The organism is Nocardia sp. NPDC006630 (assembly GCF_040611495.1).
Lineage (GTDB): Bacteria > Actinomycetota > Actinomycetes > Mycobacteriales > Mycobacteriaceae > Nocardia.
The window spans coordinates 741825-789490 of record NZ_JBEXOK010000003.1 but is presented as its reverse complement, the minus strand read 5'-3'; the positions used below and the strand labels follow the sequence as shown (position 1 = coordinate 789490).

General features: G+C 66.5%; 40 protein-coding genes (1 of these 40 only partly in view). 22 read left to right on the top strand and 18 right to left on the bottom strand.

The genetic code is table 11. From position 1 onward, the window contains the following. Positions 1–117: 117 nt before the first annotated feature. The 6 genes from ABZX86_RS11770 to ABZX86_RS11745 all read right to left on the bottom strand — a co-directional run bounded on the left by ABZX86_RS11770 (position 118) and on the right by ABZX86_RS11745 (position 9103). Entirely contained in the window at positions 118–1689 is a 1572-nt protein-coding gene (locus ABZX86_RS11770; protein ID WP_355122567.1) for an NAD(P)/FAD-dependent oxidoreductase, read from the bottom strand. After that, on the bottom strand, positions 1686–4262 hold the full coding sequence (locus ABZX86_RS11765; protein ID WP_355122565.1) for an SDR family NAD(P)-dependent oxidoreductase: 2577 nt from the start codon (positions 4260–4262) through the stop codon (positions 1686–1688). The genes ABZX86_RS11770 and ABZX86_RS11765 overlap by 4 nt, the downstream gene beginning before the upstream one ends. A 26-nt stretch (positions 4263–4288) precedes the next feature. Next, positions 4289–5926 (bottom strand): NAD(P)/FAD-dependent oxidoreductase, encoded by a 1638-nt coding sequence (locus ABZX86_RS11760; protein ID WP_355122563.1) that lies wholly within the window; start codon positions 5924–5926, stop codon positions 4289–4291. Between the two features lie 168 nt (positions 5927–6094). Then, positions 6095–7567, bottom strand: a complete 1473-nt coding sequence (locus tag ABZX86_RS11755; protein ID WP_355122560.1) for an AarF/ABC1/UbiB kinase family protein — start codon at positions 7565–7567, stop codon at positions 6095–6097. A 225-nt stretch (positions 7568–7792) separates the two neighbouring features. Beyond that, positions 7793–8599 carry an amino acid-binding protein gene (locus tag ABZX86_RS11750; RefSeq protein WP_355122558.1) on the bottom strand — a complete coding sequence of 269 codons (807 nt, stop codon included), beginning with the start codon at positions 8597–8599 and terminating at the stop codon, positions 7793–7795. 141 nt (positions 8600–8740) lie between these two features. Further along, on the bottom strand, positions 8741–9103 hold the full coding sequence (locus ABZX86_RS11745; RefSeq protein ID WP_355122556.1) for a TfoX/Sxy family protein: 363 nt from the start codon (positions 9101–9103) through the stop codon (positions 8741–8743). A 107-nt stretch (positions 9104–9210) separates the two neighbouring features. Between ABZX86_RS11745 and ABZX86_RS11740 the strand changes: the two genes are divergently transcribed. Continuing rightward, on the top strand, positions 9211–10302 hold the full coding sequence (locus ABZX86_RS11740; protein ID WP_355122554.1) for a glutamate--cysteine ligase: 1092 nt from the start codon (positions 9211–9213) through the stop codon (positions 10300–10302). A gap of 3 nt (positions 10303–10305) precedes the next feature. On the opposite strand, the gene ABZX86_RS11735 is transcribed toward ABZX86_RS11740, so the two are convergent. The 5 genes from ABZX86_RS11735 to ABZX86_RS11715 all read right to left on the bottom strand — a co-directional run bounded on the left by ABZX86_RS11735 (position 10306) and on the right by ABZX86_RS11715 (position 14207). After that, the gene (locus ABZX86_RS11735) at positions 10306–10596 is read right to left on the bottom strand and encodes a hypothetical protein (protein WP_355122552.1); all 291 of its coding nucleotides are present in this window, start codon (positions 10594–10596) and stop codon (positions 10306–10308) included. A 295-nt stretch (positions 10597–10891) separates the two neighbouring features. Next, positions 10892–11428 (bottom strand): DUF4333 domain-containing protein, encoded by a 537-nt coding sequence (locus ABZX86_RS11730; protein WP_327140243.1) that lies wholly within the window; start codon positions 11426–11428, stop codon positions 10892–10894. Positions 11429–11539: 111 nt separating this feature from the next. Then, the gene (locus ABZX86_RS11725) at positions 11540–12166 is read right to left on the bottom strand and encodes an MBL fold metallo-hydrolase (RefSeq protein ID WP_355122549.1); all 627 of its coding nucleotides are present in this window, start codon (positions 12164–12166) and stop codon (positions 11540–11542) included. Further along, on the bottom strand, positions 12166–13251 hold the full coding sequence (locus ABZX86_RS11720) for an S-(hydroxymethyl)mycothiol dehydrogenase (RefSeq protein ID WP_355122547.1): 1086 nt from the start codon (positions 13249–13251) through the stop codon (positions 12166–12168). The genes ABZX86_RS11725 and ABZX86_RS11720 overlap by 1 nt, the downstream gene beginning before the upstream one ends. A gap of 77 nt (positions 13252–13328) precedes the next feature. Continuing rightward, positions 13329–14207: a LysR family transcriptional regulator ArgP gene (locus tag ABZX86_RS11715; RefSeq protein ID WP_355122545.1), complete on the bottom strand. Its 879-nt coding sequence runs from the start codon at positions 14205–14207 to the stop codon at positions 13329–13331. Between the two features lie 123 nt (positions 14208–14330). Here ABZX86_RS11715 and ABZX86_RS11710 point away from each other — a divergent pair, with 123 nt between their 5' ends. Beyond that, on the top strand, positions 14331–14897 hold the full coding sequence (locus ABZX86_RS11710) for a LysE/ArgO family amino acid transporter (protein ID WP_327146611.1): 567 nt from the start codon (positions 14331–14333) through the stop codon (positions 14895–14897). Between the two features lie 4 nt (positions 14898–14901). After that, positions 14902–15414, top strand: coding sequence for an RICIN domain-containing protein (locus ABZX86_RS11705; RefSeq protein ID WP_355122543.1), 513 nt, complete (start codon positions 14902–14904; stop codon positions 15412–15414). A 217-nt stretch (positions 15415–15631) separates the two neighbouring features. Here the strand turns inward: ABZX86_RS11705 and ABZX86_RS11700 are convergent, their stop codons facing one another. After that, the gene (locus ABZX86_RS11700) at positions 15632–16642 is read right to left on the bottom strand and encodes a Gfo/Idh/MocA family oxidoreductase (RefSeq protein ID WP_355122541.1); all 1011 of its coding nucleotides are present in this window, start codon (positions 16640–16642) and stop codon (positions 15632–15634) included. A 33-nt stretch (positions 16643–16675) separates the two neighbouring features. Continuing rightward, positions 16676–17680, bottom strand: a complete 1005-nt coding sequence (locus ABZX86_RS11695; protein WP_355122539.1) for a LacI family DNA-binding transcriptional regulator — start codon at positions 17678–17680, stop codon at positions 16676–16678. Positions 17681–17912: 232 nt separating this feature from the next. On the opposite strand from ABZX86_RS11695, the gene ABZX86_RS11690 reads away from it, so the two are divergent. The 16 genes from ABZX86_RS11690 (at position 17913) to ABZX86_RS11615 (ending at position 37898) form a co-directional block, all read left to right on the top strand. After that, on the top strand, positions 17913–18830 hold the full coding sequence (locus ABZX86_RS11690) for a TIM barrel protein (RefSeq protein WP_355122537.1): 918 nt from the start codon (positions 17913–17915) through the stop codon (positions 18828–18830). Between the two features lie 16 nt (positions 18831–18846). Then, the gene (locus tag ABZX86_RS11685) at positions 18847–19845 is read left to right on the top strand and encodes a sugar ABC transporter substrate-binding protein (RefSeq protein ID WP_355122535.1); all 999 of its coding nucleotides are present in this window, start codon (positions 18847–18849) and stop codon (positions 19843–19845) included. Positions 19846–19863: 18 nt separating this feature from the next. After that, a complete protein-coding gene (locus ABZX86_RS11680; RefSeq protein WP_355122532.1) occupies positions 19864–20916 on the top strand; it encodes an ABC transporter permease in 1053 nt (350 codons plus the stop codon). Next, positions 20913–21698, top strand: coding sequence for an ATP-binding cassette domain-containing protein (locus ABZX86_RS11675; RefSeq protein ID WP_355122530.1), 786 nt, complete (start codon positions 20913–20915; stop codon positions 21696–21698). Before ABZX86_RS11680 ends, ABZX86_RS11675 begins: the two co-directional genes overlap by 4 nt. Beyond that, positions 21695–22633 carry a 5-dehydro-2-deoxygluconokinase gene (gene iolC, locus ABZX86_RS11670; protein ID WP_355122528.1) on the top strand — a complete coding sequence of 313 codons (939 nt, stop codon included), beginning with the start codon at positions 21695–21697 and terminating at the stop codon, positions 22631–22633. The genes ABZX86_RS11675 and iolC overlap by 4 nt, the downstream gene beginning before the upstream one ends. After that, the gene (locus tag ABZX86_RS11665; RefSeq protein ID WP_327140231.1) at positions 22624–23517 is read left to right on the top strand and encodes an aldolase; all 894 of its coding nucleotides are present in this window, start codon (positions 22624–22626) and stop codon (positions 23515–23517) included. Before iolC ends, ABZX86_RS11665 begins: the two co-directional genes overlap by 10 nt. Next, positions 23514–24404 (top strand): 5-deoxy-glucuronate isomerase, encoded by an 891-nt coding sequence (iolB, locus tag ABZX86_RS11660; protein ID WP_355122526.1) that lies wholly within the window; start codon positions 23514–23516, stop codon positions 24402–24404. Before ABZX86_RS11665 ends, iolB begins: the two co-directional genes overlap by 4 nt. After that, positions 24401–26266 carry a 3D-(3,5/4)-trihydroxycyclohexane-1,2-dione acylhydrolase (decyclizing) gene (gene iolD / locus ABZX86_RS11655; protein WP_355122524.1) on the top strand — a complete coding sequence of 622 codons (1866 nt, stop codon included), beginning with the start codon at positions 24401–24403 and terminating at the stop codon, positions 26264–26266. The genes iolB and iolD overlap by 4 nt, the downstream gene beginning before the upstream one ends. A 142-nt stretch (positions 26267–26408) precedes the next feature. After that, entirely contained in the window at positions 26409–27923 is a 1515-nt protein-coding gene (locus ABZX86_RS11650; RefSeq protein ID WP_355122522.1) for a hypothetical protein, read from the top strand. A gap of 160 nt (positions 27924–28083) precedes the next feature. Further along, positions 28084–30039, top strand: a complete 1956-nt coding sequence (locus ABZX86_RS11645; RefSeq protein ID WP_355122520.1) for an MFS transporter — start codon at positions 28084–28086, stop codon at positions 30037–30039. 76 nt (positions 30040–30115) lie between these two features. Continuing rightward, entirely contained in the window at positions 30116–30985 is an 870-nt protein-coding gene (locus ABZX86_RS11640) for a helix-turn-helix domain-containing protein (protein WP_355122518.1), read from the top strand. 95 nt (positions 30986–31080) lie between these two features. After that, complete coding sequence (locus ABZX86_RS11635; RefSeq protein ID WP_355122516.1) at positions 31081–32541, top strand: carotenoid oxygenase family protein; 1461 nt, start codon at positions 31081–31083, stop codon at positions 32539–32541. A gap of 13 nt (positions 32542–32554) precedes the next feature. Further along, positions 32555–33700, top strand: a complete 1146-nt coding sequence (locus ABZX86_RS11630; RefSeq protein ID WP_355122514.1) for an LLM class flavin-dependent oxidoreductase — start codon at positions 32555–32557, stop codon at positions 33698–33700. Next, a complete protein-coding gene (locus ABZX86_RS11625) occupies positions 33693–34877 on the top strand; it encodes an acetyl-CoA C-acyltransferase (RefSeq protein ID WP_355122512.1) in 1185 nt (394 codons plus the stop codon). The genes ABZX86_RS11630 and ABZX86_RS11625 overlap by 8 nt, the downstream gene beginning before the upstream one ends. Positions 34878–34900: 23 nt before the next feature. After that, complete coding sequence (locus ABZX86_RS11620) at positions 34901–36646, top strand: class I adenylate-forming enzyme family protein (protein WP_355122510.1); 1746 nt, start codon at positions 34901–34903, stop codon at positions 36644–36646. 28 nt (positions 36647–36674) lie between these two features. Then, complete coding sequence (locus ABZX86_RS11615; protein WP_355122508.1) at positions 36675–37898, top strand: acetyl-CoA acetyltransferase; 1224 nt, start codon at positions 36675–36677, stop codon at positions 37896–37898. Between the two features lie 1125 nt (positions 37899–39023). Here ABZX86_RS11615 and ABZX86_RS11610 read toward each other — a convergent pair. Continuing rightward, complete coding sequence (locus ABZX86_RS11610) at positions 39024–40511, bottom strand: DUF222 domain-containing protein (protein WP_355122506.1); 1488 nt, start codon at positions 40509–40511, stop codon at positions 39024–39026. 154 nt (positions 40512–40665) lie between these two features. Next, entirely contained in the window at positions 40666–42519 is a 1854-nt protein-coding gene (gene ilvD / locus ABZX86_RS11605) for a dihydroxy-acid dehydratase (RefSeq protein ID WP_355122504.1), read from the bottom strand. A gap of 90 nt (positions 42520–42609) precedes the next feature. Between ilvD and ABZX86_RS11600 the strand changes: the two genes are divergently transcribed. Then, positions 42610–43206: a TetR family transcriptional regulator gene (locus ABZX86_RS11600; protein WP_355122502.1), complete on the top strand. Its 597-nt coding sequence runs from the start codon at positions 42610–42612 to the stop codon at positions 43204–43206. A 16-nt stretch (positions 43207–43222) separates the two neighbouring features. Here ABZX86_RS11600 and ABZX86_RS11595 read toward each other — a convergent pair whose 3' ends face one another. Both ABZX86_RS11595 and ABZX86_RS11590 read right to left on the bottom strand, forming a co-directional pair. Further along, positions 43223–44083, bottom strand: a complete 861-nt coding sequence (locus tag ABZX86_RS11595) for an NAD-dependent protein deacetylase (RefSeq protein WP_355122500.1) — start codon at positions 44081–44083, stop codon at positions 43223–43225. 123 nt (positions 44084–44206) lie between these two features. Beyond that, positions 44207–45205 carry a pyridoxal-phosphate dependent enzyme gene (locus ABZX86_RS11590; RefSeq protein WP_355122498.1) on the bottom strand — a complete coding sequence of 333 codons (999 nt, stop codon included), beginning with the start codon at positions 45203–45205 and terminating at the stop codon, positions 44207–44209. 215 nt (positions 45206–45420) lie between these two features. Between ABZX86_RS11590 and ABZX86_RS11585 the strand changes: the two genes are divergently transcribed. Both ABZX86_RS11585 and ABZX86_RS11580 read left to right on the top strand, forming a co-directional pair. Further along, entirely contained in the window at positions 45421–46284 is an 864-nt protein-coding gene (locus tag ABZX86_RS11585; RefSeq protein WP_355122496.1) for an SDR family NAD(P)-dependent oxidoreductase, read from the top strand. 23 nt (positions 46285–46307) lie between these two features. After that, positions 46308–47624: an FAD-dependent oxidoreductase gene (locus tag ABZX86_RS11580; protein ID WP_355122494.1), complete on the top strand. Its 1317-nt coding sequence runs from the start codon at positions 46308–46310 to the stop codon at positions 47622–47624. Here the strand turns inward: ABZX86_RS11580 and ABZX86_RS11575 are convergent. After that, on the bottom strand, positions 47581–47666 hold the 3' portion of the coding sequence (locus ABZX86_RS11575) for a TetR family transcriptional regulator (RefSeq protein ID WP_355122492.1). It continues 562 nt past the right edge of the window; only the last 86 of its 648 coding nucleotides appear in the window; the start codon falls outside the window, past its right edge; it ends in the stop codon at positions 47581–47583. The genes ABZX86_RS11580 and ABZX86_RS11575 overlap by 44 nt on opposite strands.

The following is a 47666-nucleotide window of genomic DNA, read 5'->3' as shown; positions in this document are numbered from 1 at the left end:
TTCAGACTGGCGGACCGACCAGCCTCTTTCGCATCCTTGTTCTTTTCTCGTCTTGTTCTTTTGTCGTTTTCTCTTCTTCTCGTCCAGGCGTCTTTGTTCTTTCGCTCTTTGCCTTTGTCAGACCACAGGGGCAGCCACTCGCCTCCCATCCCCCCGTGCACGCACCGTCCGCGCAGCAGTGAACTCATAGTCATCCAACGGAAAATGCCTATTTTCCCAGTACATCTCGAGCTGCGTCGAAGGCCGGAATGCCGCCCCATCGCCCTGATAGTTGATGTAGTACGTATTGGAGGTAGCGCATCCCTGGCTGAAGAGGTGAGTCTTCTTGGCTCTCTTGTCCATCCGGGCGAAATACCGATCGTGCGGCTCCTGCCGCACCTCGACGCAGGTAGCCCCGCGCTTCCCGGCCTCGGAGATCACCCGAGCCGCGTGTGCGGACGTCGACTCGATCAGCGGAATATACGACCCGGGCGCGTATGCGTACGGCCCTACGATCAGGAACGCATTCGGGAACCGCGGCACCGAAACCCCTTGGTATGCCTGGAATCGGTTGGCATCCCAGAACTCCCCGAGCTCCACGCCGCCCCGGCCATAGATCGGATACGGCGGCGTGAACCCCTTCTCCATGACCTTGAATCCGGTGGCCAGCACCACCATGTCGAAGTCCTGTGAGGCCCCATCGGCGGTGACGATCCCCGTGGATGTGAACCGCTGGATACTGTCGGTGATCAGATCCACATGCGGCTTCGTGAAGGTCCGGAAGTAGGAGTTCGACACCGACGGCCGTTTACAGCCGAGCCGATAGTCGGGGGTGAGCTTCTCGCGCAACTTCGGGTCGCGCACCTGGGCGAAAAGGTAGCTCTTGAGCGCGGTTTCGCCCACGGTGAGACCGACAGACGTAAGCCGTGGATAAGCCGATACCGCCAACCCTGCACCTAGCCCGGCATTCACGCCCACATTGCCGACGAATCGCACCGTCTGCTGCACCGGTGCGAAGTTGAGCACCGAGTTGAGCACCGGCCCCATTCGGAAGTCCGGTTTCGGCGCGATCCAGATAGCGCGCCGCTGGTACACCGTCAGTTGCGCAACATCTTTGGCCAGCTCCGGAATCAGCTGCAAAGCACTGGCCCCGGTGCCGATCACCGCCACCCGCTTACCCCGATAGTCGTACTCGTGATCCCAGCGGGAGCTGTGCATGAGCTTGCCCCGGAAATCCTCGATTCCGGCAATCTCCGGATTGTGCGGCTGTTCCAGTCCGCCCACCGCCCCGATCACGAACCGCGCGGTTATCACCGTGCCGTCTTCCAGGGTGACCCGCCACAGATCGTTGGCCTCGTCGAACACACCCTTGGAGGCCCCCGATCCGAGCCGCAGCTTCGCGCGCAGCCCTTGCTTGTCGACAACTTCCTCGGCGTACCGCTGAATCTCCTCACCCGGCGCGAAGAACCGCGACCACTTCGACCGCTGCTGGAACGAGAAGTTGTACACCGGCGACGGAACATCCACGGCCACACCGGGATACGTATTCGCCAGCCAGGTTCCGCCCACCCGGGACCACTTGTCGATGATGACGAAGTTTTCGACCCCGGCCTTGCGCAATGCCACGCCCGCGCCGATGCCGCCGAGACCCGCGCCGATGACGGCGACCTCGTAGGTGGGGGAGCAGGGGGAACCATTGGTGGAGTTCATGACTGGGACCTCGCGTCCTGTGATTCGGAGATGATCTCCGGAAGTTGTTGCCGGCGCAGCTTTCCCGCGGTGGTGCGGGGGAGCTCGGTCACGAAGACGATGTCGCGTGGCACTTTGTAGTTGGCGAGTGTGGATTTGATGTGCTGTTTCAGCTCGTCCGCGGTGACAGACGCGCCGTCCTGCAGAACTACCGCCGCGACCAGCCGCTGGCCGAAGTCGTCATCGGGCGCGCCGACGGCTCCGGCATCGGCGAGGGCTGGATGCGCCAGCAGTACGGTCTCCACCTCCTGCGGGAAGACGTTCTCGCCACCGGAGACGATCATGTCGTCGGAGCGGCCTTCGATGAACAGGCGTCCCTCGGCATCGAGATGCCCGATATCGCCGGTGTCCATGTACTTTCCGACCATGGTTCGCTGCTTGCCGTCGCTGTAACCACGGAACATGGTGGGGTTCTTGTTGACGATGCGACCGGTGGTTCCGGCGGGGACCTCGCGGCCCTGCTCGTCGACGATCCGGATGTCCACGAAGCCGGTCGGCGGTTTGCCGACCGTGCCCGGCGCGGCGCGCAGATCCGCGGGCGTGGCCACAGCGCCCGCACCGGATTCGGTGGATCCGTAACCGTTGAACAGCACATCCCCGAATTCGTCCATGAACGCGACCGCCAGCCACGGCGGCATGGGTGCGGCCCCGCACAACACCATCTGCAAGGTTTCGGTGTTGTAGTTCTGCCGCACGTCCTCGGGCAATTCCATAATGCGTTTCACCATGGTCGGCACCAGGCAGGCGATCCGCACACTGTGGCGTTCGATATCGGCCAGCGTCTGCTCGGCCTCGAACCGCTCGTGCACGACGGCGGTGGAACCGGTCAGGAAGGCCAGGAGCAGCGCCCCGAACCCGTAGGTGTGATGCAGCGGCGGTGCGATGACGATCGGACTGCCCAACCGCGGAATCGGCTCGATCTTGGCCAGATCCCCGATGGCCAGCACCATGCGCGGGTGCAGCCCGGCGATCAGGGGAACGGCCTCTCGCACACCGAGTTGCCGGGGAGCGCCCTTGGGTACACCCGTGGTGCCGCCGGTCAGCAGCACGACCGAGCCGCCGTACGCCGGAGTGCGCACCGCAGGACCGCCCTCGGCAACAAGCTCCTCGACGGTCGGCAGCCCATCGGCCGACCCCCGCGCCAGTACGCGGCGGCCTTGATAGCCGGATTTCGCTATCTCGGAATGGAATTCGGCGTCGTACAGCAGCAGATCCACGTGTTCCCGCTCGAGCACCTCACCGATCTGCGGTCCCGCGAACCCGTAGTTCAGCGGCACCAGATCGGCCGAGAGTCGCGCTGCGGCAAAGGAAGCCACCACAAATCCGCGATGATTCCGGCTCAGCACACCGATTCGGCTGCCACGCCCGATATTCCATCGAGCCCGCAATGCCGCAGCCAGACGGCGCACCTGGCGATGGAGTTCGGCGGCGGTCACCGACCCGCTGTCGTCGATGAGGGCGAGCCGGTCGGGAAACCGCGCCGCGAAGGACGCCAGCACCGTCGCCAGCCCGGCCCCATCGCGCAGTGAGAGCAGTAGCTGTGGAATGCGCTGTGGTGGAAGCAGATTCCATGCCCCGGCCGCCGGCACCCAGCCTGCAATGGTCACCGCGTCATCGAGCAGATTGGCCGCCTGCTCCACCCGCCCGATCGGCCCGGCCCAATCCGTCGGCCGGTTGTTCCAGTTGCCCGCCTTCGCGTATATCGCCAAGGCCCGCTGCGCGGTGTGCGAACTGTCGAGCGCATACGACACCGGCGCGGCCGCGCGCTCCCACCAGGGCCGGATGGCCAGCGGCCGATCCACGATCGCCCGGCACACCAGGCTCGCCGCCTCCTCCGATGACATGCTCGGCGTGTACCGGTACATCCGGAACGGCCCCAGCATGTCCGAGCGCACCAGTTGCAGATGCACGGCGGTGGTGGTGATGCCGTCGGCCCGCAATTCCGGTGCGGCGCCGCGCATCCAGGAGTTGAAGGCGGCCTTGGTGGCGATATACGCGGTCCAGCCGACGCTCGGCGCATGCACCCCGGCGGTGCTGATATTGACGATGTGTCCCTGGTGCCGGGCGCGCATGGACGGCAGCAGGCTCAGCACCAGACGCACCGGGCCCAGGTAGTTCACCTTGGCGGTGTCGTCGAAATTGTCCCAGCGGTCCAGCGAATCCGAGAGCCAGCGGCGAATCGACTTGCCCGCATTGTTTACGAACACATCGACACGACCGTGCTCGGCGAGCACCCGATCGATCAACTCCGCACAGGCATCGGTATCGCTCAGATCGGCCGGGTAGACGTAAACCGTTCCAGGACAGTCGAATGCCTCCGCCCGCAGTTCCTCCAGGAGCTGCGCGCGCCGTGCGACCGCCAGCACTATCGCGCCGTTCGCGGCCAACCGGAGGGCAGTGGCGCGCCCGACACCCGAGGACGCACCGGTCACCAGAATGATCTTGCCCGCGACCGCCGGCCCCAGCCTGTGATCACTGATGCCGTAACCGGCTGCGCCCAGCGCGATCCGGACCGATTTCGGTAGTTCTAACATGGCTCAACTTCCTTGTCGAGCAGGGATCACGCGGGGCTGTCGGTCTTGGTGCGCCGCGTGCGCTTCGGCTTGGCGCCATTGGCCTGCGGCGGGGCGGCGATCGGCTGCGGCCGCAATACGTCGAATCGATAGTCGGAGAACGGGAAGCGCCGATGCCCGCGCCGGGCCGCGAAGAAGCCGGTGGGACGGATATACGTGCTGTCCCCCTGCGAATTCCGGTAGTACGTCGGCACATGCGCATTCAGCTCGGCCAGATAGAACCGCATGGCCGCACCGTGCTGATAGATCGCGCGATGATAGGCGTCGTGTGCCTCCTGCCGGACCGCCACGAAGGTGGCCCCGCGCCGCCGCGCCTCCGAAATGGCCCGCACCGCATGATCGGCCGTCATCTCCACGAAGGCATGCCAGCCGCTGCCCGACCACGAGTACGGCCCGACCAGCGTCCACCGATTGGGCAGGCCCGGCAGCGCCACGCTCTCGTACGCCTGCAGGCCGTGTTCGGTATAGAACTTGCCCAGGTCCAGTCCGTCGCGCCCCACCACCATGCCCGGTGTGTAGGTCTCCGGATCGGAGAACACGTGGTAGCCGGTCGCCAATACCACCATGTCGAATTCGCGTTCGGTGCCGTCGGTGGTGCGGATGCCGCTCGGGGTGAACCGTTCGATCGACGTGGTGACCAGCTCGACATTGTCGCGATTGAAGCTCAGTAGATAGCCGGTATTCGCGGTCGGCCGCTTGGCGATCGGCCCGTAGTCCGGTGTCAGCGCCGCCCGCGTCTGCGGGTCGCGCACCATCATGCGCAGCAGGCCCCGGTATCCTGCGATGGCCGACGCGTCCACGGCCCGCATGGTCGGCCGCACCAGTGCCATGGGCGCGTTCGACATGGCCCGCAGTACCAGATCCACCACCACCAAAACCGCACCGTGTGTGGCCGCCTGCAGCCCCGGCGTCTGCAGGACCACCTTCACCGCATCGGGAATCTTGGGATTGGGCTTGGGAATACACCACACCGGCGTCCGCTGGAATACCGAGAGGGTGCCCACTGTCCCGGCAATCGACGGTGTGATCTGCACCGAACTCGCGCCGGTGCCGATAATGGCGACTCGTTTACCGGTGAGGTCGTAATCGTGATCCCACTCCGAGGGTCGCTGCAGTTTGCCCCGATAGTCCTCCAGCCCCGGAATACCCGGATCCTGCTTCGGGCTGACAAACGCACCCACCGCGCTGACCACAAAGCGTGCCGTAATGACCTCGCCGCCTTGGATATGCAGCTTCCACCAGTGGTTGTCCTCGTCCCACTCCTCGCCGATGACATTGGTGCCGAACCGCAGATGCGGATACAGCCCGAACCGCGTGGCGACGTCGATGTGGTACTGCTTCACCTCCGCACCGGGCGCGAACAGTCTGCTCCACTTGGCATTTCGTGCGAAGGAGTACTGATAGGCGAGAGACGGGATATCGACTTCCAGTCCCGGGTAATGGTTTTCGTTCCAGCTGCCGCCCACCTCGTCGGCGCGCTCGATAATCACGAAATCAGTGACACCCGCCTTCTTCAGCTTGACGCCGGCGGCGATTCCGCCGGGCCCCGCGCCGATGACCGCGACCTCATGATCCGGAGCGGACCTCGATGCCGACGGATTTCCATTCGATGCGCTGCCCACCATGTCCGGCCTTTCGAGAGCGAAGCGGCCGACCGCCTTTCGAGTGGCTGCGGCCGGCCGTCGGCGGCCCGTTGCGAGGCCGTCGTGGACTCGTCCCGCACGAAGCGGGGCTCCACTCCAGACTAGAGCTGTCTGGGACAGTGATCAAGAGCTATCGGGAATCCGGGCGAATCACCCGGTGGCCGCATCTCGTTTCGCTGCCGCGGCGCGGCGTGCTCGTGCGGCGGCGAGGTCGGCGGGCCCGCCCGTCCGGGTGTGGTAGCGGGCCATTGCCGCGGCTAATTCCGGTGACCAGCGCAGTATTTCGTCGCGCAGCGGTCCGGTGACCTCGAGCTGACTCAGCAGACCCAGCAGTGTGACCATGGCCCGGGCGAACGGGGTGTAGTAGGCGGGCAGGCTGAGCTGCCGGTGCACATTGCTCAACCGGGGGTTCATCGCGACCAGCACCCGCTGCCGTAGCCAGGCGCGATCCACGCGAGAGTGCTCCTGCCGCAGCAGTTCCACGTAGGGCAGCAGCTGCTCGGCCAGCGCCTGCACATCGTAGGTCCGCAGCCGGTCGGCGAAACCGTGCCGCCGCATGGCCGTATCGAGCTCCGCCGCACCGCCATTGAGCAGCGCCTCGGCAATATCGTGGACCAGCGGCGCGAACTGCGGCGGCGGCCAGACCGGACACGCGCCGAAATCGACCACGCCGAGCCGGCCGTCGGGCAGCACCCGGAAGTTCCCCGGATGCGGATCGCAGTAGAGCAGTCCGGTGCGCTCGGCCGAGGACAGCACGAACCGCAGTGTCAGCAGCCCGACCCGATCGCGCTCGGATTGCGCGCCGGAGGCGATCAGCCTGGAAACCGGTATGCCGTCCAGCCATTCGCTGACAATGACGTCGCCGCACTGTGTCACCACCTCGGGCACCCGGAAGTCCGGATCCCGTGCGAAAGCGGCGGCGAAGGCGCGCTGACTGTCGGCCTCGGCCGCGAAATCCAGTTCCGCGCTGACACATTCGGCCAGCCGATCGGTGACCGCCCGGACATCGGCGTTCGGAACGAAGACCGAGAGCAAGCCCGACATGCGCCGCAATTGCCGGAGATCGGCGTGCACGGCCGCCCGGGCGCCGGGATACATGACCTTCACCGCCACACTGCGGCCGTCGCGCCATACCGCGCGGTGTACCTGGCCGATGGTGGCCGAGGCGGCCCGGTGGTCGTCGAACTCGCGAAACTGCGTGCGCCACTGCGGGCCGAAAGCCTCCGCCAGCACCGCGTGCACCGTGGCGGGCAGCATGGCGGGCGTTGCATCCTGCAGTCGGCTCAGGGCAATTCGATAGGGCTCGGCCAATTCCGGTGGCAGGGCGAGTTCGTAGATGCCGAGCATCTGACCCAGTTTGGCGGCGAAGCCCTTCAGCTCGCCGAGCACGTCGAAGAAATGCTGCGCGGTGCGCAGGCGGATATCCCGATCCACCTCGCCCGGCGATCTGCCCAGCGCCCGTTTGCCGGTACCGGCCGCGCGGCGGCCCGCGAAGGCAATGGGCAGCGCCGCCAGTTTGGCTGCGCGCACCGCCGGTCGCGCCGGCGGATGCCCGCCGATATCGTGCTGTTGTTCCGCGTCGCCCGAGCTCCTCGGCTGTGCACCGATGCGCCGAACCGCCATCCGATCATCCCCTTGCGCCTAGCCCTGTGCGCCAGGAGCAGTGTGCCACGACGTGAAACCGGGCAGCCCGGATTGACGGGATTGCGTGGATCGGCCCTGGATGCGGTGCCGGTCGGCCTTGGCGGGTGGTGCGGGTCGGCCTTGGCGGGCGGTGCCGGTCGGCCTTGGCGAGTGGTGAGGGTCGGCCTTGGCGGGCGGTACCGATCAGCTGACGGGCGATGTTGATCAGCCCTGACGGGCGGTGAGCCGGGCGAGATCGGTGAGCCGATGCGCGCGGGCGATTTCGGCCGGGGTGAACGGATCCTCGGGGCGGACGAAGGTCATGGCGTCGATCTCGATATCGGCGGAGATCTCCAGAATCGTTCCGGCGGGGGCATATTCCGGATCTACGGCCGAAACATATTGCGCGCCCAGCAGTTCCGCGATCACCAGCGGCAGCTCGCCGGGATCGCCGGCCACCCGGGTGGCCAGGCTCAGTGCCCGGGTCTGACCGTCGACCAGGGTCAGGGCGGAGGCGGGCCAGATGCCGACGGTCGATCCGCCCGCTTTGGCAATGGCATTGGCCAGCCGCGGCGGCCCGACATCGGCGGGTGTGGAGACCACCAGCTCGTCCAGTACACCGTCCTCCAGGTGGTGCACATGCACCGTGAGGATATTGGCGCGCCGATAGGTGAGCTGTTTGGTGAGCAGTTCCAGGCGCCCCGGAGTGTTGTCCAGGCGCACTCGAATGCGCCACAGCAGCTCGGCGCTGTCCAGGCGCTGCCGCTGATCGAGTTCGGGTCCGTGCAGCCAGCGGGCGAGATAGCGCATGGCTCCCGGCTCCACCACCCAGATGACGAGAATGGTGGTGGTGATGGTCAGGAGCACGACGGTGACCAGATACGGCAAATCGAAATGGATGACCAGCGCGTGCAGCGCCAATTCGACCGGGAACACCGCGGCGAGTTTGGCCAGGGTCAGCCGGGTGCGACGAGGGTGGGGCAGGCGACCGCATACTTCGCATGCCAGGGCATGTACCTCGGTTTGCCTCATATTCACCAGGGTGCGGGGCCGAGATTTCCGCGCTGTGCTCCGGTGTAAATAGGTGGTGACACGCGGCGACAAAATGACTGTGCCAGCGGCATTTTCAGTGAAGCGGCCCACAGGGATTCATTCGGTGTGCCGCACCGCACACTATTTGCGCCGACTCCTGCCCGAGGCCTGTTTCACCGGGAGGCTGCCCGCGTAGGCGACCCCGCGCTCCACCCACTCGATCAGCGCATCGTCGTCCTCGACGGTCTCGGTGGTGACGCGTAGCCAGCCGCGCGTCTCGCGCCCGCCCATGACCATGGTCTCGACCGATCCCGGCACGAGGAGGCCGGTGTAGTTCTCGGGGTCGACCCGCACCATCAGACCACCCCGCCCGCTCGCGGCGACGGCCATATTGCCGCCGATCAGGAATGCCAATCCGCCGAACAATTTCTTCTCGACCACTTCCGGCAGCGCGGGCCCCAGCGCATCCCGAATCCGGTCGGCAAGCTTTTCGTCATAGGCCATCTCTGCATTGTGAACCCGTCCACCGACAAGTTTGCGCCGGGGATACCGGAACGAAACAGACCATTCCGGCAGGTGTCAGGCGCGCGGCGATGAGGTACACATGACAGGTGGAAGCCCCGCCGACGGTGGGTGTCGAAGAGGAGTTTCTCCTCGTGGATCCGCGTACCGGTGCGCCTGTCGGCAGAAATGCCGACGTTGCCCGCACCGCTGCGGATTTCGGCATCGATATGCAATTGGAGATCATGCGGTGCCAGGTGGAAACCAGCACCCGTGTGCATACGAATACGGTCGATCTACTCCGGGAATTGCGCGAATTGCGGCGTGGCGCTGCGGCTTGCGCGGAGAAGAACGACGCATTACTGCTGGCAGTCGCCGTGCCACCCGCCCTTCCCGAGGAGCTGCTCACCTATACCAGCACACCCCGCTATCACCGGGTCGTCGAGACCTTCGGCAGGCTCGCCCGGGAACAGGGTCTGTGCGGCTGTCACGTCCATGTCGCGGTGCCCGATCGTGAAGTGGCACTGCAGGTCAGCAATTTCCTGCGCCCCTGGCTACCGCTACTGCTGTCGCTGACCGCCAACTCCGCCATCTATCACGGCGACGAAACCGGTTATGCCAGTTGGCGAAACATTCTCTGGCGGCGCTGGCCGAGCGCCGGACCGCCACCGCACTTCGGCACGGTCGTCGAGTTCGACGCCGCGGTCGAGTCCATGCTGTCGCTCGGCGTGATCCTGGACCGAAAAATGGTGTATTGGGATGTGCGCCCATCGGTTACGTTCCCCACCGTCGAGGTCCGCGTCAGCGATGTACCGGCCACCGTGGAGGAAACAGCCCTCCTGGCCACCCTAGTGCGTGCCGCGGTCATGACCGCCCGCCGCTCCGCCGTCACACCGGTGATAGCGGAAGACACACTGCGCGCGGCATATTGGCGCGCCGCCCACGAGGGCATGGACGGCCCGGCCATAGATCCGGCAGACGGCCGGACCATCCCGATGCAGGATCTGCTGGCGAAACTCATCGACCTGGTCCGGCCCGCCCTCGAAGACCTCGGAGATGTCGCCTTCGTCGACGACACCCTCACCGCCCTCCTTGCCCGCGGCAACGGAGCCCGCAGACAGCTCGAGGCTTTTCACTTGCGCGGCAAGGTATCCGACGTGATCGAGGAACTAGCCGAGGCCACCCTCCACACCTGCCGCTGAGCGCTACTTCAGCTTCAGGCAGAGCGCGAAGTCCTGTAGTTCGGGTCCACTGCCGAACTTCGTCGTATGCGTGAAGACGAGATCGCTCTCGGGATACTTGTTGTCGCACTCGGTATCTCCGGCCGGACCCACCGGCCGGGCGAGCACCTCCGCCTGCGCCCGGTTATCGCCGCACGGCACCACGACCAGTACCGGATCGGTGTCCGTCGAGATCGGACCGTGGCTGTCCCACACACAATCTCCGGCCACCGCCGTCTTGGCATCGGTGCGTGCGGCAGGCGCGGTCGTCAGCACGGGCGGGATGTACGGTGCGCTGTAGGTCGGGTACGGCGTGTACGCCGGGTAGCTGCTGTGCGACGTCGGCGAATGATTGCTCGCCGGCGGCCGCAGTCGCGGCAGAAGGGTCCCGTCATTTTCCGGAACTGCATCATGAAGACCAGGCCGCGGTGTGCGCGGAAGTCGACCTCCGCAGCAGGAGTGGAGCCACAATAGTGGCAGAAGACGCCATTCGACGCGGACATGCTTGCAGAACCCCCGGGATATAGCTGGAACCGCCGTATTGAAGCACACGGCGGCGACAGCTCCCGAATCACGGCATGGGCTGATCGTCCACGACCATGTTGTAGTTCACCGTCTCACCCTCGACATTGGTGGCGGTGACCGTGACTCCCCAACGGGTGGCGTCGGTTTCGGTGATGACGCAGCGCACGCTGGCGCCGGTGGCCCCGCGTAGCAGGCCGTTGCAGCTGGTGGAGGTGGGGGCGGTGCCGACCTTGTCCTGATAGAACTTGGAGACGTTGGTGGCGATATCGTCCGGGCCCAGGAACTTGTCGGCGAAAACGATGTCGTACGAGGCGGTGTCGCCGTCGACCTTGGTCACCGTGGCGGTGGTCTTCCAGGTCTGATTATCGGCCGAGGTGACGGTGCACTGCTGGGTGGCGCCGACCTCGGCCTTCAGACTGCCGTCGCACACAGTGGATTTCGCGTCCTCGTGCGATTTGTCGTGGAACACGCCGGCGGTCTTGGTCTCCACATCGCTCTTGCTCACCGACCCAGGGCTGGAGGAGCAACCGATGGCGAACAACGGGATAGACGCAACGGCTATCACAGCAGCTATTTTTCGCATGGCGGGAATTATCCGGTCGCGGACCTGGGCGATAAGCCGGATTTGCCAGCAAAGACTGTGAACATGGTGTGAGCCCGGCGCGTCGGGCCCACACCACGTTACATATGACGGTCAGTTGTCGCGCGCCCGCCACTCTTCGAGTTGCGGTGCCTCCGCGCCGATGGTGGTGGAATCACCGTGACCGGTGTGCACCAGGGTCTCCGGCGGCAGTGCCAGCAGCCGATCGGCGATCGAGGCCACGATGGTGTCGTAGTCCGAGTAGGACCGTCCCGTCGCGCCCGGACCGCCGTGGAACAGCGTGTCACCGGTGAAAACCACACCCAGATCAGGGGAGTGGAAGCACACCGCGCCCGGCGCATGGCCGGGCGTGTGCAGCACATGCAGTTCGGTGCCGCCCACCGCGATGATCTGCTTGTCCGAAAGCTCGCCGTCCGGAGCGATATCCGGATGGGTCAGCCGCCACAGCACCAGATCGTCCGGGTGCAGCAGGATCGGCGCACCGGTCGCCGCGGCCAGCTCCGGTGCGACCCGGATGTGATCGTCGTGCGCGTGCGTGGCCAGAATCGCCCGCACCTTGCGCGTGCCCACCACATCCAGAATGGCCGGAACACTGTGCGGCGCATCGATGATGACGCACTCGAGATCGTCGCCCACCACCCAGACATTGTTCTCGACCTCGAAGGTCTCACCGTCCAGGCTGAAGGTGCCCGAGGTGGTGGCGTGATCGATATGCGCCATCAGAACACCACGACCGAGCGCAGCACTTCACCGTCGTGCATCTTGGTGAAGGCGGCTTCGATATCGGTCAGCGAAATGGTCTCGGTGACAAAGGCATCCAGATCGAACCGGCCCTGCTTGTAGAGCTCGATCAGATACGGGAAATCCCGCGAGGGCAGGCAGTCGCCGTACCAGGAGGACTTCAAAGACCCACCGCGCGAGAAGAAGTCGATGAGCGGCATCTCCAGCTTCATCTCCGGAGTCGGCACGCCGACCAGCACCACGGTGCCCGCCAGATCGCGCGCGTAGAACGCCTGCTTCCAGGTCTCCGGGCGGCCGACCGCATCGATCACCACATCGGCGCCGAAGCCGCCGGTCAGTTCCTGAACGCGCTCCACCGCATCCTCTTTCGAGGCGTTCACGGTGTGGGTGGCCCCGAAACCGGTGGCCCACTCCAGCTTCCGCTCATCGATATCGACGGCGATGACGGTGGTCGCACCCGCCAGCTTGGCGCCCGCCACGGCGGCATTGCCCACACCGCCGCAACCGATCACGGCCACGCTGTCGCCGCGGCTCACATTGCCGGTATTGATGGCGGCGCCGAGTCCGGCCATCACACCGCAGCCCAGCAGGCCGGCCGCGACCGGTGAGGCGGTCGGGTCCACCTTGGTGCACTGTCCGGCATGGACGAGGGTCTTCTCCGCGAACGCGCCGATGCCCAGCGCGGGGGTGAGCGGTGTGCCGTCGGTGAGCGTCATCGGCTGTGCCGCATTGTGAGTGGAGAAGCAGTACCACGGCTTGCCCTTGCGGCAGGCGCGACAATTGCCGCACACGGCACGCCAGTTCAGGATGACGAAATCGCCGGGCTCCACATCGGTGACGCCCTCGCCGACCGCTTCCACGATGCCCGCCGCCTCATGGCCGAGCAGGAACGGGAATTCGTCATTGATACCGCCCTCGCGGTAGTGCAGATCGGTGTGGCACACCCCGCACGCCTGCACCTGCACCACGGCCTCGCCGGGTCCGGGGTCGGGAATGACGATCTCGGTCACTTCGACGGGGGCATTCTTCGAGCGTGCGATGACGCCGCGCACAACTTGGGACACGTAATGCCTTTCTCTGCAAAGCACAATCTCGATCGACTATGGCATGCACCGGACCGAACGTTCATAGCAGTGGGCTGTCAGAGCAGCGCCGCCGCCGCGGCTTCGGCAATGGTTGCCGCGACCATACCGAGTGCGGGGGAGTCCAGTCGCCACTGCTGCCAGTAGAGCGGAACATCGATGTGGACCGCGCTGTCCAGGGGGACGAGCTTATCGCCGGGCCGGGTCTGCAGATCCGGCATCATGCCCCAGCCCAATCCGAACCGGATGGCGTCGGAGAATCCCGCCGAGGACGGAATGTAGTGCCGGGGCGGATCCACGGGCCTGCGCGTGTACCGCCGCATGAGCCGGAACTGCAGATCGTCCTTGCGGTCGAACAGAATGACCGGCGCCACCGCGAACGCCTGCGCGGTCGGCCCGTCGGGGAACCAGGTCCGGGCGAATTCGGCGTTCGCCGTGGGCCGATAGCGCATGGCCCCGAGTCGCCGGACCGTACAGCCCTGCACCGGCGCGGCGGTCGAGGTGATGGCCGCCATGACCGTGCCGTCGCGCAGCAGCCGGGTGGTGTGCTCCTCGTCCTCGCGATGGATCTCGAAGGTCACCCCCGCGGCGGCGCGGCCCAGCGCGGACATGACCCAGGTCTGCAGCGAATCGGCATTGACCGCGATGGGGATATTGACCAGGCGCGCGGCGGGCTGATTCTCATCGCCCAGTTCCCGCGCGGTATCGCTGGTCAGCAGCTGCACCTGCTTGGCCAGCCGCAGCACGGTCAGCCCGGATTCGGTGGGCTGCACCGGTTTGGTGCGCTGCACCAGAATCCGCCCGGCGGAATCCTCCAGCGCCTTGATGCGCTGGCTGATTGCCGACGGCGTCACGCTGAGCCGGCGCGCGGCGGCCTCGAAGGTGCCCTCGCTGATGACCGCATCGAGTGCGCGTAGCTGATCGAGCTGCAGGTCCATAGTAAGCAACTCTAATCGTGCTTCAGAATGATTAGCTGGCCTGGTGCTGGTCGCCCGCCTAGTTTCGAGAGGGTGAACGTCTCATCGGCGGCCCTGGCGGCCATTTCAGGACTCGGCTTCGGTATGTCCCTCATTGTGGCGATCGGCGCGCAGAACGCCTTTGTGCTGCGCCAGGGCATCCGCCGCGAGCATGTCCTGGCCGTGGTGGCGGTCTGCGCGCTGTCGGACGTGGCGCTGATCACCATCGGCGTCGCCGGCTTCGGCGCGGTGGTGCACGCCGCGCCGATCGTGCTGACCCTGGCCAAGTACGGGGGCATCGCCTTCCTGCTCGGTTACGCGGCGCTGGCGGCCAAACGCGCGTTCTCCGCCTCGGCCCTGAGTGCCGGTGGCGGTACCCCGATCGCCCTGGGCGCGGCGATTGCCACCTGCTTGGCGGTGACCTGGCTCAACCCGCACGCCTATCTCGACACCATGGTCCTGCTCGGCTCGTTCGCCAGTACCTACGCTTCCCCGGACCGCTGGTTCCTGGCCGCGGGCGCCATGGTCGGCAGCATGATCTGGTTCATCGCACTGGGTTTCGGCGCGCGCCTGCTCGGTCCGCTGTTCGCCAAGCCGATGGCCTGGCGGGTACTGGACTCGGTCATCGCCCTCGTAATGACCGGTCTCGCAATCGGCTTGCTCGTAAGCTAGCCCGATGCCTGGAATCCCGCGCCCGCCGTTCCGCACCGCCCTTGTCCGCGCGCTGGCCCTCGCCGCCGTACTGCCCGCGGCGATGCTCGCCGGAGCGGGTCCGGCGGCGGCGCAGGCCAACGGTGCGATCGCCAACCCGAGCAGCGGGCTGTGCATGGATACCAACGGCGATCCGGCAGTGGTGAATACCGGGCTGCAGGTGCGTGATTGCGGTGACTTCACCGGTCAGGTCTGGACGTTCGATGCCGCGTCCGGCCGAGTGTCGAACATGTCCAGCGGGCTGTGCGTGGATACGAACGGTGATCCGGGAGTGGTGAATACCGGCCTGCTGCTGCGCAGCTGCGGGGACTTCACCGGGCAGTTCTGGGCCTATGACGGTGCGACCGCGCACATCTCGAACGTGCACAGCGGATTGTGCGTCGATACGGCCGGCGATCCCGGTGTGGTGAATACGGGCCTGGTGTTGCGGAGCTGTGGCGACGGGATCGGCCAGCGCTGGACCGTACCGGCGGCCTAGCCGGCATCCGGACGAAGATTGCACGGCATGCCTTTTGGCACGCCGCGCAATAAACAGCCATATTTTCGGTGCGCGGCCGCCGAAGACTGCTCGAACGCCGAAGACTACGCAGCCGCCAAAGACTGTGCGGCCGCCGAAGACTGCGCGGCAGCGAGAATTGCGCGGTATGCCAAAAATGCGCGGTATGCCAAAAATGTGGTGGTTGCGGGCGGACCCGCTAGCTGCGGACCTCGGCGATTCGCACGGGCCGGCCCTCTCGGCGGGACAGTTCACAGGCCTCGGCAATGTAGAACGCCTGCAACGCCTCACCGGGCGGGCACGGGTTGGCGGCCTGTCCGGTGGCCACGCCCACGAAGGTGGTGAGCTCCTCGACATAGGCGCCGTGGAAGCGATCCATGAACCCGGGGTACACGGGCAGCGCCGAGGGTGGATACCCGGGTTCGACCGAGTGCAGCGGCGCGCGATCATCGAGTCCCACAATGGCATTGCCCTGCGAGCCGAGCACTTCCAGCCGCACGTCGTATCCGGCCCCGTTGTAGCGGCTCAGCGAAACCGTCGCCAGCGCACCGTCGTCCATGCGCAGTATCACCGCGGCCGTATCCACATCGCCCGCATCGGCGAACATCTGCTCGCCGCGATTGGCTCCGGTCGCGTACACCTCGGTCACCTCGCGCCCGGTCACCCAGCGAATGATGTCGAAATCGTGGACGCCGCAATCGCGGAACACCCCGCCCGAACGTGGAATGTATTCCGCCGGTGGCGGAGCCGGATCGAGTGTGGTGGCGCGCAGCGTGTGCACCCAGCCGAGCTCTCCGGACGCGACGGCCGCGCGGGCGGCGCGGTAGCCGGCGTCGAAGCGGCGCTGAAAGCCGATCTGCACCGGCACCGTCGATCCGGCGACGCGCTCGACCACCGCGAGGGTGCCGAGAATATCGGCGGCAATGGGCTTTTCGCAGAAGACGGGGATGCCGCGATCCACGGCGGCAGTGATCAGCTCCGGATGCGAGTCGGTGGCCGTGGTGATCACCAGCCCGGTGAGATCGGCCGCGAGTAGAGCGTCGATATCGGGCGCGTACTCGATATCGAGTTTGCCGGCGGTTGCCCGGGCACGCTCGGTATCGGCATCCGCGACGATCACCGCATCGACACCGGGCAGTGTGGTCAGGGTTTCGGCGTGGGAGCTGCCGATACGGCCGGTGCCCGCGAGGCCCAGTCTGATCGTGGACATGTGTGCTCCTTCGAAATCGGTGGTGTCCCCGGGTCAGTCGCGGGGTGCGGCCGTGGTCGAGCGGACGACCAGGCTCGGTTCGAGGCGGCTGCGCACCGGTTCGGTGCGGCCGTCGCGCAGTCGTTCGGTCAGGGCCGTGACGGCCAGTTGCCCGATCCGATTGCGGGGCTGGTCGATCGTGGTCAGGGCGACATGGCGCAGCGCCGCCAGTGAGGTGTTGTCGTAGCCGACAACCGAGACATCCTCGGGCACCCGCAGTCCGGCCTCGGTCAGCGCCGACATGGCGCCCACGGCATTGAAGTCATTGCCGCAGACCAGTGCGGTGGGAAAGTTACTGGGGGAGAAGAGGTTCAAGAGGCTTCGGACCGCCGCTGCCCCGGCCCCGTCGGTGTGCTCGCTGGCGATGACCATCGGTTCCAGCCCGTGCCGGACCATGGCCGCGGTGTACCCCTCGCGCCGGGGCGTGGCGGTGAAGGCGCCGCCGCCGTCCAGATGCACGATCCGCCGATGACCCAGCGCGACCAGATGGTCGACCGCCAGTGCGGCCCCCAGTTCGCCGTCGTCATTGACGGTGTCCACCTCGGGCAGGCTGGATGCGCGAGACACCAGCACCACCGGGCACCGCTGTGCCGCATCACGAATCGAGGCGGTCGGCAGGACCGGTGAGAGCAGGATGATCCCGCCCGGCCGGAAGGCCAGCAGGCTGGTCAGCGCCGTGCCCTCCCGATCCGCGCTGCGCCGCCCGGTGGTGAGAATGAGTTCGAGGCCATTGTCCTGGGCGGCCTCGTCCATGCCCTCGACCACATCGGCGAAGAAGGCATTGCGCAGATCGGACACCATGACGCCGACGATGTTCGAGGTGCGGCTGGCCAGCGAGCGGGCCATGAGGTGTGGCTGATACCCGAGATCCTGCGCGGCCTGCAGCACCGCACGCCGGCGGTGCTCGCTCACCTTGGGGGAATTGCGCATGACCAGTGAGACCAGTGCGCGGGAGACACCCGCTCGGGCGGCGACGTCTTCCATGGTCGGTCCTGTCATGCTGCCTGACGCTACCGTGCCGAAGTGCCATCAGCAATAGAGCGCTCTAATCACATGATTCGGACACTATTTCTCACGCGCAACGGCCCAGGTGAGACCGAATATGCAAGGTGGAACACCACTTTGCGCATCAATCCGGGCTCTTGACACAGTTGTGATTGGGGTTACATTGTTGGAGCGCTCCAATGGGGCGCCTGTACATGATGGCTACCGACGGGTCTGGGAAGTGCCGATGACCGAACCGCTCCATCCCCTGCGTTCCGCCCCCCTGCGTATTGCCGCCGCCCCCATCTCCTGGGGTGTGTGCGAAGTTCCGGGCTGGGGTCACGTCCTCGATTCAGGCACCGTCCTGTCGGCCATGGCGGGCCTGGGCCTGACCGCCACCGAATTCGGCCCACCCGGTTATCTCCCCGGCGATCCGGTCGAGCTGGGCAATCACCTTGCCGCGCACGGCATCACACCGATCGGCGGCTTCCTGGCGCTGGCGTTGCACCGCGAACCGGACGCCGCCCTCGCCGCCGCCCGCGTGACCGCCGAACTCTTCGCGGCCACCGGTGCGGAGGTGCTGATACTCGCCGCGGCCACGGGCGCGAACGGGTACAACTCCCGGATGCCGCTCACCGGCGACGAATGGCGGACCCTGATCGAGACGGCCGCCGCCATCGGCGATATCGCGGCCGAATACGGTCTGCGCGTCACCCTGCACCCCCACGTCGGCACGCATATCGAGGACGAAGCCGAGGTGCGGCGCTTTCTCGCCGACTCGGAACTGGACCTGTGCCTGGACACCGGGCACCTGGCCATCGGCGGTACCGATCCGGTGGCGCTGGCCCGGCAGTACCCCGAGCGCATCGGGCACATCCACCTCAAGGATGTACGCCTCGAGATCGCCAACGAAGTGCGTTGCGGCCGAATGGAATACAGCGAGGCCGTGCGCGACGGACTCTATGTCCCGCTGGGTGACGGCGACGTCGATATCGCCGCCCTGGTGCGTGCGGTGCAGTCGGCGGGCTACGACGGCTGGTACGTCCTCGAGCAGGACACGGCGCTGCTCCCCGGCGACTCCGCGGACGGTCCGACCCGAGATACCGCACGAAGTCTGCGACACCTGGTCGAAATCGGGGTCCAATCGACCCCGACCCGGATTTAGTGGGGAGGTGATGACAATGAGGTCCCCATCTTTGCGAAGCGGCGGGAAGCGCTGGCGCCGGCTGGCGCCCTGGATCGCGGCCGCCGCGGTCCTGGCGGCCTGCAGTGGTCCGGGTTCCGATCAGACCACGCCCGCGCAGGCGCCCGTCGAGGTCGGCAAGCTCAATACGGTCGCCGTGGTCACCCACGGTTCGCCCGGTGACGCCTTCTGGAATGTGGTGAAGAACGGCGCGGAGGCGGCGGGCAAGCAGCTCGGCGTCCGCGTGGAATACAACTCCTCCGGCGATCCGGGTCAGCAGGCCAAGCTCATCGACAATGCGGTGGCACAGGGCGTGGACGGCCTGGTGGTGTCCATGGCCAATCCGGATGCGCTGCGCACCTCCGTGGAGAAGGCGATCTCGGCCGGTATCCCGGTGGTGACCATCAATTCCGGTGAGGCCGAAAGCGTCCAGTTCGGCGCCATCGGGCATGTCGGCCAGAGTGAGCGGCAGGCCGGTGAGGCGGCGGGCAAGCGGCTCGCGGCCGCCGGAAAACGCAAGATGCTGTGCGTGATCCACGAGGCCGGGAATATCGGCGCGAACGAACGCTGCGCGGGTGCCACCCAGGGGTTCGGCACCGCGGTCACCCTGCAGGTCGATATCAACAATCCCACCGATGTGCAGGCGCGCATCCGGGGTGCGCTGGAATCGGATCCGTCCATCGACGCGGTGCTGACGCTGAATTCGCAGATCGCCGCGCGTGCGGTGGATGCGGTGCGGGAGTCCAAGTCGAAGGCGGGCATTGCCACCTTCGATCTCAATGATGATGTGGTGGCTGCCATTCGGGCCGGCACCCTGCTGTTCGCGATCGATCAGCAGCAGTACGAACAGGGCTATCTGCCGGTGGTCATGTTGAAGCTGTACCGGTCCAACCTCAATAGCGTCGGTGGCGGCCTGCCGGTGCAGACCGGTCCCGCCTTCGTGGACAAGACCAATGTCGATGTCGTCGCCGGGCTCGTCGCCCAGGGCACGCGGTGAGTGTCGGGAGTGAATGACATGAGTGTTGCCACAACGGCTTCCGAGCCGGACACCAAGCCCGCCGGGCTCCGCGCCTCGATACTGCAGCGGCTGATCGTGCGGCCCGAACTCGGCGCGTTCATCGGCGCGCTGGTGGTGTTCCTGTTCTTCTCCATCATCACCGACAAGTTCTTCAGCGCCCTGGGCGTTTCCAACTGGCTCGACGACGCCTCGACGCTCGGCATCATGGCGGTGGCGGTGGCGCTGCTCATGATCGGCGGCGAATTCGATCTCTCCGCCGGTGTGATGACGGCGTCCACGGCACTGGTCACCGGACTGCTCGCGGTCAATGCGGGCTGGAATGTCTGGCTGGCGCTGGCGGTTTCGCTGGTGTTCGCGCTGGCGGTCGGAGCGCTCAACGGCTGGGTGGTCATGCGGACCGGCCTGCCGAGCTTCATCGTCACCCTGGGCACCTTCCTCGCGCTGCAGGGCTTGAATCTCGGTGTGACCCGGTGGATCACCGGCACCGTGCAGGTATCGGGCATTCGCGCATCGGGCGGCTACCAGTCCGCGGGCTGGGTGTTCGCCTCCACCACGAATATCGGCGATGCCCATATTCAGGCCTCGGTGGTGTGGTGGATCGTGCTCACCGTCCTGGCGGGAATCGTGCTGGTGCGCACCAGGTTCGGCAACTGGATCTTCGCCGTCGGCGGCTCGCTGCCGAGTGCCCGCGCGGTGGGTGTGCCCGCCGCGCGCACCAAGATCCTGCTCTTCATGACCACGGCCTTCGCGGGCTGGGTGGTGGGCGCGTGCAATCTGCTGCGCTTCTCCAGCGTGCAGGCCAATCAGGGTGTGGGACTGGAGTTTCAGTACATCATCGCCGCGGTGATCGGCGGCTGCCTGCTGACCGGCGGCTTCGGCTCGGTGGTCGGTGCGGCGCTGGGCGCGCTCACCTTCGGCATGGCACGGCAAGGAATTGTGTTCGCGGGCTGGAACAGCGACTGGTTCATGCTGTTCCTCGGCATCCTGCTGCTCGCGGCCGTGCTGGTCAATACCGCATTCAAGAAGCGAGCGGAAAGGGTACGCCGATGACTGTGCCACTGATAGAAGCGGTGGATATCGGCAAGAGCTACGGCGGTGTTGTTGCGCTGCACGATGTCTCGATGGTGGTGAACGCGGGGGAGGTCACCTGCGTCCTGGGTGACAATGGCGCGGGCAAGTCCACGCTCATCAAGATCCTGTCCGGCGTCCATCAGCACGACACCGGTGAACTGCGCGTCGAAGGCGAGCCGACCCGATTCTCCTCGCCCCGTGAGGCTTTGGATCGCGGCATCGCCACCGTCTACCAGGATCTCGCGGTGGTCCCGCTCATGAGCGTATGGCGTAATTTTGTGCTCGGCTCCGAACCCGTCAAACGCTACGGCCCGATCGAGCTGCTGGATCGGCGCACCGCGCAGGACATCACCCGTAAAGCCCTGTCGGATATGGGAATCGAGCTCAATGATCTGGAGCAGCCGGTCGGAACGCTCTCCGGCGGTCAGCGTCAGAGCGTCGCCATCGCCCGCGCCGTGCACTACGGGGCGAAGGTGCTGATTCTGGACGAGCCCACCGCCGCACTGGGTGTCAAGCAGGCGGGTGTGGTGCTGCGGTATGTGGTGCAGGCGCGCGAACGCGGCCTGGGCGTGGTGCTCATCACCCACAATCCGCACCATGCCTATCCGGTCGGTGACCGCTTCCTGCTGCTGCAGCGCGGCGGTCAGCTCGGTTGCTACGAGAAATCCGAGATCGACCTGCCGGAACTGACCCGGCAGATGTCCGGCGGCGCGGAACTGGAAGCGCTGCAGCACGAATTGCAGCGAGTGGTGACGCCGTGACCGATCTGGAGGTCCTGACGATCGGCCGGGTCGGCGTCGACCTGTACCCGGAGCAGAGCGGCGTCTCGCTGGCGGAGGTCACCACCTTCGCCAAATTCCTCGGCGGCACCGCCACCAATGTCGCTGTCGCGGCCGCCCGCCTGGGCCGCCGCACCGCCATTCTCACCAAGGTCGGGCCCGATGGATTCGGCGACTTCGTGCGCACGGCGCTGCGGGACTTCGGTGTGGTGAACGAGTTCGTCGCCACCGCGCCGAATCTGCACACCCCCGTGGTGTTCTGCGAGCTCAATCCGCCCGCCGACCCGCCGCTGCTGTTCTACCGCGCACCCATCGCACCGGATCTCACCCTCACCGAGGACGAGATCCCCTGGGATGTCGTCGATTCCGTGCCTCTGCTGTGGGTGACGGGTACCGGCGTGAGCGCCGAACCCGGCCGCACCACCCAGCGCGCGATTCTCGAGCGCCGTGCCCGGCGCGGCCACACCGTGCTGGACCTCGACTACCGGCCCATGTTCTGGCCCGATGTCGAGACCGCCCGCACCGAGATCGGCTGGATGCTCGACCACGTGAATGTGGTGGTGGGCAATAGAACCGAGGTGCAGGTGGCCACCGGCTCCGCGGACCCGGACGAGGCGGCCGATCGGCTGCTGGCGCGCGGTGTGCGCCTGGCGGTCATCAAGCGCGGCGCCGAGGGTGTGCTGGTCGCCACTGAGCATGAACGCTGGACGGTCGAGCCCTGCCGCATCGAGGTGGTCTGCGGCCTGGGCGCCGGCGATGGTTTCGGCGGGGCCCTCATCCACGGGCTGCTCTCGGACTGGGATCCGCATCGCCTCGCCACCTATGCCAATGCCGCCGGGGCATTGGTGGCTTCGCGATTGGCCTGTGCCGACGCCATGCCGACCGCCGCCGAGATCGAGGAGCTGCTGTGCACCTGACCGATGAACGCTGGTATCGACTGCTACGCGCCCGAGCCACCGAACCCGAGGCGATTCGCGCCGCCTACGCCGACCGCCGCCGCCGGCCGAACCTGCTGTCGGACAAGGGCACACTGTTCCTGGTCGCCGCCGATCACCCGGCGCGCGGGGCGCTGAGCGTACGTGCCGACAGCACCGCCATGGCCGGGCGGCGCACACTGCTGGAGCGGCTGCTCATCGCGCTCGACAATCCCGCCGTGGACGGTGTGCTCGGGTCGCCGGACATTGTCGAGGAGCTGCTGCTCCTGGACGCCGTGCACGACAAGATCGTCATCGGTTCGATGAATCGCGGCGGTCTGGCCGGGGCGGACTGGGAGATCGACGACCGCTTCACCGGATACGATGCGGAATCACTGGTGAAATACCGGCTGGACGGCGGGAAAATGCTGCTGCGCCTGGTGGATTCGGATCCCGGTACCGTGCCCACGCTGGAAGCCTGCGCCCGCGCGGTCTCGGAATTGGCCGAGCACGGACTCATGGCCATGGTCGAGCCGCTGCCCTACGGACGCGATCCGTCCGGGGCGCTGGTCATGCACCGCGATGCCGCCGCACTCCAGCGCGCCATCACGGTGGCGTCGGGCCTCGGGGTCACCTCGGCGTACACGTGGCTGAAGATACCGGCGCCCCAGGATATTTCGGCGCTGGATGCGACAACTCTGCCCGTGGTGGTCCTCGGTGGTGCGCCCTCCGGGGACCCTGCCGCCGACCTCGCCTCCTGGGGCGCGGCGCTCACCCACGATGTGGTGCGCGGCCTGGTAGTCGGCCGCAGCCTGCTCTACCCGCCCGATGGCGATGTAGCGGGCGCGGTGGACAAGGCTGCCCGGGTGCTGGAGGCGGCGTCATGAGCAAACTCCACCGCCGCGCCGGAACCCTGTGTGACGGCGCGGATCCGGTATTCCTGACGCCCGCCGATGCGGGCTGGACCTACACCGGGCTGCGCGTGCTTCAGCTGGCTCCGGGCGAATCACGCACGGTGCACACCGGCGACTTCGAAGCATTCGTGCTGCCGCTGTCCGGGTCGTGCACGGTCCGCGTCGACGGCCAGGTATTCGAGTTGGCCGGCCGCGAAACAGTTTTCACCCGGGTGACCGACTTCGCCTACGTCCCTCGTGATGCCGAGGTCGCGCTGTCCACGGTGTCCGGTCTGGAGGTCGCGCTGCCGATGGCTCGCTGCACCCGCCGCCTGACTCCGAAATACGGCCCGGCCGAACAGGTTCCGGTGGAGGTTCGCGGTGCGGGTCCGGCGACCCGGCAGGTCACCGGTTTCGGTGTGCCCGGCGTCTGGGATCACGCCGACAAACTCAATGCCTGTGAACTCCTCACCCCGGGCGGCAATTGGTCCTCCTATCCGCCGCACAAGCACGACGAGGCGAGCGACTGCGAGGTCGTCAACGAGGAGATCTACTACTTCCGCATTGCCGGGGCCGATGGAACAACCCCCTCCGCAACAGGATTCGGCATGCATCGCACCTACACCGCCGACGGTGACCTGGACGAGAATGTCGCCGTACGCGACGGCGACGTCTTCCTGATCCCGCACGGCTACCACGGCCCCTGCATCGCCGCCCCCGGCTATCCGATGTACTACCTGAACGTGCTGGCCGGTCCCGCCCCCGAACGGTCCATGGACTTCTGTGACGACCCCGCACACGCCTGGGTCCGCTCCCGGTGGGCCGACGAACCGCTCGACCCGCGCTGCCCCGTCACCTCGCACGAAGGACGACTCGCATGAGACTCACGACCGCACAAGCCCTGGTGGCCTGGCTGGTCGCCCAGCGGTCCGAAACCCTCGACGGCGCCGAAGTCCCGCTGTTCCCTGCGGTTTTCGCCATCTTCGGGCACGGCAATGTGCTCGGGCTCGGCACCGCGCTGCAGGAGCGGCGCGAGGAGATCCCGGTCTGGCGCGGGCACACCGAACAGGGCATGGCCCTGGCCGCGGTCGGTCTGGCCAAGGCCGCACAGCGCCGGCAGGTCGGCATCGCGACCTCCTCCATCGGTCCCGGGGCGCTCAATATGGTCACGGCAGCCGGTGTGGCACATGCCAACCGGCTGCCCCTGCTCCTGCTGCCCGGCGATACGTTTGTCAGTCGTGCGCCCGATCCGGTGCTGCAGCAGGTGGAGCACTACGGCGACCCCACCATTACGGTGAACGACGCCTTCCGCCCGGTGAGCCGGTATTTCGACCGCATCACCCGGCCCGAGCAGCTCATTGCCACCCTTCCGCAGGTGGCGCGGGTACTCACCGATCCGGCCGATGCGGGACCGGTGACTCTCGCACTGCCGCAGGATGTTCAGGTCGAGACCTACGACTTTCCGGAGGCGCTGTTCGAGCCGGTACTGCACCGCATCCCGCGTCCGCGCCCCGACCGCAGCAGCCTGGCCGAGGCGGCCGACATGCTGCGCGGCGCGCAGCGTCCCCTGGTGATTCTCGGCGGTGGTGTCCGGTACTCCGGTGCCGCTGCCCGCGCGGTGGAATTCGCAGAGCAGCACGGTATTCCGGTGACGGAGACGACCGCGGGCCGCACCCAGGTACCCCACGATCACCCGCTGTACGCGGGCCCGCTCGGCATCACCGGCGCGGCATCGGCCAATGCGCTCGCGAGTGCGGCCGATGTGGTGCTCGCCATCGGTACCCGCCTGCAAGACTTCACCACCGCCTCCTGGACGGTCTTCGATCCGGAAGTGCGCCTGGTGCATATCAATGCCGCCCGATTCGACGCGGTGAAGCACGGCGCGCTCGCGGTGGTGGGCGATGCCGATGCCGCACTGCAGGATCTCGCGCCGCAGCTGGGACCGTGGCATGCGGATCCCGCCTGGACCGCTCGCGCGCTCGCCGTCCGCACCGACTGGGACGCGCATATCGACAAACTCCGCAGCCCGGCTCTGGGCGCACCCAGCTATGCCCAGATCGTCGGCGTCGTCAATGACCTCAGCGGCCCGCACGATTACGTCATGACCGCTTCGGGTGGTCTGCCCGGTGAACTCGTCGGCGGCTGGCGCGCCACCGGTGGTGAACCGGCCATGGACGTCGAATACGGCTTCTCCTGCATGGGATACGAGCTCTCCGGCGCCTGGGGCGCGGCCATGATCGTCTCCGACGAGGCGCGCTCCTATACCAGCGGACTGGTCACCACCCTGCTCGGCGACGGCTCCTACCTCATGCTCAACTCCGAACTCTTCTCCGCGGCCTTCGCCGGGCACCCCCTGGTCGCCGTCGTCTGCGATAACGACGGCTACGCGGTGATCGCCCGATTGCAGGAGGGCCAGGGCGGCAAGCCGTTCAACAACTTCTACGCCGATTGCCGCACTCACCACACCGAACCGCCCCGCGTCGATTTCGCCGCACACGCCCGCTCCCTCGGCTGCGTGGTGTTCACCGCCGGCGAATCCGCGGAGTTCCGCGACGCTTACACCCGCGCCCGCAATGCCGCCATCACCGAACGCCGACCCGCTGTGGTGGTGGTGCGCACGCAGCCCTCGTCCTGGACCGAAGCCGGTGCCTGGTGGGAAGTTGGAGTGCCCCAGCACCTCTCGGGCCGCGAGGCCTACGACCAGGAGAAACCGCATCAGCTGCGCTATACCCGGCACGACTAGCCGGCACCGCCCCGGGAGCTCGCCGCAGAATCCGGGCATACCGGCACTCGGGTAACCGGCGCGGGGAATCTGTGGCAGACTCGGCGCAAACGCGCGAGGCGGCCGAAACCGAGGCCGGACGTGCATACGGTGATGTGGGAGTTTGAAGGTCGCAATGGATCTCAGCGCCATCGAGCGCCAGGTAGCTTCGGATCGCGGAGCCGCCCAGGACCGTTCGCTTCAAGCAGAGCTGCAGCTCGCCACCACACTATGCGCGTTCGCACGCGGGCTGATGGCCACCAAAAACGATCCTGCGCAGCGGGATCGGTCGGCCTCGGCGCTCGAACCGGCGCAGGAGGCGGTGCTGCTGCGGCTGCGCTGGCTCACCGCCGGTCATGTGAATGCGATCTTCGCGAACGAGGTGCAGGAGGCGCTGCGGCTGTTCGAGGAGGCCGCGCGACTCATCGGCCATCGTGAGCTCGCCACCGCCACCATCCGCAATGCGTGTAATGCGTACCGCCAGGTGGCGCACAACTATCCGAATGCCGCGGCCGTCTGCGCGGATGCGCTGGCCAAGTGCGGTGTGTGGCTGTGCAGGCTCGACCCCACCGCGGCCGTGGCCGCCGGGCGGGATGCCGTCACCATTCGCGCCAGGCTGTTCGCCGCGGATCCGGAGCAGGCCGCCCGGTATCTCTCCAGCCTCAATACCCTGTTGCGCACGCTCATGGTGGGGCAGCAGCGCAAGCCCGCCATCGCCCTGTATCGCGAGCACTATGCGCAGGTCACCTCGCCGGTGATGGCCCAGCAGCTGCGGGATATCAAGGTCGAGGACATCGGTTTCACCAGCAAGACGCTGACCGCACTGCGCAAGCTGGAATGCGCGACCCTGGAGCGGGCCGGATACCTCACTCAGCAGCAGATTCTGTACCAGAGCGCGGGTGACCTCTCGACCATCGAAGAGGTCAACTGGCAGCTGGCGCTGGTGGGTCTCAAGCCGCTCGCCGCGGGCGCCATGCCCGATCAGCCCTCCAAGCCGATGGAGATCAGCACCTCCTTCGGCGCGCTGGGTGTGCGCTGCTCCTCCCGCAATGCCGTGACCCTGGTGCGGGCCGCCGTGCTCGCCGCCTACAGCGTGGACGGCGCGCAGACCGTGCCCGCCACCGCCTACCTCGGCGTGGACGAAAAGCATTGGAGCACACCGGACCCCGAGGCCAATCGGGCCGAGCGGCTGGGCCAGGACGTGGTGCTCATCGAAAAGGTCTCCGAGCACTGGGTTTCGGTCAAGAGCCTGAACTGGGAGGTGGCGCCGGTCGGTAAACACCCACTGGCACTGCGGCTTTCCCATGAGTGGCCGGTGGTCAGCGTGACCACCACCGAGAACATGTCCTACGAACTGTGCTGGTACGAGGGCGGTTCGGCGATCCAGTACGCGGCGCTCGGGCTGCCGGCGGGACAGGTTCCGCTCGAAAAGCCGCTTGCCCCGCTGGATTTCAAGGCGCTCGCGGACCACGGCGCGGACTACGCTTCCGAGACGCAGGTGCGGTCCGCCTTCGGCAACACCACGATGTTCACCAAGCTCACCATGCTGCCGGGCAGCGGTATCCGGCAGGCCGCCGAAGCCGGGCCGCTGTCCGCGCACGGTGCGAACATCCTGTATTTCCGCGACGGCAGCGCATAGATCCAGGGGCTGCGGAGATCTTGAAATAGATCTTGATTCGCGGTAAACAGTGATACGGATCACTTGTGACCGCTACCCTGTGATCACCTCGGCTGCTCGTGGCGAATCACAAGGGTCTTCCGCCTCCACGAAATGCCTGGGATAGAAAGGCATCTCGATCATGAGTTCCACTCCGACCGCCGTCCCGTCCGCGGACCCGGGCCTGCAGCAACCTACGCTGCTCACCGGGCTCTGGCAGCGCAAGATCCCGCATTATCCGGATACCCCGGCTCGATCCTGGTACCTGTTCCTCGTGGTGATCACCTCGGTCGCCCTCTATTACCAGCTCTTCGTATCGGGTGCGGTGGGCAATCAGCTCATTGCCTACTTCCATCTGTCATTCCGGTACTTCGTCGGAATCTTCATCATCGGCGCCGCATTCGGCGCGGTGGCCTCGGTCATCGCCGGCCTGCTCGACAGGTGGGGGCGGGCCAATATGGTCGCCTACGGCACGGTGATCTGTTCGCTGCTCACCTTCCTGGCGGTTCCGGCCTGCACCACCAAAGAGGCGTACCTCATCGTGTACTGCCTGGTCGGCATAGTGGAAGGCGCTGTTCTGGTGGCCACCCCGGCCCTGGTCCGCGACTTCTCGCCGCAGCTGGGCCGCGCCTCGGCCATGGGCTTCTGGACACTGGGCCCGGTACTCGGCGCACTGGTGACCACGGAGATCTCCACCCACACCCTCGACGCCCATCCGGATTGGCAGTTCCACTACCGGTTGTGCGGCGTGATCTGCATTGTCATCTCATTGATCGGCCTCGTCGGCCTGCGTGAGCTGAGTCCCGCGCTGCGTGATCAGATCATGGTGTCGATCAAGGACCGGGCGCTCGTCGAGGCTCGTGCGCGCGGGCTGGACGTGGGCAGTCTCGAGCGCGATCAGTGGAAACAGATGCTGACGTTCAATATCGTCGGCTCCGCTTTCGCCATCTCGATATTCCTGGCGTTCTTCTACACCATCGTGTCTTTCCTGCCGGTGTACCTGGCGACCAATTTCGGATTCACCTCGGCGCAGGCCAATGCGCTCGGTAACTGGTATTGGATCGCCAATGCGCTGAGCCTGGTGCTGACGGGCATCGTCTCGGATTATCTGAAGGTGCGAAAACCCTTCATGATTTTCGGGGCGATAATCAGCATCATCGGTGTCTACGCGTTCCTCGGATACACCGATAAACCCGGCACCGACTACTACACGTTCGCCATTGTGCTGAGTCTCATCGCGGTCGGCAGCGGTATCGCCTACGCCACCTGGATGGCCAGCTTCACCGAGACCGTGGAGAACCGCAATCCCGCGGCCACGGTCGCCGGGCTCGCCGTCTGGGGCGGAACTCTGCGCACCGTGGTCACTTTCGTGCTGCTGGGCCTGCTCCTCGTGGTCACCGCGGCGGGCACCCTGGTGAACTACGGTCCACGGCTGCAGGAGATCGCGGCCAAGTACCACACCGAGATCGCCACCATCCAGACGGTCGGCACCGACACCATGGCAAAGCTCGGAGCCAATCCGAACGATACGGCGGCACAGGTCGCGGCACTGGTGAAGCTGACGGGCGCCGCACCCGGGGATGTCCAGACCACCCTCGCCCTCAATGCCAAATACCCGCAGGAATTGGCGACACTGCAGTCGATCGACCCGGCGGTGCTCACCAAACTGCTGATCAATCCCAATGATCAGCAGTCCGCCGCGACAGCGGTCGGTCAGGTGGCGAAGAAGTTCAATATTCCGCCGGATCAGGCCATTGCGCGCATTACCGCGGCGAAGGTGGTGCCGGTGAACGATCTGGCCGTGGCCTCGCAGGTGGGGCCGCAATTGACCACTGCGAGTGAACAATTGAAGGCGGTGAGCGCCATCCCGACGGCTGATCAGCAGTATCTGTCCGATCATGCCAAGGAGGTGCAGCAGGCCCAGGTCGATTCGCCGAAGCAGTGGCGGACCTGGTGGTGGATCTGCCTGATCGCGCAGGTCATCTTCCTGCCGTTCGTATTCGCCATGTCCGGCTACTGGAGCCCGAAGAAGGCTGCGGAGGCGGCGGCGGAGCACGAAGAGGCTGTCGAACGCGAGATGGAGTCGTTGTCGCTGTGACGGCTGCGCTGTGATTCCGGTGGGCTCGGCGGTGTCGAAGGGCAGCCGAGCCCACCAATCCAGTACAGTTAACGAAGTGTTATCGAACTCCGTGGCCGCCACCTTCGACCTGCTCGGCGACCGTTTGACCTTGACCATCCTGCGATTGGCCTTCGTCGAACACGCTCGCCGCTTCAGTCAGTGGAGCGACCGCACCGGGGCGCCGCCCGCCGTGCTCACCGCGCGGCTGGCGGCGCTCGTCGATGCCGGGGTGCTGGTGCGCGATCGCGCCGAATACCGGCTCACCCCGCTCGGATTGGACACCTGGGAAATCCTGGTCTGCGTCTGGTCCTGGCAGCGGGAGTGGACGCCGGAGTGGGCGCTGCTCCCGGAATTCGTGCATACCGACTGCGGCCATCGTGGCCCGCCGGTGCTCATGTGCCGCGGTTGCGGGCGCACGGTAACCCCCCACGACACCGATGTGGAACTGGACCGCGACGCGCTGTGGCACATCACGTCGGGTCGCCGCCGCTCTGCCGCACGGACGGCCCCGCTCGCCCGCGTGGATGCGCGATTCGACGAAATCATGGAGGCCATCGGCGATCGGTGGAGCGCCGCGGTCACCGGTCTGGCGCTGGCCGGCGTGCGCCGCTTCTCGGAATTCCGTGTGGCCCTGCACATGTCGCCGACCACGCTGACCGAGCGGCTGACCCGCCTGGTCGAGGCCGGGATCCTGCACCGCCCGGAAACCGATGCGCGCGAATATCGTCTGACCCCACGCGGCCGAGCCCTGTTCGGCGTCTTCGCTTTTCTGCTCGCCTGGTCCGATCAGGCGCACCCGCAGAATCCGGAGCCCGGCCTGCGCATTCATCACCGCGAGTGCGGCGCCGTACTGCTGCCCGCGCTGCGGTGCCGGGGCTGCGAGGTGGTGCTCGGACGCACCGATGTGCGGTTCGAACGCCCCTGACGGCTCTTGACAGCTCTCGCTGAGACGCGTATCACTTCATTAACTGTAGTGAACTTCGCCGGGTCGTCTGTGCCCGGCCACTGGAGGCGCCTCTCATGCCGCTCAACGAAGAACTCATCGCCCCGGCCGCCGCGGCCCTGACCAATCCGTACCTGGAGGGTCCGTACGCCGCCACGGCCGACGAGATCACGGCCACCGACCTCACGGTCCTGTACGGCGAGCTGCCGGTGGATCTGGACGGTGTGTACGTCCGCAACGGGCCGAACCCGCAATTCGCGCCGATGGGCCGCTATCACTGGTTCGACGGTGACGGCATGCTGCACGCGGTGCACTTCGACAATGGCCGGGCGACCTACCGCAATCGGTACATTCGCACCGCCGAGTTCGATGCCGAGAAGGCCGCGGGTACCGCGCTGTGGCGCGGCGTCATCGAGCCCTGGGACGACAATCCGGCAGGTGACCGCCGCGAACGCAATTCCGCCAATACCGATGTCGTGTACCACCACGGCAATCTGCTGGCCCTCTGGTACCGCGCGGGCAAGCCCTACGCGCTGGATCCGGTGAGCCTCGAGACCCGTGGCGTCGACACCTTCAACGGCACACTGCCGGGCGAGGTTTCGGCACATGCGAAGGTGGATGAGCGGACCGAGGAACTGCTCTTCTTCGATTACGGCATCAATGCCCCGTACCTGCGCTACGGCGTCGCGGACGCGGCGGGGACCGTCACCCACTTCACCGGTCTCGAACTGCCCGGCCCGCGCCTGCCGCACGATATGGCGATCACCGAGAACTATTCGATCCTGATGGATCTGCCGCTCTACAACGATCCGCGCGCCGCCGCGGCCGGCCGGTTCAAGATCTTCTTCGACCGCAACCTGCCCAGTCGTTTCGCGGTGCTGCCGCGCTATGGCGTTGGCGCGGAGGCGAAGTGGTTCGAGGCCGCGCCCGGCTACATCTACCACACGGTCAACTCCTGGGAGGAGGGCGACGAAATCGTGCTGGTGGTCTGCCGGGTCACCGAACCGAGCCCGGTCTCCGATCGCGCGCATCCCCTCGCGCAATTGCTCGCGTATCTGCGGCCGGAGGCGAAGCTGCACAAGTACCGCTTCAATCTGCGTACCGGCGCCACTACCGAAACCCCCATGGACGATGTGAACACCGAGTTCCCGGCGATCGACCAGGGCATCAGTGGACAGCGCGGCCGGTACTCGTATCAGATGCGTCTCTCGGTGGACAGCACCATGATCTTCGACGCCGTCATCAAGTACGACTTGCTCACCGGCGCAAAGGAAACCGCGCCTTTCGGCGACGGCATGTTCGGCAGCGAACTGACCGTGGTGCCGCGGCCGGGCGGTGACCGTGAAGACGACGCCTGGCTGACCATGTTCGCCCACAACAACCACACCGGCCTGGGCGAGGTGTGGATCTACGATGCGGCCGACCTCGCCCGCGGACCCGTCTGCCGCCTGGGCCTGCCCACCCGCATCCCACTCGGCTTCCATGCGACCTGGGTGAGCGGCGACCGCATGCGTGCCGCCTCCGAGCCGATCGCCTGAACGGGTTGCCCGCGTGCACAATCCACGACTGAGCGTCAGCCTGCCGTACTGGCAGGACCGCGACCCACTGGACGCGCTCCTGGTCGCCGAAGCCGCCGACAAACTGGGCTTCGACCGGCTCTGGATCGGCGAAATGGCAACCTTCGACGCCTTCGCCCTGGCGACCGCCATCGGCCAAGCGCCCGGGCGCATCCCGCTGTGCATCGGCCCGCTGGCGGTGGCCGTGCGCAGCCCGGCGACGATCGCCATGGGAGTGGCCAGCGTCGCAGCCCTCACCGGCCGTCCCGTCGACATAGCGCTCGGCACCTCCAGCACGGTGGTGGTGCGGGACTGGCACGGCCGGGAAAGACAGCGCACCGCAGTGCATTTGGAGGAGTCGGCGCGGATTGTCCGTCGCCTGCTCGACGGCGAGAAGGCCGACTTCGACGGGACAGCGGAACGCATACGCGGCTACCGGCTACGGCTGCCTGGCCTCGCCGTCGCGAAGGCCGAGTCCGGGGTACCTCCGGCAACCTCCGCTGGTGAACAGCGTGTGGGCACCGTCCCTTCCGAGTCGGCGCAGGTGCCATCGGCCATCCCGATGAGCGCCGGGTATCCGGTGGTCTCCCTGCCGTCCGAGCCTGAAACAGCTGTTCCACGCTATGAAGTGGTGGTGGCCGCCTTCGGGGAACGGGCATTGGCCGCCGCCGCGCGCACCGCTGATCGGGTGGTGCTGAACCTGGTGACACCCGCACAGGTGGCGCGATGTGCCTCGGCGGTAAAGGAATTCGCCGCCGAGGCGGGTCGCCCGGTACCGGCGATATCGGTGTGGGTGACGGCGGCGGCCGACCCCAGCGCTGAAATGCTCACCACCGTGCGGCGCGGAGTGGTCGGCTACCTGCGAGCCCCTGGATACGACGCCATGTTCACCGAGGCCGGATTCGGCGATGTGGTCCGCTTGGCGCAACAGGGCGGACATCCACGGGAAGTGCTGGCGGCCATCCCCGATGAATTGGCCGCCACAGTGGGCATGTTCGGCGATGCGGCCACGCTCGCGGCACGTCTGTCGGCTTACCGCGCGGCGGGAGCCGACGAAATCGTGGTGGTTCCGGTGACCTCGGCCGAGGATCCGGCTGCCTATCGCACTCTGCAGACGCTTGCGAGGATCGACCATGGCTGAGGCTTATATCTACGATGCGGTTCGACTACCTCGTGGGCGGGTGCGCAAAGCCGGGGGCACGCTCGCCGACATTCCGCCCTACGAGCTGTTCGGGCAGTTGCTCTCCGCACTGGAGAAGCGTTCGTGCCCAGCGGAATCCGTGGACGACATCATCGTCGGGGTGAGTACCGCGGTCGGGGAGCAGGGCGGCGATATCGCGCGTGCTGCCGGATTGTGGGCGGGCTGGCCGGATTCGGTGCCCGGCGGGGTGGTCTCCCGGCTGTGCTGCTCGGGGTTGGATGCGGTGGAGAGTGCGGCGGCCCGCATTGCGGCCGGATATGCGGACATCATGATTGCCGGTGGCGTGGAATCGATGTCACGGGTGCCGATGCTCTCGGATCGGCCCGCCATCGCCGGCGACAACGATCTGGGGGAGCGCACCGGATTCGTCACCATCGGTGTCTCGGCGGACCTCACCGCTGCGGCGCACGGCATCACTCGCGCGGAACTCGACGCCTACGCTGTGCAGTCGCACCGAAGAGCCAGTGTCGCAGCCATTTCCGATCGGGTGATCCCGGTTCGCAAGGGTGGAACACTGTTGCTCGGTGCTGATGAAGGTGCACGACCGGACGCTTCTGTAGAAGCTTTTGCCGCGCTACCCGCACTGTTCGGCGAAGATCCTTCCTGGGAGCGAGTTGCTCGCCGCCTGCCCGATGCACCGCGTCCGGTCGCCGGGCTGCACACGCTCGCCACTGCACCCCAGCTTGCGGACGGTGCCTCGGCAGTGCTTCTGGGCAATGCCCAGGCGGCTCGTACTCTCGGCCGAAGTCCCTTGGCCGCCATCGCCGGAACTGCGCAAACAGCGGTCCGCTCACCGCTGCTGACCGCACCTGTGACAGCTGCGCGTGCAGCCCTGCGCCGTGCCGGAATCACCGCCGCCGACCTCGATGTGGTGGAGGTCAACGAATCCTTCGCGGTAACACCCCTACTGCTGACCCGCGAACTGGATCTCGATCCGGCACAGGTGAATCCGTCGGGTGGTGCGCTCGCGGTAGGTCACCCGCTCGGTGCGTCGGGCGGCATCCTCATCGCGCAGGCGCTGGATGCGCTGCGGCGCTGCGATGGCGAATATGCGCTCGTCACGATCCCCGCCGCACTGGGGCTGGGATCCGCCGTGGTCCTGCGTCGTCTGTCCTGAGAACTACGAGTCTAGGGAAGATCATGGCCGAATCACCCGCTCCCGCAACCATTGCCGCCGGTCGCCGTGCGGCCCAGACCCGTCATCCGGTGCGCGTGTGCCACCCGGAGGACACCGTTCGCTCGTACCTCGACCGCGGCTGGTGGGAGGACGAGACGATCCCGGAGATCTTCCGCCGCCGCGTCATCGCGGCCCCCGAGGAACCCGCGATCACCGACCCGGCGAATCTGGTCGCTCTCACCGGTGCCGCCCCGCGCACGCTGACCTGGCAGGGTCTGGACGACCACGTAATCGATATCGCGGCAGTCCTGTTCGCGCACGGAATCCGCCAGGGCGACACCGTCGCGGTCCTGCTGCCCAATTCGGTCGCGCTCACGGCCACCTATCTCGCGCTGTGGCGGCTGGGTGCGGTGGCCACACCCATGCCCGCCTCGTACCGGCGGCACGAGATCTCCGGCATTGTCGCTGCGACCGAGGCCGATGCGATCATCACCGCCGGTGCGCTCTCCGGCCGGGAGCTGGCGCGAGAGGTGCTCGCGGTAATGGAGAGCGCCGCCACCGTCTTCGCCTTCGGCCCCGGCGTCCCGGATGAGGCTGTGGCACTGGGTGATCCCGCCGACCTGCCCGCCCGCACCCGTATTCGCGACTACGAACTCGCGCTGAAGGTGACCGTCAACGACCGGATCACCGTCTGCTGGACCAGCGGTACCGAGGCTGCGCCCAAGGGCATTCCACGCTGCCACGGCGACTGGCTGGCGGTGGCCCGCAGCGTCCAGGACGGCCTCGGCATCACCCCGGACTCGGTGGTGCTCAACCCCTTTCCCATGGTGAATATGGCCGGCTTCGCCGGTGCCTTCCTGCCCTGGCTGCTGGCCGGCGGCCATCTGGTCCAGCACCATCCCCTGGATCTGCCGGTCTTCTTCCGGCAGATCGCCGAACACCGGGTCACGCACACCAGCATGCCGCCCGCCCTGCTGACCATGCTGCTGCAGAACGAGACCCTGCGCGCCCAGGCGGACCTGTCATCCCTGCTGACGGTCGGCTCCGGCGGTGCACCGCTGCCGCCGCCGGTGGTCCGGCGCTGGCAGGAGGAGCTCGGCATCCACGTCCTCAATTTCTTCGGCTCCAATGAGGGCGTGAGCCTGCTCGGCGCCCCCGCGGATATCCCGGATCCGACTGTGCGGGCGCAACATCTGCCGCACTACGGTGCACCCGGCGTCCAGTGGTCCACGCGGCTGGCGGAACGCACGGCGGTGAAGCTGGTCGATGTCACCACGGGCGAAACGGTCACCACGCTGGGCGGCCGAGGAGAGCTCCGATTGCGCGGTCCCGCTGTTTTCGGCGGCTACCTCCCCGGTACCGCCACCACCGAACCCTTCGACGAAGAGGGATACCTGTGCAGCGGAGACGTTTTCGAACTGTGCGGTGAGGGCGGGCGATACCTGCGCTTCGTGGATCGGGTGAAGGAGATCATCATTCGCGGCGGCATGAATATCGCCCCCGCCGAGATCGAGGGCCTGCTGTCGGATCACCCGGCCGTCGCCGATGTGGCCATTGTCGGCTACCCCGACGAGGTGCTCGGCGAAAAGTGCTGCGCCTTCGTAGTTCCCAAGCCCGGATCCACCGTCACCCTCGTGGATCTGGTCGCACACCTGCGCTCTCGCGAAGTGGCCTCGTTCAAACTCCCCGAACGTCTCGAAATCGTCGAAACCCTCCCACGCAATCCGGTCGGCAAACTGCTGCGCCGCGAACTGCGCGACCAACTCTGAACCGTCACAACACCATTCAGGAGTCCCAGTGTCCGTCCACATCCTCGGCGGCAGCCAAACGGATTTCGCCGTCAACTGGCATCGCGCGGGCCTCGGCTTCGACGCACTGATCCGCACCGTCATCGAACAAACCCTCGAATCCACCCACATCGACCCGGCCGACATCGAAGTAGTCCACGTAGGCAACGCCTTCGGCCAGCTTTTCACCGGCCAGGGACACCTGGGCGGTATGCCCGCCACCGTCCTCCCCGAACTCTGGGGCATCCCGTCCACCCGCCACGAGGCCGCCTGCGCCTCCGGCAGCATGGCGATCCTGGCAGCGATGTCCGACCTCGAATCGGGCCGCTACGACTGCGCCCTGGTCATCGGCGCCGAGCTGGAGAAGACCGTCCCCGGCAACCAGGCCGCCGCCTACATGGGCGCAGCCGCATGGACCGGCCACGAGGCCCAGGACACAGACCTGGTCTGGCCCACCATGTTCGCCGCCATCGCCGAAGAATACGACCGCCGCTACGGCCTCGACCCCACCCACCTGCACGCCGTCAGCGAACTCAATATCACCAACGCCCGTCTGAACCCGCTGGCCCAAACCCGCGAATGGAAGTACACCCCGGAGAGTTTCACCGCCGACGACACCGCCAACCCACCCGTAGCGGGCCCACTGCGCCGTCAGGATTGCAGTCAGATGACCGACGGTGCCGCTGCGGTGGTTCTTGTATCGGACCGATTCCTGGAGCGCCACAACGCTTTCCGGGCCACCCGTCGCGCCACCATCTCCGGCTGGGGACATCGAACCGTCGGCCTGTCGCTGGCACAGAAGCTGAGTATGTCCGCAGACGAGCCCTATGTCTTCCCCCATATCCGCCGCGCCATGCAGGACGCCCTGGGCCGCGCCGGACTCTCGGATATCACCGAAGTGGATGCTGTGGAGGTACACGACTGCTTCTCCATGTCGGAGTACGTGGCCATCGACCACCTCGGCCTCACGCCGCCCGGTGAGAGCTGGAAAGCGATCGAGTCAGGCGACATCTCCCGCAACGGCAGTCTCCCAATCAACCCCGGTGGTGGCCTGATCGGCATAGGTCACCCGGTAGGAGCCACCGGAACCCGCATGCTCCTGGATGGATACAAGCAAGTGACCGGACAAGCAGGCAACTACCAGATTGACGGCGCAGAGCGAGTAGCAACACTGAATATCGGCGGCAGCACAACAACAGTGGCCGGATTCATCATCGAGAGATACAGCGCCTAACCCCCAAGCCCACCACGTCGCTCTTTCGTGTCTTGTCTCGAGAACGGCACCACAGCCGGTCGCCCCCGCTGGTACCGCAGCTAGCCCTCCCAACCGCGGAAGGCCAACCGGGTACGTCTCCCGACGTGCCCAGCACGGCCATCTCGGGCTTTGCCCGCACCCCCTGCCAGATCAACCCTGCTCGGGAGGCAAGAAACCCAGGTGCACCGACCGTTTCGGCATAGAAACCGTCGGCTCCCGAGAACGGAACAGCGGGTGTCTCAGCGGCACAGCGGTTATCGGGTCTGTGCCGTGCGGACGGCTGGCTGTGCGGCCGTCGAGAAGGCGTGTGTGGTGCCGCTCGGGGTGGATTCGAGGCCGAGATGAACCGGTGCACCTGGGTTGCTTGCGTCGAGGGGAGGTGTTGGATCCCTGGGTGCGGGCAGGGCCCGAGATGGCCGTGCTGGTGGCGTCGGGTGGGGTACCCGGTTGACCTTCCGCGGTGACGAGGGAGCCTGCGGTACCGGCCGGAAGACTGGTTGTGGTCCGGTTTCAGAGACAAAACGCGAAAAGACGAAGACCGGAAAGACCAAGGGACGCCGGGAGAGAAGGGATCGAAGAGCAAGAGCCTGGAAGACCCGGTCTGGCAGCGTTCATGGTGCTGAGGGGATCGGCGCTGGTGGTGGTGGCGGGGTAGCACGAGGCGGCGGGCGGCGGGCGGTGGGCGATGGCACGGGGGTGCAGGGTGATTCGGCCCGAGTGTCGCATCGGCAGGATCAATGCGATGGTCTCTGCGGTGTGAAGCCTGCTGCACGGGTGGGGGTTCCGGGTGGAGGGTGGACTCATGGGCAGAGAGCCACGCCTGCTGCTGCTGGTCCATCCGGTGCGGGTTCCGCTGTGGTCGTTCATGTCGGCGGCCGGTGTCTGTGGAAACGGTGGTTGGGCAGTGTCTTTGGCACCGCTGGTGTGCGTTGCTGCGGTCTGCGGTTGTCGAGTCGGTGGGGAGGGTGAGGATCGGCCCGGGCTGCCGCTGTTGTCGCCGTTCCCGGTTCTGGATGGTAGGGGTCGGCGGCCGTGGAACCTTGGTGGGCAACAGCTTGTAGCACCGTCAGGATCAACCTGACGGTGTCCACAAGGGCGAGTTCGCTATTCGCGGGTGGTGGTGGTTTTGCGGGCATCGAGCCATGCTCGGCGGCGTTCGCGTTGCAACCGTTCCCGAGCCCGGATCTCGCTCAGGGCACCGGCCATCAGCTCACCGGTGTGATGCAGGTGATTGACCTGCGGGGTCCCGGTGGGGTCGATGTGGGGTGGGGCGATCCACCCGGTCCGGCCCGGGTAAGGCGAGTCTTCGCCCATGACAATGGTTTTCCAGCCACCGGGCCCGTCGTGGATCATGGCGTGGCAGCCGTCGCAGGCGAGGGTGAGGTTGTCGATGTCGGTGGGCCCGCCTTCGGCCCAGCCGGTGACGTGATGGGCCGCCGAGATCGAGGCGGGCGCGCTGCAGCCGGGGCGGGTGCAGCCCTTGTCGGAGGCGATGAGCGCGAGTCGTTGTGCGGGCGTGGCCAATCGGTCTCGCCCGCGCCCCAAATACAGTGGCAGTCCGGCCTTGCTCAACACCACCAACAACGGGCGGGTTCCGGCGGCCAGTTCCAGGGCTTGGGGGATGGTCAGGGTGCCCCCGGTCGCGGTGGTCGCGATCCCGGCACCCCGCTCGAGGTCCTCCAACCGCATGACGATGATCGCTTCCACCGGCAAACCCCGGTGGGAGCCGAGCTTGGGGCGGTCGAGCTGGAAACGCAGCACCGCCAACAGGGCGTCGTGGTTGCGTTGCGCCGCACTGCGAGTATCGCGCTCGGCGGCGGCCTTCAGTTTCTGGCGGTCGAGGGTGCGGTCGGCGACCTTCGGGCTGTCCGCATCGGCCGGGTTGCACATGCCCGGGCGGGCGAACTTGGCCAGCAACGGTTCCAGCACTTCCCGCAGCGGCTCGGTGATCTCCCCGATCAACGGGGACATCCCGTCGGCGCGTTTGCGTCCGAGGGTGAGCCCGCGCATGCGTTCGCGGTCTTTGTCCTGGGTGAGGGTGCCGTCGGGGTCGATGTTCGCCAGGATGACCTCACCGAGATCGAGCAGCTTGTCGGGGCTGCCGGTGCGGGCGTAGGTGGTCAGAACGTCTTGGGCGAGGTCCTTCTGGCCGGGGTCGGCGGCGCACGGGATGCGCTTGAGGATCTGCGCGATCCGCCGCACGTGATCGACCGAGATGTCCCCGGCCCGTTGGGCTTCGGCGACATACGCCAGTTCCGGTTCCAGGTCCCCGCCGAGGGCTGGTTGCGGGCTCAACTGCTTGGCGGCGTTGACCCGCGAGGAGGCGTCCGCGTGGCTCAACCTCAATGTTTGTTCCAAGAATTTGATCGGGGATGCTGATCCGGCGCGGGCCGCCAGGGAGCGGGTGCAGGTTTCGGTGACGAACCGGTGCTTGACGGCTTCGAGTTTGCGCATGCTGGTCTCGACCTCACGCATGACGGCGATGAATTCCTCGTCCAGCAAGGGTGTGAGGGTGGCGTTCAGGAGGTTTTCCACGGCGGTATCGAGTGCGTGTGCACTCGATACGATGGTGGTTTCTCCCCCCGGATTCATAGCTCTATTCTACCGCCGGAGAATGGCTCCGGATAGGTGAATTGTGTTGTGATATAAGGATATTCAGACTGGCGTACCGTCCAGCCTCTTTCGGGCTATTGGTCTTTTGTCGTTTTCTTTCTTCTTGTCCAGGCGTCTTTTTCTTTTAGATCTTCTACCCCGCAAGCTTCTCCACATCCCGAACCGCACCACGATCAGCGGATGTAGCCAGCAATGCGTATGTCCGAAGGGCGACCGAGACTTCCCGTTGCCGGGATTTGGGGCGATATCCGCCTGCGGCCTCCAGTGCCTTTCGTCGCTCGATCAGTTCGGTGTCGTCGACATGCAATGTGATACTCCGCGACGGGATGTCGATGGTCACTTCATCGCCGTCGTGGACCAGGGCCAATGGCCCGCCTGCTGCGGCCTCGGGGGACACGTGTCCGATCGACAGGCCGGATGAGCCGCCGGAGAATCGGCCGTCGGTGACCAGTGCGCACTGGCCGGATAGGCCACGGCCCTTGAGATATGAAGTGGGATAGAGCATTTCCTGCATTCCCGGTCCGCCGCGTGGTCCCTCGTAGCGGATCACCAGTACGTCGCCGGGCTGCAATCGTTTGGAGAGGATGGCGTCGACCGCGTCCTCCTGGGATTCGACCACCACTGCCGGGCCGGTGAAGGTGTGCATGTGGGGTGCCACGCCGGCGGATTTCACGACGGCGCCGTCGGGGGAGAGGTTGCCGCGCAGGACGGCTAGGCCGCCATCGGTCGAATGTGCGTGGGCGCGATCGCGAATGCAGCCTTCGGCTGCGTCGGTGTCGAGTGAATGCCATCGCTCGGATTGGGAAAACGCTGTGGCGGAACGCTTTCCGCCGGGTGCGGCGTGGAACAGCTCCAGCGCTCGGGGTGCTGCGGTGCCGCTGCGGATATCCCATTCGGCCAGCCATTCGGCGAGTGAATCCGCGTGCACCGCAATCACATCGCGGTGCAGTAGCCCGGCGCGGTCCAGTTCCCCGAGGATGGCGGGGATTCCGCCTGCCCGGTGCACATCCTCGATCAGGTAGTCGCCGTTCGGTGCGACCTTGCAGAGGCACGGAACCTGCAGTGACATCTTCTCCATATCGAGGAGGGTGTAGTCCAGTCCGGCCTCCTGGGCGGCGGCCAGCAGGTGCAGGACTGTGTTCGTGGACCCGCCCATTGCCAGGTCCAGTGCCATCGCATTGTCGAATGCTTTGCGGGACGCGAGATTACGGGGTAGCACCCGGGCGTCGTTCTCGTCGTAGTAGCGCCGGGTCACTTCCATCACCGTGCGCCCGGCTGCTTCGTACAGGTCGCGCCGCGCGGTGTGGGTCGCCAAGGTGGTGCCGTTGCCGGGCAGTGCCAGCCCCAGTGCTTCGGTGAGGCAGTTCATCGAGTTCGCGGTGAACATTCCGGCGCAGGAACCGCATGTGGGACAGGCGTTTTCTTCGATGAGTTCCATATCCTCGTCCGACACCAGCGGTGATACGGCCTCGGACATGGTCACGATGAGATCCAGGCGGCTGCGCACGGTTCCGTCCACGAGCACCGCTTTGCCGCCCTCCATCGGGCCGCCGGACACGAACACCGTCGGGATATTGAGCCGCATGGCGGCCATGAGCATGCCGGGAGTGATCTTGTCGCAGTTGGAGATGCACACCAGCGCGTCCGCGCAGTGCGCGTTCACCATGTATTCGATGGAGTCCGCGATGAGGTCGCGGGACGGCAGCGAGTACAGCATTCCGCCGTGTCCCATGGCGATTCCGTCGTCGACGGCAATGGTGTTGAACTCGCGGGGGATTCCGCCGGCCGCGCGCACGGCCTCGGAGACGATTCGGCCGACCGGCTGCAGGTGGGTGTGGCCGGGCACGAACTCGGTGAAGCTATTGGCGATCGCGATCACCGGCTTGCGGCCGATATCGGCCGACGGCACTCCGCTGGCCCGCATGAGCGCGCGAGCTCCTGCCATATTCCGGCCGTGTGTGACCGTGCGTGAACGCAGTTCCGGCATGACGCCACCTCCCGCAGTAATTGCAACCGTGCGGTTGGAGTTTGGCACAGCGCGCGGCCGATCCGCAACCGTGCGGTTGGAGATGGTTGGATGGACCCCATGGCGTGGGATACCGAGGGAACCAAGCGGCGGCTGCTGGAGGCCGCGGTGCAGGAGTTCGCCGAGCGCGGGCCGGACGGCGCTCGTGTTGCGGCCATCGCCGCCCGCGCGGGAATCAACAAGGAGCGCATCTACCAGTACTTCGGCGATAAGCAGGGACTGTTCGAGGCCGTGCTGACCGATCAGCTGGAACAGCTCGCCGCCGCCAGCCCGCTCTCCGCGGACAAGGCGGGGGACCTCGCCGAGTACGCGGGACACGTCTTCGACTATCACCGCACCCACCCACAATTCCTGCGGCTGCTGCAATGGGAGGGACTGCAGACGCAGGGCGGCGAGCTACCCGCCGCATCCGCTCGCTCCTCGCACTACGCCGAAAAGGTGGCCTCACTGGCGGCCGCCCAACGCGCGGGCGCACTGCCCGGCGACGTTCCCGCGGGCTACCTGCTGTACGCCGTGGCAGCCCTCGCGGCCTGGTGGTTCTCCGTACCCCAGGTGGTCCGAATGCTGCTGGGAGCCGACGCCGACAACCCGGATGCCATGCGAGCAGGCCTGGTCACGATGGTCCGGAGACTCGAACTACGCGACTAGCGCTGCACGGGCCCGGTCACACTCGAGCCGGTTGCCCACCAGCTACCGGAAGCGGCGCCAGCGCATCGGCCAGCCCGGTGAGCACCGCGGAGCAACTCGCGTCGACGGTGAGTGTGGCGAGCTCATCACCGCGGGTCGCGCCCCGATTCACGATCACGACATCGCGGCCGGATTTCGCTGCGCGCCGGGCGAATCGCAGCCCTGACATGACGGTCAGTGACGATCCGACCACCAGGAGGGTCTCCGCCTCCTCGACCATCTCGAACGCCGCGTCCACCCGCTCCTTCGGCACGGCTTCCCCGAAGTAGACGATGTCCGGCTTCAGCATTCCGCCGCACCGGTCGCAGTCCACCATGCGGAAGCTCTCGGTTTCGGTGACCACCGCGTCGGCATCGGGCGCGACCTCCAAACCGCTGAGGGTGGACGCCTCCGCGAATCCCGGATTCGCTGCCTCCAGGCGCTCGGCCAGGGTCATGCGCGAGGTGAGTCCCGCGCACTCCAGGCATCGCACCCGGGCGTAGACACCGTGTAGATCGATGACCGCGCGCTGTCCCGCCTTGGTGTGCAGCAGATCCACGTTCTGGGTGATCAGGCCGGTGATCAGGCCGCCGCGTTCGAGCCTGGCCAGCGCTCGGTGCCCGGCATTCGGCCGTGCCGCATCCATGTACCGCCAGCCGACGTGATTGCGGGCCCAATAGCGTTGCCGGAACACCGGATCCCCGACGAACTGCTGATAGGTCATCGGAGTGCGCGGTGGTGTGTTCGGGCCGCGGTAATCAGGGATACCGCTGTCGGTGGAGATGCCCGCACCCGTCAGCACCGCTACTCGGCGGCCGGCGAGCAGTTCCAGCAGCCGCTCCAGGGAGGAATCCGACATGAGGACAGCCTACGAGGCGGGCTGCGGTGGCGCCCGCACGCACCGTTTCGAAGGCAGCGGCCCGCTCCGGCACATCTCAGTCCCTTGCCGTGGATGGGGTCGCCGCCCGCCTTCGGGACCCCGTCAGCGTGGACCGTTGGTATTGAGGAAGACGACCGGGCCGCGCCCGAACCGGCCGTGCGCGTTCATATCCAGCAGGGCGGCCATGGCCTTGGCGGTGTAGACAGGCTCCAGATTCAGATGCTCCAGATCCGCCGAAAGTGTCTGGGCGGTAGTGGCTTCCGGTGTCGGGTAGCCGTAGCCGGGCCCGATCCAGTCGGTCACGATATCGAGATTGCCGGTGGGGGAGACGTTCTCGGGCAGCTGGGCGCCCCGATCGCGCAGTAGGCGCGCGGTGCGATCGGCCAGCCGGGTCAGCGTCGGCTCGTCCAGGCGCAGTGTGTCGTTCACGACGACACCGACCACCCGTGTCGGCAGACCCGCAAGCCGCATTCCCAGCGACAGCCCGGCCACCGTGCCGCCGGAGCCCACGGCGGTCACGATATGCGACGGCTCGGGCAGCTCACCGGCGCGGATCTGCGCGGCCAGCTCCAGCGCGGCCTCGACATAGCCGAGCGCTCCGACCGGTGAGGAGCCGCCCGCCGGAAGCAGATACGGCGGCCGCCGCCCGGAGAAGTTGCGGGCCAGAATGACTGGTGCGACGAGGATCGTGCGGGCTTTGGTGTGTGTGAAATGCAGTTCCGCCCCGGATGCGCGCAGGCGTTCCAGCTGACTGCGCACATGGTCGTCGACCGGCTGATCGACCAGTGCCAGAACGGTTTTCAGCCCGTGCTCGCGCCCGTACAGCGCGGTCGCCAACCCCCAGTTGGTGCCCAGCCCGCCCACGGTCACGATGGTGCGGCGCCCGAGCCGCAGTGCGTCGGGCAGCAACCACTCCAGTTTGCGGACCTTGTTACCGCCCCAGCCGCCCGCCCCGAAGACGCTGTCGTCCTTGACCCACAGCTCCGCGCCGGTGGTGTCGAGCGCCGACAGCCGCCGCACGGGTGTCGGGCTCGTTCCCAGTGCGATATGCGGGACGGTGCCGGTCAGGTCCGGAAAAAGCTGATGGAGGTGGGGCGTCACACTCCCAACGTATCGACCGGCCGGTACCGGTACGAGCGTGGGCCTGCTCCGCACTCCTGCGGACGCCGAATTGCGGGTGCGCACAGGCGTTTCGGCAATTTGTACTGTCAACAGGAGCTTTAGGCCGCGTAGAATGATCGGTGGCGGGCAGCGGCGACCGTACACGTGGCGAACGAATTTCGGAGTTGTTCGCCCTGCGCTCACCAAGGAGCCTCATGCCCGGTGTCACCGATCGAGTCGTCATTGTCACCGGGGCCGGGGGTGGTTCGGGTCGAGACTACGCGCGCATGCTGGCCCGGGCGGGCGCGTGGGTTGTCGTCAATGATTCAGGGGCCGATAGCGACGGTACCGGATCCGGCAGCGCCGTGGCGGATGCCGTGGTCGCCGAGCTCCGCGCGAGCGGTGCGGCAGCGGTCGCCAACTACGACAGTGTCGCCACCGAGGCGGGCGCGGCCGCCCTCATTCGCACCGCGCTGGACGAATTCGGCGCGATACACGGCATTGTCAATAACGCGGGCATCCTGCGGGACACCAGCTTCGCCAATCTGACCGGCGACGACTGGGAGGCCGTACTGCGGGTGCACCTGTTCGGCGCGTACAACCTCACGCATGCGGCCTGGGGGCACTTCCGCGAACAGGGCCACGGCCGCATCGTCATGGCGACCTCGACCGCCGGCCTCTTCGGCAATTTCGGCCAAGCCAATTACGGCGCAGCCACACTGGGGATCATCGGCCTGCTCAATACCCTCGCCATCGAGGGCGGCCGGTACGACATCACCGTCAATGCTGTTGCCCCGATGGCCGCCACGCGCCTGACCGCCGACATCGCGCCCGCCGATCTGCTGCAACGACTTCCACCCGCACACGCGGCTCCGGTTGTCGGATATCTGCTGAGCCGGGAGTGCGAGGACACCGGTCTCGTAGTGATTGTCGGCGACGGTTCTGTACAACGTGTACAGCTGTTCGCCAATAAGCCGGTGTTGTTCCCGGACGTTCCGAGTATCGCCGAGGTACGGGAGAATTGGAGTCGCATCACCGATATGGCCGACGCTCAACCAGGGCTGAACCCCGCCGGCTGAGCCTTTCTCCAGGGAGCCTCGCCATGAGCGAGAACCATTGGGACGCACTGGTTGTCGGAGCCGGGGCAGGCGGCCTCTGTGCCGCCGCCCGGCTGTCGCACCACGGCTACCGCACGCTGGTGGTCGAACGTCTGGACCGGGTCGGTGGACGTGCCTCCACCGAGGAAATCGACGGATTCAAGATCAATACCGGTGCCATCGTCGTCGAACTGGGCGGCAGCACCGAGCAGACGTTCACCGATGTGGGCGCGAAATTCGAAGTCCGCCCGGCCAATCCGTCGATCCTGTATCGAATAGGCGGCCGCACGGTGGATGTCACCAGCGGCGGCTGGGGTCTGCTGCTGTCGCAGCTCATCCGGCAGGGCGCGCCACTGCTGAACGGCATTATGGACCGCGAGGCGCACGAGGTTCTCGATCGCGAGCTGTCCACCGCCGACTGGGTGCGAAGGCATACGAAAAACGTTGCGGTGCAGGGCGTCTTCCGTGCCATGTGCGGTGCGGGCTTCGCCGTCAGCTCCGATGAGCTGCCCGCGCGGGTATTCCTCACCCACTTCGCCGAGCTGACATTCGGAAACTTCGGCTTCTGTCCCGAGGGCACCATCGGCCTGTGGCGCGCACTCGCCGATGTGGTGGAACGCAATGGGGGACAGGTCCGGCTGGACACCGAGGTCTCCCGGCTGCATGTCGACAACGGCCGCATCACGGGCGCACGTCTTGTGCGCAATGGCGAAACGACCGAGCTCACTTGTGATTTCGCGGTCAGCGATATCGGCCCCTCGGCCACCCTGGATCTGGTCGGTCCGGAACACTTCTCACCCAGCTATATCGGCACCGTGCTGCAGGGTGATCTGCCCAGCGCCATGATCTCGGTGAACTTCGCCAGCCGGGAGCCTCTCATCGACGCACCGGGGCTGCTGAGCTTCGTGAACACCCGACGCCTGTGCTACGTAGCGGATTTCACCGCCACCTGCCCGGAAATGGCGCCGGACGGCTGGCATCTCTACGTGGGCACCGGCGTGCCCAAACCCTCGGTCGGCGATTTCGACACCGACTCCGAAACCGCCCTGGTACTACAGGATCTCAGTCGTGAGATCGACGGCTTCGATCGGGCGCGCATCCTGTCCATTGCCGTCACCCGTGACGACTGGCCCCCGCAGCGCACCGTCTCGGGCTACGACCTGCCGCACGACACCCCCATCCCGAATCTCTGGAATGTCGGTGACGCCGTCAAGGAATACGCGCACGGCGGCACCACCGCCTGCGCGGAAACCGCGAAGATCGTGGTGGACAAGATTCTCAGCGCAGCTTCGCGGCTGTCCCGGGTAGCCGATCCACCATAGCCACCACATAGTCGGCCACGATCTCGATGAGCACCGGCCGCT

Bases quoted from the DNA above. Each gene is read 5' to 3' on its own strand.
- ABZX86_RS11600 (WP_355122502.1), top strand. From the start codon at position 42,610: ATGGACCCCATGGCGTGGGATACCGAGGGAACCAAGCGGCGGCTGCTG.
- ABZX86_RS11690 (WP_355122537.1), top strand. From the start codon at position 17,913: ATGACCGAACCGCTCCATCCCCTGCGTTCCGCCCCCCTGCGTATTGCC.
- ABZX86_RS11620 (WP_355122510.1), top strand. From the start codon at position 34,901: ATGGCCGAATCACCCGCTCCCGCAACCATTGCCGCCGGTCGCCGTGCG.
- ABZX86_RS11645 (WP_355122520.1), top strand. From the start codon at position 28,084: ATGAGTTCCACTCCGACCGCCGTCCCGTCCGCGGACCCGGGCCTGCAG.
- ABZX86_RS11700 (WP_355122541.1), bottom strand. From the start codon at position 16,642: ATGTCCACGATCAGACTGGGCCTCGCGGGCACCGGCCGTATCGGCAGC.
- ABZX86_RS11580 (WP_355122494.1), top strand. From the start codon at position 46,308: ATGAGCGAGAACCATTGGGACGCACTGGTTGTCGGAGCCGGGGCAGGC.
- ABZX86_RS11675 (WP_355122530.1), top strand. From the start codon at position 20,913: ATGACTGTGCCACTGATAGAAGCGGTGGATATCGGCAAGAGCTACGGC.
- ABZX86_RS11705 (WP_355122543.1), top strand. From the start codon at position 14,902: ATGCCTGGAATCCCGCGCCCGCCGTTCCGCACCGCCCTTGTCCGCGCG.
- ABZX86_RS11635 (WP_355122516.1), top strand. From the start codon at position 31,081: ATGCCGCTCAACGAAGAACTCATCGCCCCGGCCGCCGCGGCCCTGACC.
- ilvD (WP_355122504.1), bottom strand. From the start codon at position 42,519: ATGCCGGAACTGCGTTCACGCACGGTCACACACGGCCGGAATATGGCA.
- ABZX86_RS11745 (WP_355122556.1), bottom strand. From the start codon at position 9,103: ATGGCCTATGACGAAAAGCTTGCCGACCGGATTCGGGATGCGCTGGGG.
- ABZX86_RS11715 (WP_355122545.1), bottom strand. From the start codon at position 14,207: ATGGACCTGCAGCTCGATCAGCTACGCGCACTCGATGCGGTCATCAGC.
- iolD (WP_355122524.1), top strand. From the start codon at position 24,401: ATGAGACTCACGACCGCACAAGCCCTGGTGGCCTGGCTGGTCGCCCAG.
- ABZX86_RS11765 (WP_355122565.1), bottom strand. From the start codon at position 4,262: ATGTTAGAACTACCGAAATCGGTCCGGATCGCGCTGGGCGCAGCCGGT.
- ABZX86_RS11610 (WP_355122506.1), bottom strand. From the start codon at position 40,511: ATGAATCCGGGGGGAGAAACCACCATCGTATCGAGTGCACACGCACTC.
- ABZX86_RS11695 (WP_355122539.1), bottom strand. From the start codon at position 17,680: ATGACAGGACCGACCATGGAAGACGTCGCCGCCCGAGCGGGTGTCTCC.
- iolB (WP_355122526.1), top strand. From the start codon at position 23,514: ATGAGCAAACTCCACCGCCGCGCCGGAACCCTGTGTGACGGCGCGGAT.
- ABZX86_RS11755 (WP_355122560.1), bottom strand. From the start codon at position 7,567: ATGGCGGTTCGGCGCATCGGTGCACAGCCGAGGAGCTCGGGCGACGCG.
- ABZX86_RS11760 (WP_355122563.1), bottom strand. From the start codon at position 5,926: ATGGTGGGCAGCGCATCGAATGGAAATCCGTCGGCATCGAGGTCCGCT.
- ABZX86_RS11710 (WP_327146611.1), top strand. From the start codon at position 14,331: ATGTCCCTCATTGTGGCGATCGGCGCGCAGAACGCCTTTGTGCTGCGC.
- ABZX86_RS11585 (WP_355122496.1), top strand. From the start codon at position 45,421: ATGCCCGGTGTCACCGATCGAGTCGTCATTGTCACCGGGGCCGGGGGT.
- ABZX86_RS11595 (WP_355122500.1), bottom strand. From the start codon at position 44,083: ATGTCGGATTCCTCCCTGGAGCGGCTGCTGGAACTGCTCGCCGGCCGC.
- ABZX86_RS11750 (WP_355122558.1), bottom strand. From the start codon at position 8,599: ATGAGGCAAACCGAGGTACATGCCCTGGCATGCGAAGTATGCGGTCGC.
- ABZX86_RS11770 (WP_355122567.1), bottom strand. From the start codon at position 1,689: ATGAACTCCACCAATGGTTCCCCCTGCTCCCCCACCTACGAGGTCGCC.
- ABZX86_RS11680 (WP_355122532.1), top strand. From the start codon at position 19,864: ATGAGTGTTGCCACAACGGCTTCCGAGCCGGACACCAAGCCCGCCGGG.
- ABZX86_RS11625 (WP_355122512.1), top strand. From the start codon at position 33,693: ATGGCTGAGGCTTATATCTACGATGCGGTTCGACTACCTCGTGGGCGG.
- ABZX86_RS11725 (WP_355122549.1), bottom strand. From the start codon at position 12,166: ATGGCGCATATCGATCACGCCACCACCTCGGGCACCTTCAGCCTGGAC.
- ABZX86_RS11730 (WP_327140243.1), bottom strand. From the start codon at position 11,428: ATGCGAAAAATAGCTGCTGTGATAGCCGTTGCGTCTATCCCGTTGTTC.
- ABZX86_RS11685 (WP_355122535.1), top strand. From the start codon at position 18,847: ATGAGGTCCCCATCTTTGCGAAGCGGCGGGAAGCGCTGGCGCCGGCTG.